Below are 57671 nucleotides of genomic sequence, written 5' to 3'. Positions count from 1 at the left end.
GCCAGTGTCCCAAGCCGCTTTGAATAGCTCATCGCCATTCGGGAATTTAACCAATAAGTAGTTACCCCAACCATCAAAGACCGTCACTTGAGGTATACTCAATAAACCCGCTTGCAAATACGCTCGGTTAGCACTTAGATCCAAAACTTGGTACTTCGCTCTTGCAAGCCCATGTTCCGAAAGTGCTTGAACAGCAATATCAGCAACAGGGATTGGCACAGGGTATGGCGCAATCACTTTCAATAGAACATCGATCAGTTCTTGATTTGCTAAAGTAAAGCCACAGCGTAAACCGGCTAATGCGAAAGCTTTAGAAAGAGTACGTAGAATCGCAAGGTTCGGGTATTGTTCAAGTAAATCGACGGTTGACGCTTCCGGGCAAAAGTCGATATACGCTTCATCCATTACAACAATCGCTTTGTCTTGCGTCATTTCAAGCAGCTTTATGATGTCTTTTCGATTAACCAAATTGCCGGTTGGGTTATTTGGACTGCAAACAAACACGACTTTTACGTTGTCTAGTTGCGCTTCAATAGCAGGAAGATCCAATTGCCATTCAGACGTCAAAGGCGCGATTTTACGTTCAACACCAATGGTTTCCGCACTCACTGCGTACATGCCGTAAGTCGGAGGACAGTAAAGGATCGCATCTTCGTTCGGCTCACAGAAAGCTCGAATCAAAAGTTCAATACCTTCGTCAGCACCACGTGTTGTCAGTGTTTGCTCCGGCGTTACACCTGCATATTGAGCGTAAGCATCAATCAACTCTTTTGGCTGACATTCGCTGTAGCGGTTAAGACGAGATAGGTTTATGTTGTACTCGTTATCAAATGGAGATTCGTTGGCATTCAACCATATATCTCCGCTGCCACCAATTCGTCTTGCAGACAAGTAAGGTGTAAGAGCCTGAACTGTTTTTCTTGCTAACTTTTCCATGCCCTGCCCTTAATTCTCTTTATTTAATTTTTCAACTCGGATAGTCACAGCACGCTTGTGAGCATCCAAACCTTCGGCTTCAGCCATCGTCACGACTGTTGGTGCTAAGCCTTTCAAGCCATCGGCTGTTAGTTCTTGTACTGTCATACGTTTAGAGAAATCCGCTAAACCTAAGCTCGAATACGTTTTGGTGTAACCGTAAGTCGGTAGTACGTGGTTTGTGCCAGATGCATAATCACCTGCAGATTCCGGAGACCAGTCACCCAGGAAGATAGAACCCGCGTTATCCAACAATGGCAGCAATTCACGTGGGTTCTTGGTCTGAACAATCAAGTGCTCAGGCCCGTAGAAGTTCGAAATTGCGATAGCTTGAGTGATTGATTCTGAGATGATAATCAAGCTAGATGCCAAGGCTTGCTGAGCGATATTAGCGCGAGACAACTCTTTCAGTTGTTTCTGCACCGCATCCGTTACTTGGTCTGCAACCACTGGAGATGGTGTTACCAGGACAACCTGAGAATCAGGACCATGTTCCGCTTGGCTCAATAGATCCGCAGCAATAAAGTCTGCATCAGCGGTTTCATCGGCAATCACTAACACTTCTGATGGACCGGCAGGCATATCAATCGCCGCACCACGAAAATCATTACTCACTTGACGCTTCGCTTCCGTTACGTAGGCATTACCTGGGCCGAAAATCTTATCAACTTTAGCAACACTCTCAGTACCGTAAGCCATTGCAGCAACGGCTTGACCACCACCGACATTGTAAACTTCGTCGATTTTACAAAGCTTAGCAACGTACAATATTTCATCAGCGATTGGCGGAGGCGAACAAAGTACAACTTTGCGGCAACCTGCAATTTGAGCGGGTACACCTAGCATAAGAACCGTTGAAGGAAGTGGTGCACTGCCACCTGGAATATAAAGGCCAACAGTATTAATTGCACGCGTCACCTGCTCACATACAACACCAGGCTGTGTCTCAACCTTAATAGGCTGTGGCTTTTGAGCTTCGTGGAACTTCGCAATATTGCTATAAGCTTGTTCTAGCGCTTGCTTCATTTCTGGTGTTAGACGAGCACACGCCTCTTCGATCTCACCCGAGCTAACTCGAATCGATTCTGGAGTCACACCATCAAACTTTGCAGTCAGCTCTCTAAGCGCGGCATCACCTTCATTTCGTACTTTTGCAATAACATCAGAAACAGTCGCTGTGATGTTTGCACCTTCAGTAATAGCTGGACGCTCTAATACCGAGTCTTGCTGTGATTCACTTAAAGATTGCCAAACAACGGTTCTCATCATCACTACCCCATCATTTTTTCGATTGGTAATACTAGAATCGAGCTTGCACCCAACTCTTTAAGCTGTTCCATAGTTTCCCAGAACAAGTTCTCAGTACTGACTAGGTGAACGGCAACTTTGTCTTTGTCTGTAGATAGAGGAAGAACAGTAGGATCTTCAGCCCCAGGCAATAGCGCTTTAATTTGCTCTAGTTGAGACGTTGGTGCGTGAAGCATGATGTACTTCGACTCTTTCGCTTGCTGAACACCCTGCATACGAGTCAGTAGTTTTTCAATCAATGCGGTTTTGTCTGCGTCGAAATCACCAACACGTTGAATCAGTGTTGCTTTAGATTGGAAGATAGCCTCTGCTTCTTTTAGGCCATTCGCTTCTAGCGTTGCGCCAGTAGAAACTAAATCGGCGATAGCGTCAGCTAAACCTGCGCGAGGAGCAACTTCAACCGAGCCTGTTAGCATACAAGTGCTGAATTCAACACCCTGATCGTCCATGTAGGCTTTAAGCAGGTGTGGGTAAGTGGTCGCAATACGCTTGCCCGCGAGATCTTGTGGGCCGTTGTATTCTTCGTCTTTATTGATAGCGATAGAAAGACGGCAATCACCGAAATCTAAACGACGTAGTGTGCGAAACTCTGATGGCTCTTTTAGAGCAACACGGTCTAGACGAACTTCTTCTAGTTCGTTTTCACCAATGAAGCCTAAATCAACCACACCGTCCATGATAAGACCTGGTATGTCGTCATCACGAACAAGCAACAAGTCGATTGGCATATTTAGTGAGTGAACCACTAAGCGCTCACCCATGATGTTAAATTTAACACCACATTTTTTTAGTAGCTCTTGGCACTCTTTACTTAAGCGACCTTTCTTTTGTATTGCGATTCTTAGGCGTTGTGTCTGCATTGCTGTATCCCTGTGCAAATATTTGAATTTATTGATTATTTAAAAGCGCTAAAACTAAAAAACCCTCGGAAGACTTTGTCGTCCCGAGGGTTTAAATCTAAATTTTTTGACTTAACCTCCGGGAGAATTCTTGCTCCCGGGTATACGTAAATCTCCCCGAAAGACTAGATAGGGTGATGATGGTGATGAATGTTCATTACTAATTTACGCATACTTAATCGGCTCTTAGGTTGTTTGCTGACTTGTATCCACACTAACTAAGCTGACATCCTTTTTCAACTATTAATTTTAACTTTTTTCACTAAATTTCAAATTCATTCAGCAGGCACAAAAAAGGGAAACCACAGTCTCCCTTTTCATTATTAGATCAAGTGCAGATTAGCTTTTGCACTTCGCCATTTTACTACGAGAGAAATAAGCTAATACAAAACACACAAAAACAAATGCTAGAGATGCAGAGCTAAATGCAATAGCAATCGATGCAGTCATACCTAGGGTGATGAAACCGATACACGACACGAGTGCCACAGACAACGCGTAAGGAAGCTGAGTTGCGACGTGATCAATATGGTTACAACGAGCCCCTGTCGAAGAAAGAATCGTTGTATCTGAGATAGGAGAACAATGGTCACCAAATACAGAACCAGCCAGAACCGCACTGAGCATCGGCAGAATTAGCGCGATATCAGATGCTGCAGACATATCACCCGCGATAGGTAACATGATACCGAACGTACCCCAAGAGGTTCCTGTTGAGAATGCCATCAGGCCAGCAAGAAGAAACAAGATAACAGGTAGCCAGTGGTAGTCGATGTTGCCCGTCGCTAGAGATGATAAGTACGAACCTGTTTTCATGTCGCCGATTACAGAACCGATTGTCCATGCAAACACAAGAATCAAGATAGCGCCAAACATTGAGCTTGCACCAATCCACATCGTTCTTGCAATGTCAGACATCGATAGCTTCTGCTTGAACACGGTTGCTAACGCAAACAACAGGCCAATAATACCACCATAAACAAGAGACTTACCTACATCAGTGTTTTCGAATGCACCTAGAAGGTTGAATGCTTGGCCATCAGCAGCCAGCGATTGGCCGCCTGTGTACAGCATTGCGGCAACGGTCGCTACAATTAACGATACGATTGGCATCACTAGATCAGATACAGAACCATTATCGCTTTCTTTAATATCTAGCTCTTCGTTTAGATCGTGAGCTTGCTTTTGATCGTTGTCTCCGTCAAAACCGCGGCCTTGAGATGCTTCAATTTCATGTTCACGCATTTTACCTACGTCTAAGCCGAACCATGCAACGGCAAACACCATAAGAAGTGCAAATACCGCATAGAAGTTCATTGGAATAAGACGAACGTAAGCACCCAGCGCAGAATACTCTGTCACACCGTGTGTTACTAAGATGCCACCAATAATAGTAATGATGTACGCACCCCAGCTAGAAGCTGGCATGATCACACACATTGGAGCCGCAGTAGAATCAAGAATATAAGCAAGCTTAGCGCGCGATACGTAGAAACGGTCTGTGACAGGGCGAGAGATTGCACCTACCGCTAAGCTATTGAAGTAATCATCAACAAAGATGAATACACCTAGGAAAGCAGCAAGTAGTTTTGAACCACGTTTGCTCTTAACACGGGATTGAGCCCACTCGGCGAATGCACGAGTACCGCCAGACAGTGTTAACAGTGCAGTTGTCATTCCAAGAATAATTAGGAATGCAATAATACTCATGTTCCATGTATTAATACCACCATCTTCTATGAAAACTCCTGAAGCTTTGGTAAACACGTAGCTAGCTGCGTTCCCTACTGAATAGTCAGCAAGTAAAATAGCCCCCATAGCGATACCAACCCCCAAAGAAACCAATACACGACGGGTAACAATAGCAAGACTTAAAGCCACAAGTGGAGGAAGCAAAGATAAAGGTGATGTTGCGAAATCTATTAAATTCATGATCTTCAAGAACCAGTTTTTTATTTGGCTAGAGATCTACTGCAGATAAACTTGATACGATTTATCAAGCTCATGTTGAACTAAGCGAAAGGGAAGTGAACACTTCACCCAACCCTACAGTAGCGCTCCATAGTTTAAAATTAAGACTATGGCAGTGTTGTACCTATTGAGCACAACCCCAGCAAATTGCTTAGATATACAATTTACTTCGGCAATTACACCTTTCATTCTCGTTCATTGGCATCACCCCAACGATAACTACTCTTCATAATTGCACCTCTACGTGCGATAACATCATTAACCATTGAAACCAGAGTTTAACAATAAATTAACTGAAGCATCGCATCAGGTAGCCGCAATTGTACCCATCAAAAGCAACAATGCAACATATCATTCCGAGAAAAATAGGGTTTTGTTAGTAACGTAATACTAGAAAATAATCAACATAAGGTTGCTGCTCTACAAGTCACATATCTATTTTTAGATACTCTAATGATTATTAGAAATTCAATAGAGGAATGTATCTCTTCATTTTCAACTATTCATCTCACTTTTATATTTAAATAACCTTTACTAGAAATACTATTTGTTTTATTCCTGTGCTCTGTTTATTATTAGCAGGATTATTTGGTTTACCTTGATGGGAAATATCATGTCTGAATTAACAAAAACTTTATTAAATATCCGCAGCCTTCGTGCATTCTCACGTGAATTAACTCTTGAGCAACTTGAAGAAGCGCTAGACAAGCTAACTATTGTTGTACAAGAGCGTCAAGAATCTGAAGCTGAAGAACGTGCTGCTAAAGCAGAACAAGAAGCTAAGCTTTCTGCTATCGCTGAACAAATTGCAAAAGACGGAATTGATGTTGCCGATCTTATTGCAGCTCTTTCTGGTGAAGCAAAATCTAAAACAACTAAAGCTAAACGCGCTCCTCGCCCAGCGAAATACAAATACGTAGACGCAAACGGCAACGAGAAAACTTGGACAGGTCAAGGCCGTACGCCTTCAGCTATCCAAGAGCAACTAGATGCTGGTAAATCTCTAGAAGAGTTTGCAATCTAGCTAAACCTTCAATGGGTGACTCACCACACACTCAGCAATTGAATTAATATTACAGTCGACCAAAGTATTATTTACGGCTTCAATATATTCAGAAATAAAAAAGGCTTCTTTCGAAGCCTTTTTTTATATTTCAAATTCATCACTAGAAATGGATTTGATAAGTAAAGCGTATTATCTTTCCCAGTAAGCTTCTTCTAGACTATCTTCTCTTTCAGGAAGACCACGAGATAAACGTGGTGAGTGTTGAACTAACACTTCATAACTAGCACGGTTTGAATATTTACAAACTTGTGAGAAAGAAGAGTACGTCAAGAATGAATGTTGGTGCTTACTCGAATTTGGTACATTTTCTTTATGGTATTTATTTGCCGCCATATCATGTAATAGAGCAGACAACGCCGCATCACCAGCACCATTGGTATTTTTGATCGTTTCTGGGCCACCCATGTAAGGGGCAATATGAGAATAGATCTTAGTCGGGTTCTCACATAAATCTTTATGCGCAGGACGGCTAAATTCAAAACGGTTGAATTCTGCAATTGAACCAGGAAGTAAAGGCAGTGATGTTTCACGCTTTGCTGCATCTTCAGTGTAACCCGCCATGAATAGGCCAACAGGGCCAGCCGTACAGAGAACTAAGTCCACCCACTCTAGCGCTTTGTCTGAGGCAGCAAGCGGATCACTTTCACCGGTTAGGGCTTCCGCTTCATCTTCGTTCATTGCAACAACCGTTACGTGTTGCTCTAAGAAGTCTTTCCAAAATTCAGGATCATCTTGAATAACGAACTTTGTACCTAACGTTAAAACAACGGGCACATCATATTTTTTCGCATATTCAATAGCTTTCATTGTTGCTTCAGGCATAGGATCGCCTGGCTTACAACGAACTAAATATGCCGTTAATACTAAAGCAGAAGCACTTTTGAAAATTTTCTCTGGAATACTTTCTGGATTTAATTGGTTCATCTGACCTTCGCTGATTGCGAAAGTACGTTCACCATCTTCTGTAATTAATGCAAAGCAGCGACCAATTGCGCCATCTACCCCTTGTAAGTGGTTCAGATCCATTCTGCTTGATGTATTACATAAATAACGGTAACCATAGCTACCAATCTTAATATCTTGACTCATTACACCAAGCAGTGTTGAGCGATCATCCGCCAGTACGGAATAATTGTGTAATGTATTACCTATTGTGCCACCAGCGTACTCATTGGTAATTAGGCAATGTTCTTTTAATTCTTGATATAAAGACTCAGCGGCTTCGTCACCGATAACCAATGAATGCCCTTTACTTAAACCATACTTCTCAATAAGTTCGGAACTCACTTTTGCTTCAATATCCACCAAGGTTTGGTCAATACCGATAATATGAGTGCGTGACATTCTTTTACTACTTTGAGCTTGGCTCACTAGAGGGTCACGTGCGTGAACCGGAAAGTAATGCTTTGATTTACGTTGTCCAGGGAATTTCATAGGGCTAGTCTAAGTCAAGGGGAAATAGGTGGCGGATTCTACCGCGCTATATTTAACGCGGCAATCTTTCAAACTATAGCAAACGTTTGCCGAACTATTTTTTTATTCGCCTTCCATAAAGCTTAGATCAGGCAACATTCCTAAATGCTCTGCATAACGCTTTTGATTAAACTCTGCACCGTTCTTCATTACATCAAACACTTCAATAGCCAATGCACATGCCATCGCCGCAATCGCCTCTTCACGAGGAGTGCCTGTCATCATTAAACGCATTAGCGTCTCTTTTACTTTTACAGGTTCGCCATCTTCAAGCTGATTTTCAATAATCTCAATCAACTCTTCTTCTTGCATAAATTCATTTTGTTCAGACATTTTTTATCTCAGGTCTTGGATTTCGAGCGACTATGCCACATATACTTCTGACATCCTAGCGACTCACCTCGCTCTCATGCAATTCTCTAACAAAGTCAGCGCACTATTTTGTGCAAATGAAACTGTGATTCCGGTCTCGGATCTGTCACGGCGTTTCTCTTTCTGTTAGAATCTGCGACCAAGTAATAGTAACGGTGTTTAGACATGTCAGATATCAGCTCTGGAAACAGCGAAAAGAAAGTAATTGTCGGTATGTCCGGCGGTGTAGATTCGTCAGTATCGGCGTATCTTCTTCAGCAACAAGGCTATCAGGTAGAAGGCCTTTTCATGAAAAACTGGGAAGAAGATGATAACGAAGAGTACTGCACGGCAGCTGAAGATCTTGCTGATGCTCAAGCGGTATGTGACAAATTAGGAATCCACCTTCACACTATCAACTTTGCTGCAGAATATTGGGACAACGTATTCGAATACTTCCTTGAAGAATACAAAGCAGGTCGTACTCCTAACCCTGATATCCTTTGTAACAAAGAAATCAAATTCAAAGCATTCTTAGAGTTTGCGGATGAAGTGCTAGACGCAGATTATATAGCGATGGGTCACTACGTGCGTCGTACTTTCCCTACTCAAGAAGAGCTAGATGCTGGCATTAAGCCAGCAATGCTACGTGGCCTAGACAGCAACAAAGACCAAAGCTATTTCCTATATACGCTTAGCTCAGATCAAGTAGCACGCAGCCTATTCCCTGTTGGTGAATTAGAGAAGCCTGAAGTGCGACGCATTGCGGAAGAACAAGACTTGATCACCGCGAAGAAGAAAGATTCAACAGGTATCTGCTTTATTGGTGAACGTAAGTTTACAGAGTTCCTTGGCAAATACCTACCAGCACAACCGGGTAACATAGAAACACCAGAAGGCCAAGTGATTGGTCAACACCAAGGCTTGATGTACCACACGCTAGGTCAGCGTAAAGGCCTACATATCGGCGGCACCAAAGGTGGTGGCGGTAATGAAGAACCATGGTTTGTTGGTGAAAAAGACCTTAAGCGTAATGTACTGATCGCAGTACAAGGCAAAGACCACCCGCTTCTGAAATCAGAAGGTTTGATCGCATCTCAGCTTCATTGGGTAAATCGCACACCAATTACTGAAGTTATGACATGCACGGTAAAAACACGTTACCGTCAAACCGATATTCCTTGTACAATCATCCCAATTGATGATGAGAACATTAAGGTTATCTTTGATGAGCCACAAATTGCTGTGACCCCAGGCCAATCAGCGGTATTCTACCAAGGCGAAGTATGTCTTGGTGGTGGTATCATCGAAAAGCGCATCTAATCAATCAAACGACAAACGATAGAAGACAACTAGGAGTTACTACGTGGCTAATACACTTTATGACCGTACTATTGCTTTCGCCGGAATTTGCCAAGCTGTGGCTTTGGTTCAACAAGTAGCGAAAGACGGCCATTGTGATAAAGATGCCTTCGAAGCTTCACTCAGTGCCATTGTAAATACCAACCCAGTGAATACCGTGGGTGTGTTTGGCCGAGAAGCGAACCTAAAGCTTGGCCTCGAGTGCTTAGTTAAAGGTATCGATAGTACTCCAGCGGGTAGCGATATCACTCGTTACATCATCAGCTTAATGGCGCTTGAGCGTAAGCTATCTTCTCGCAACGATTCTATGTCTCAGCTTGGTGATCGCATTCAAACTGCAGAACGTCAAACGGAGCACTTTGATCTATTTGACGAGCAAATGATCAGCAACCTTGCGAGCATCTACCTAGATGTAGTGAGCCCAATCGGCCCGCGCATTCAGGTTTCTGGTACGCCGGCTGTACTTCAACAGACGTCGAGCCAACATAAGGTTCGTGCGCTGCTTCTATCAGGAATTCGAAGCGCTGTTCTTTGGCGCCAGGTTGGTGGTAAACGCCGCCATCTTATCTTCGGTCGCAAGAAGATGATCGAGCAGGCTCAAATCCTACTAGCTCGAATGTAATTTATTAGCTCGCGCCTCGTCGCGAGCTTGTTTTTTATATCAACACAACTCTCACGCAAACGATTGCGCAATGTGCGTGACAATTGAGATTGTTACTGGTATAAACCTCTCAAAATTTAGAAAACTCAATTCAGGAGAACACCATGGAACTGTCAGCATTGACTGCTGTTTCACCAGTAGACGGCCGTTACGGAAGTAAGACTATTGCATTACGCAGCATCTTTAGTGAGTTTGGACTACTAAAGTACCGCTCTATCGTTGAAATTCGTTGGTTACAAAAGCTTGCAGCAACTGATGCAATCAAAGAAGTACCAGCGTTCAGTGCAGAAGCTAACCAGTTTCTTGATGAACTAGCCGCTAACTTCAGCGAAGAAGACGCTCTGCGTATCAAAGAAATTGAGCGCACGACAAACCACGACGTTAAAGCGGTTGAATACTTCTTGAAAGAGAAAGTTGCTGGCGTTCCTGAGCTTCACGCAGTTAACGAATTCATTCACTTTGCATGTACTTCTGAAGACATCAACAACACATCTCACGCGCTTATGCTTAAAGAAGCTCGTGACACAGTGATTCTTCCAGAAATTCGCAACGTAATTGATGCTATCAAAGCACTTGCGAACGAGTACCGTGATATTCCTCTATTATCTCGTACACACGGTCAGCCAGCTTCTCCTTCTACGATGGGCAAAGAGATGGCTAACGTTGCATACCGCATGGAACGTCAATACAAGCAAATCGAAAGCGTTGAGATCCTAGCGAAAATCAACGGTGCTGTAGGTAACTACAACGCTCACCTTTCTGCATACCCTGAAGTTGAATGGCACCAGTTCAGCGAAGAGTTCATCACTGAATCTCTTGGCGTAACTTGGAACCCGTACACAACTCAAATCGAACCTCACGATTACATCGCTGAGCTATTCGACGCTGTTGCTCGTTTCAACACAATACTTCTAGACTTCGACCGTGACGTTTGGGGTTACATCGCTCTTGGTCACTTCAAGCAGAAGACTATTGCTGGCGAAATCGGTTCTTCGACAATGCCGCATAAAGTTAATCCAATTGACTTCGAAAACTCTGAAGGCAATCTTGGTCTAGCTAACGCAGTATTTAGCCACCTTGCACAAAAGCTTCCAGTTTCTCGCTGGCAACGTGACCTAACTGACTCTACGGTTCTTCGTAACCTAGGTGTTGGTGTTGGCTACGCAATCATTGCATACACTTCAACTCTGAAAGGTATTAGCAAGCTAGAAGTTAATCGTGAAGCGCTACTTGCTGAACTAGATAAGAACTGGGAAGTACTGGCTGAACCAGTACAAACAGTAATGCGTCGTTACGGTATCGAGAAGCCATACGAGAAGCTAAAAGAGCTAACTCGTGGTAAGCGTGTAGATGGCGAAGGCATGCGTGCATTCATCGACGGTCTTGAAATCCCTGCAGACGAGAAAGTTCGCCTGAAAGAGATGACACCAGCGAACTACATCGGTCAAGCAATCGAGCTAACTGACAAGCTGTAAGATTCGAATTTCGAATTACAGAATAGACTAAGGCTTCCCATGTGGAAGCCTTTTTTTTGAGCGAAACAAAGTGTACTGAGCAAGAGCTGCAATCAAAAAAACACAAAGTCCCCCTTCTAATCACCCTACTTATATCAGTTCATGAGGTATCACCCATTAAATATCGTAGCCCTCAGTCACCAGTACCCCTCAATTACCAAACACATACCCCTCGGATACTTACTGTCTTAAACACCAAGATCAAAAAAGGCCTCCCGAGGAAAGCCTTTCAAAGGTATCTTATCGACTAGCGACGACAGAATACCTAGCGACTACATGTTACGTAGAGACGCAATACGCTTATCTAGTGGTGGATGGCTCATTAGAAGTTCTGTTAGAGACTTTTTACCGTTGATACCAAATGCCATCATAGAACCTTCTAGTTGTGGCTCGTGGCTCACCTTTAGACGCTCTAGCGCTGCAATCATCTTCTCTTTACCCACTAGGTTTGCTGCACCTGCATCAGCATGGAATTCACGATGACGGCTGTACCACATCGTAATGAAGCTTGCTAAGAAACCAAATACCAACTCCAGCACCATAGATACACCGAAGTACACCATCATATTGCTGCCACCCTCTTCTTCGCTGTCATTTGACGCAACAATGTTGGCGATGAAACGAGATAAGAAGATAACGAACGTGTTCACAACCCCCTGCATTAACGTCATGGTCACCATATCGCCGTTCGCGATGTGGCTAACTTCATGCGCTAATACCGCTTCAGCTTCATCACGCGTCATGTTGTGTAGCAAGCCTGTTGATACCGCTACCAATGAATCGTCACGCTTAGCACCTGTCGCGAATGCGTTGATGTCTGGTGAGTCGTAGATCGCCACTGTTGGCATACCAATACCAACTTGTTGAGCTTGACGGCTTACCGTCTCCATCAACCAATGTTCTGTTTCATTACGCGGGCTTTCAATGACCATGCCGCCTACTGAGCGTAGCGCCATTTTCTTTGACATCATTAATGAAATGAATGAGCCGCCAAAACCAAACACCGCAGCCATTAGCAGCAAGCCTGAGAGGCTTCCTGGTTGCATACCTGTGACTGCGTATACAATATTAAGAACAACACTTAGTACCAATACAACCGCAAGGTTGGTTGCAAGGAACAACATTACTCGCTTCATTACTTATCTCCGCATCAAAGCTATTTTTGTAAACTCATTGTTATAGATACAAGGCAGAGAGCAATATATTCCAACCTTGAAGACTTATACTTACTTATACATATAGTCTTAGATTAAGAAAACAAGGTTAAGCATTAAATTGCAACATTTGATTACGAAGCTGCATTCGGATTACTCGCATTCTATTAGACCTAAGTCGTATGGTATCGATATAACAATCCGTTTACAGTGGCTTCAGATGATTTATTGGCTTGTCCATGTACAACAAGGGAACAATCATGGTTGAAGGTACTAACACTCAAATGGCTATTGATTTACTGTGCTGTCACCTAGGGATTACTGAAGAAGAAGCAAAGAAACAGATCGGTATTCTTACGCCACAAGCAGCGCAGACCAATATAACAGAGACACAACAAGCACTAATGGGACTGACAAAAGAGCATTAATCCCAAGCTTAACTCTACACAGGCTTAAAATAGCAAAAGGGCTGCAATCGCAGCCCTTTTCTTGTTTCACGTATAACTTGAGAATTAAAGTTCAAGCAATGGCTGTACATTAATGTACTTACCAATATTCTTAGACTTCGCTTTTGGTACGTAAGGGATCTCACCTAACTTTGGCGCACCAAGCTTATCTTCAAGCATCGCAATAATATCTGCGTAGTGTTCAGTGCCTGGGTTAATGCGGTTTGCTACCCAACCGACTAGATTTAGACCATCTGCACGAATCGCTTCTGCGGTTAATAGAGCGTGGCTCAAACAACCCAGCTTAATACCTACCGTCAATACAACTGGAAGCTGCTCTTTCTTAATCCAGCTAGACAAGTATTCGTCATCTGAAACCGGTACACGCCAACCACCAGCACCTTCAACTAAAACGATGTCAGAGTTCTGCTTATGCTGTTCTAGCTTCGCTGATAATACCGCTTCATCAATTACGACACCGTCATGCTTCGCGGCGACGTGAGGCGATGATGGCAGTAGCAACGCGTACGGATTAACGTCCTTGTAAGCAATATATTGCGTCGCTGCTTCTTGAAGATGCAGCGCATCACTGTTACGTAACCCTTCAGGGGATCGTTCACATCCTGCAGCAACTGGCTTGTAGCCAATTGTTGATAAATCTTGTGCGGCCAAAGCTTGAAGAATCGCTTTTGAAACCACAGTTTTTCCCACTTCGGTATCCGTACCTGCAATGAATAATGCATCAATCATAATTGAATAACCCCTAAACAAACTTGATATGTTGCTGGTAAGAAACCTTGATGATTTTTGAACTCTCGATATTCCCGTTCAACAAGCTGCAACATACGACGACTTGTTAAACCTTGTGAGCGACCACTTACGTGATTAGCGCCGATGCCTTTAAGGTCGCGCATCAGTTCAAACGCAGTGTCGTACCAAACAGTGATGGTGGGCAAGTCTAGTTGATGAGCAGTACAGCTAGATTGCGCTAACGCAATTTTTACCTGATTGATTGTAATAAAATGGTTAACGTGTTGATGTGCGTCAATTTTGGACCATGACTTTTCCAGTTCAAACAGTGACCCATCAAGCAAAGTTGAGAAAATAACACGCCCACCAGCCGCTGTAACACGCTTCATCTCTCTCAAAGGCGACGACAAGTCGTCACACCATTGCAACGCAAGGCTAGAGAAAACGATGTCAAAACACCCATCTTCAAACGGCAATTGTTCAGCATCGGCTTGTTGGTATAAAGAGACAGATGCACCACACCGCTTCTCTGCTGTTGCTAGCATTCCAACAGAAAGATCAGCGCAAACCACTTCGGCGCCTCGTTTTACAAGTTGCTCGGAGAAATAGCCAGTACCACAACCTAGATCCAGCACCTTAAAGCCTGACAGATCGCTGGGTAATTTATCCAGTAATCGGTGGCCAACATCGCGCTGAAATTCAGCGTGTTTGTCATAGGTTGTTGCTGCTTTACCAAAGGCTTCGGCAATCGCACTCTTATCTTGGCCAACGTAATTATGCACTACTGCTTCTTGTGACATTTACTGAGCCTCTTTATTTGATTCAAAGCTTGGATGGATACCCGATTTAATGCCTGAGTCGATATTTCGCTCAATGGCTTGATGCAACGACCTGGTTAGCTGGAGAATCTGTTCATGGCTATGATTTGCCGTTAACGTGATTCGTAATCGAGCGGTTCCAACAGGAACAGTTGGCGGCCTTATTGCGGTCACCCAAACTTGGTTTTGCTTTAACTCTTCAGCAATAGATAGTGCAGATTGGGCTTCGCCGATTAAAAACGGCTTGATCGGCGTCTGAGTATCCACAAAGCCTTTCAAATCATTTACCTGCTCTGTATAGAGAGCCCCTAACTCAGTCAGCTTTTCTCGGCGCCACTCTTGCGTCTGAATCATCTGACACGCATGAGACAAAGCCACCGCTTGTGAAGGTGGCATCGCCGTCGAATACACATGATGACGCGCAAACTGCGTTAAGTAATCCCCCACTTCTGACGAACAAAGAATCGCAGCACCAGAAAGGCCAAATGCTTTACCAAAGGTCACCACCAAGATATCAGGTGAGATTTGTGCGGCGTTGCAGCTCCCTGCCCCTTTATCACCTAATACGCCAATACCGTGGGCATCATCAATCGCCAACCAACTGTCGTATTGATTAGTCAGGCTAGAGATATATTCGAGAGGCGCTTGGTCACCATCCATGCTGAATACGCCTTCAGTGACGACTAACGATTGTGGAGACCGACCTAATAACGACTCTAGATGTTGTGTATCGTTGTGCTTAAAGCGTTTCATTGTTGCAGGACAAAGCATCCCCGCTTCCATCAAAGAGGCGTGGTTAAATTTGTCTTGCAACAGAGAGTCGCCTTTTTCGAGCAGAGAAAACAACAAGGCTTGATTGGCACTGAAACCAGAACTAAAGAGAATGGCACGTTCAAAGCCCAACCATTCGCACAGCTGAGCTTCTAAGTTTCGATGAGCAGGACTAAAACCCGTGACCAATGGCGATGCCGCACTGCCAGCACCATAAAGGGAAAGCCCAGCTTGCCACACCTCCACCAATTCAGGGTCGTTCGCCAAGCCTAGGTAATCATTACTCGAAAAATTGATGAAGCGAGAACCTTCGCAAGTAAGCAAAGGACCATTACTGCTTTCGAGTACCTTGAGTTGACGAGTTAGCCCCTGTTCGCGGCGTTGAACAAGGGCACCTTTGATACGAGATTTAAACAGTGGCATCGTAGAACATGTCATCTTTCGTTGGACGAGCAGCAACGCGCTCCACCACTTGATCTAACAGTTCGTTTTCTTGAATTTCATCAGGTTTCTGAGCCACTTGTTGGCTGTTGATACCTAACTTCTTAAAAAGCTGCATATCCGTGTCTTCATCTGGGTTTGGTGTAGTCAGTAGCTTACAACCGTAGAAGATCGAGTTCGCGCCAGCCATGAAACACATCGCTTGCATCTGTTCGTTCATATTCTCGCGACCTGCAGATAGGCGAACCGCAGACATTGGCATCATAATACGAGCAATCGCAATCAACTTAATGAAGTCAAAAGATTCAACATCATCGACGTTTTCCATCGGTGTGCCTTTCACTTTCACGAGCATGTTGATTGGCACACTCTCAGGGTGTACCGGAAGGTTCGCTAGCTCTACCAGCAGACCTGCACGGTCATTGGTACTTTCGCCCATACCAATAATGCCACCAGAACAGATCTTCATACCGGCATCACGTACGTGAGATAGCGTATCTAAACGATCTTGGTAAGTACGAGTGGTGATGATGCTGCCGTAAAACTCAGGAGACGTATCAAGGTTATGGTTGTAGTAATCCAAACCTGCGTCTGCTAACTCGCCAGCTTGATCTGGTGTAAGCATACCCAGTGTCATACAAGTTTCTAGGCCCATACCTTTCACACCTTTGATCATATCAGTCAGGTGAGGCATATCGCGCTCTTTCGGGTTTTTCCATGCCGCGCCCATACAGAAACGAGTCGAGCCTGCGTTCTTGGCTTTTTGCGCCGCATCCAAAACACGCTCGACTTCCATTAAGCGTTCTTTGTCGACATCCGTTCGGTAGTGAGCACTTTGAGGACAGTACTTACAGTCTTCAGGACAAGCACCGGTCTTAATCGATAGAAGCGTACTCACCTGCACGTGGTTGTGCTCTTGGTACTGTCTATGGACCACTTGAGCTTCAAACATTAAATCCATAAACGGTTTTTCAAGCAGCGCTGTTACTTCAGCAACTGTCCAGTCATGACGAACTTCCACGTGTCGATCCTTTTTTATTATTTGATGTTTCATCTCTATCAATAGAGATTGCATTTATGCTTGGCTAGTCTACCGACAAGCTTTAGACTGTCAACACATTGATAATGCCAAAAGTTTACACCTGGTTATTTTGCAACCACAAAAAGAATGGAAGTTACTATGGATCTCGCCTTTGATCGCCAGCATATCTGGCATCCCTACACATCAACGTTAACACCTCTGACCTGCTATCCAGTCACCAATGCAGACGGTGTTTACCTAGAATTAGAAGGCGGAAAACGAATTATTGATGGTATGTCATCTTGGTGGTCAACCATCCACGGCTACAATCACCCTGAGCTAAATGCCGCCGCCCACAGTCAAATCGATAAGGTTTCACACGTTATGTTTGGTGGTATCACCCACCAGCCCGCTATCGATCTATGTAAGAAGCTTTTGAATCTCGCACCAAGTAATCTTGAGCATGTATTTTTGGCCGATTCAGGTTCAGTCGCGGTAGAGGTTAGCCTCAAAATGGCGCTGCAATACTGGCATGCTAAAGGGCAACCTCGTTCGAAGTTCCTCACACTCAGGGATGGCTACCACGGTGATACCTTTGCAGCGATGTCAGTGACCGACCCAGATAACTCAATGCACAGCCTCTACAAAGGCTTTTTGCCTGAGCACATTTTTGCAGATTCACCGAAAACAGGCTTTTGGGATCAATGGGACGCTAACGACATAAACAGCTTCCGTGAAAAGCTAGCAACACATCATCAAGACGTCGCAGCCGTGATCTTGGAGCCAATCGTTCAAGGCGCTGGCGGTATGCGTATCTACCACCCTGAATTTCTGAAACAGGTGCGATTGCTGTGTGATGAATTTAACGTATTGCTTATTTTGGATGAGATTGCGACCGGATTTGGCCGCACAGGGAAACTGTTCGCGTGTGAACATGCCGACATTCAACCGGACATTCTATGTTTAGGCAAAGCGCTGACTGGCGGCTACATGACGCTGTCAGCAACGCTGGCGAGCAAAGAAGTCGCTGATACGGTATGTGGCGGTGAAGCGGGCTGCTTTATGCACGGACCAACCTTTATGGGGAACCCATTAGCTTGCGCCGTGGGTGCGGCAAGTTTATCCATCATAGAGCAAGGTCATTGGCAAAATCAGACTCAACAGATTGAACTGCTCTTTTCTGAGTTACTGCCACCTCTGCTGGAGCATGATCTGGTTAAAGACGTTCGCTGGTTGGGCGCAATTGGCGTTGTTGAAACTCACACGCCTGTCGATATGGAAACCATTCAAGCGCACTTTGTAGAGCAAGGCGTTTGGATCCGCCCATTTGGTAAGTTGATTTATATGATGCCTCCTTTCATTAGCAAGCCTGAGCACATCGAACAACTTGTTTCCGCCATTGATAGCGCATTAAAAGATAGCCACTGCTTTACTTAACTCATGCAGGTCACGTCTTATACGTATACCTTTATCTTACCGCAAATAAAAAACCCAGCCGAATGGCTGGGTTACAAAATTAATAGGGCTCTAGGAGCTAACTAACCAATGTGCGTTACGCCGCCCATGTATGGCTGAAGTACTGCTGGGATAGCAATACGGCCGTCAGCTTCTTGGTTGTTCTCAAGAATAGCAACCATAGTACGACCAACAGCAAGGCCAGAACCGTTTAGTGTGTGTACAAGTTCAGGTTTCTTCTCGCCTTTACGACGGAAACGAGCTTGCATACGACGAGCTTGGAAATCCCACATGTTTGAACAAGAAGAAATCTCACGGTAAGTCTCTTGTGCTGGAACCCATACTTCTAAGTCGTAAGTTTTCGCAGAACCGAAGCCCATGTCACCCGTACATAGAATCACTTTACGGTAAGGAAGCTCTAGAAGTTGAAGTACTTTCTCAGCGTGACCCGTTAGCTCTTCAAGCGCTGCCATTGAGTCTTCTGGCTTAGTGATTTGTACTAATTCAACTTTGTCGAATTGGTGCATACGGATAAGACCACGAGTGTCACGACCGTAAGAACCCGCTTCAGAACGGAAACATGGCGTGTGAGCTGTCATCTTAAGTGGCAGTTCAGCTTCATCAGTAATTGTGTCACGAACCATGTTCGTTACCGGTACTTCCGCAGTAGGGATAAGCGATAGAGTCTTAAGAGGTACGTCACTTACTTGCTCAGTTAACGGGCTTGTGTGGAACAAGTCTTCGCCGAACTTAGGAAGTTGACCAGTACCGTAAAGGCTATCGTGGTTCACTAGGTACGGTACGTACATTTCTGTGTAGCCGTGCTCATCAGTGTGAAGATCCAGCATGAACTGAGCAATAGCACGGTGCAGACGTGCAAATTTGCCTTTCATCACGATGAAACGAGAACCCGAGATTTTAACTGCGCTAGCAAAATCAAGACCGCCAGACATTTCGCCAAGATCTACATGATCTTTCACTTCAAAGTCGTAAGTCTTAGGTTGACCCCAACGAGAAACTTCTACGTTGTCGTCTTCATCTTTACCATCTGGCACTTCTACGTCAGGAAGGTTAGGAATAGACATGGTGATCGTTTCTAGCTCAGATTGAAGGTCAGCCAATGCGACTTTAGCTTGGTCTAGTTCTGCGCCTAAGTTGCCTACTTCTGCAAGGATACGCTCAGCTTCTTCATGGTCGCCTTTTGCTTTCGCTTGACCAATGGACTTCGATCGAGAGTTACGTAACGCTTGTAGCTCTTCAGTTTTCATCTGAAGGGACTTACGTTTTTCTTCAAGTTCACGAATTGTCTCTACATCAAGGGTGAAGCCTCGACGTGCTAATTTTGCCGCTGTTTCATCCAGCTCAGCTCGAAGTAATTTAGAATCCAGCATTGCTAATCCTATGCTTTAGTTATTTGAATATTCAGTATTTTACTACTGAATCACTGCTAAACCCCTAAAACTGGTGCTATTTCGACCAATTTATAACGATTTAATTGAAATTTTATGACTAGGTAACGATATCCAAAAAAGACTACTTTTCATAGCGTTTTTGTGGGCTTTTTGCGTCCAAATCCGCCAGATAATCTAGCTTCTCGCCAATTTTGGTCTCTAAGCCTCGTTTTGTTGGGAAATAGTATTGCTTCTCTCCCATTTCAGGAGGCAGATACTTTTCACCAGCCGCGTAGGCTCCTGGTTCGTCATGAGCATAACGGTATTCTTGCCCATAGCCCATGTCCTTCATCAAAGTTGTCGGTGCATTTCGTAAATGATGAGGCACTTCATATTCAGGAAGGTTGTGCGCATCGGTCAACGCTTGTTTCCAAGCGGTGTAAACGGCGTTACTCTTTGGTGCACACGCTAAATAGACAACCGCTTGAGCAATCGCACGTTCCCCTTCCGCAGGGCCAATGCGAGTAAAGCAGTCCCAAGCTGACATCGCTACCTGCATGGCACGAGGGTCAGCGTTACCGATATCTTCAGAAGCAATCGCCAGCAAACGTCTTACGATATACAAAGGGTCACAACCTGCCGCAATCATTCGTGCCGACCAATACAAGGCCGCATCAGGGTTGGAACCGCGAATTGACTTATGAACCGCAGATATTAGGTCGTACCAAATATCGCCCTTATTATCGAAACGAGCGACTTTTTCACCAGCCACTTCAGCTAACAACTGCAACGTTATCGCTTTCTCGCCTTTGTCGTTGTCTTCTGCCATGTCATACAGCAGCTCAAGATAATTGAGCGACATACGTGCGTCACCGTTGACCAGTTCAGCAAGGCGATCTAAGACGTTATCGGCAAAATTGGCAGACACATCACCCAACCCACGCTGTTTATCTTCGATAGCTTGGCGAATAACGAGGGAGATATCCTCAGTATTGAGAGAAGTCAGTTTGTAGACTCGCGCACGCGACAACAAAGCGTTATTCAATTCAAAAGAAGGGTTTTCTGTAGTCGCGCCGATAAACGTAACCGTGCCATCTTCGATATGAGGTAAGAACGCATCTTGCTGACTTTTGTTAAAGCGATGGACTTCGTCCACAAACAGAATTGTTCTACGCCCGGCTTGCTTGTTTTCACGCGCTTTTTCAATCGCAATTCGAATATCTTTTACGCCCGAGGTTACCGCTGATACGCGTTCAACCTCTGCGCTCGCATAGTTCGCAGCCACTTCCGCTAACGTGGTTTTACCGGTGCCAGGAGGACCCCATAAAATCATCGAGTGAATCTGGCCCGCTTCCAACGCTCTGCGAAGCGGTTTACCTGGAGCCAATATATGCTGCTGACCGATATACTGTTCAACAGTTTCAGGTCTCATACGAGCAGCAAGGGGACGAAAATCTTCGTCCCCTGCAAAATCTAAGCTGTAGTTACTCAATTGCAATCTCTTGATTCGTTGATGGCATCAATGCCTATCGACTTACTACCAAACGATCTGTCAGTTTGGATCAATTTCTTTGGTCGTCGACCTCGACACCTTGCGGCGCCACAAAAGTAAAGCGGTCTGCTGCTGGCTTACCTAAGTCAACATTGCTAAAGGTAAACTCCCCTTTCTGACCATCTTGTTCAATCACATTAAAGCCCTGAACAATGCCCTTTTGGGTGATATTAATCTGGAAATCACCCTGATTAGAATCCACAGCCGTTGGCGTTAGCGTAAATTGATTACCAGTTTGCGCGACGTTGTAGTTGTCCCAATCGCTCTCTTGGTTGCGTGTCAGCAGTACAAAAGGCGTTTGTGATGTTGCTTGTTCTTGCCAGTAAATGCTCACTTGCTCAATGAACGGGCTGTAGTACCACAAGCTTTGACCATCAGATACCAGCAGGTTTTCATCAGGGAACGTAGTTTCCCAGCGGAATAAACTTGGGCGTGCAATCTCTACCGTGCCCTCACCTTCCATAACAACGTCACCATCAGGGCTAGTGACAACTTGTTTAAAGTCAGCACTAAAGCCAGCGTTCAATGCCAAGCGGCTACTCAACTCTTCTTTCGGAGAAGCAAACACTGAGAAGCTCATAAATAAAAGTGCGAATACTTTTTTCATCAATAATCCTGTTAAAACATAAGTCTGTCATATTTTCGATTTGACCGACTTAATGGGTATGAGTTCCTAGTGGAACTAATTTTTTGGTGGTGCTGGCGCTAAGACTTCTCGATTACCATTATGACCCGGAGCACTTACAATACCTTGCGCTTCAAGTTGCTCGACAATACGTGCGGCACGGTTATAACCGATCTTGAATCGACGCTGAACACCCGAAACGGAACCTCGACGTGAATGAACCACGTGCTCGACAACTTGATCAAACAAAGGATCAACTTCTTCATCGCCTTCCATTTTCTCACCCGGTAACAGTGCTTCTGGGGTTTGATCGCCGTTAGTAATCTCTTCAATATAGTTCGGCTTGCCACGTGCTTTCCAGTTATTCACAACCGCATGCACATCGTCATCTGATGCAAAGGCACCATGTACACGAATGGTATGACTAGAACCCGGTGGTAAGTAAAGCATATCACCCATACCAAGTAGCGACTCCGCACCACCTTGATCAAGAATGGTTCTAGAATCCGTTTTAGTCGATACGGTGAAAGCAACACGTGTTGGTATATTAGCTTTGATAAGACCTGTAATTACGTCTACAGATGGGCGTTGAGTTGCAAGAATCAAATGGACACCGGCTGCTCGCGCTTTTTGTGCCAAACGAGCAATCAGCTCTTCTACTTTCTTGCCCACTACCATGATTAGGTCGGCAAATTCATCAACGATCACCACAATGTAGGGCAGCTTTTCAAGCAATGGTGCTTCAGGGTCCATGCTGTCCCCCGGCTTCCATAATGGATCATGAATTGGATGACCCGCATCAGCAGCCATCTTAAGCTTATCGTTGTAGCCTTTAATGTTACGAACACCAAGCGCCGACATAAGCTTGTAACGACGTTCCATTTCGCCGACACACCAACGAAGGGCGTTAGACGCATCTTTCATGTCAGTCACAACTTCAGACAATAGATGTGGAATACCTTCATATATAGACAATTCCAACATTTTTGGGTCAATCATGATGAAACGAACGTCTTCAGGTGATGCCTTGTAAAGCATACTCAAGATCATCACGTTCACACCTACAGACTTACCAGAACCAGTAGTACCCGCAACAAGAACGTGTGGCATTTTCGATAGGTCAGCAATAACCGCTTCACCTGCGATATCTTGCCCGAGGACTACGGTCGTTGGTGATTTCGCTTCTTGGAACTGAGTACTGCTCACCACATCTGAGAAGAATACCGTTTGACGACTCATGTTCGGTAATTCCAAGCCTACATAAGGCTTACCCGGAATAACCTCCACGACACGTACTGCCAATGCAGACAGCGAACGTGCTAAGTCCATTGAAAGTCCTGAGATACGGCTTACTTTCACACCGGGAGCCAAGTCTAGCTCAAATCGAGTAATCACTGGACCAGGGAAAATATCAACTACATCAGCTTTTATCTTGTAGTCCGCTAGTTTCGATTCAACCAGACGAGCAATCGCTTCTAGAGCGTCGCGGTCGATAAAGGTTTCACGTTTTTCAGGGTGGAACAACAATTCAAGTGTTGGCAACGGCTCTGCTGGCTTTGGCAAGTTCACATCTTGCTGAACTAAAAACGGATTTTGTGCCGCTGCCATATTAGCCTGTGCTTTAGACACTTTGCTTTGGAACGCAGCAACATCTTGGTCTTCATGTAAAGGCTCTTCTTCTGCCACTTCTTCCCAAGGAAGATCAACGATAGGATCTTGCCTTTGCTCTATTGATTTCGTAAGTTCAGACTGCTCTTGTCCATTAGACAAAGACTCCGGTTGTTCTGTGTTTTCGTCTTCTGCTCGTTCAACATCAAATTTTGAATTCGGTTCAAAGAACGGATTTTCAGCCATATCAATAGGTGGCTCTTGCGCTGAAAACGCTTGTGACATTTCTCTTTTCTCATCCGCTGATGTCGCATTATCGACGTCAATATCACTAGCAGCACTAACTTGTGACTGATCACTCTGCGCATATTCTTGGTATGAGATTTGAGATTCGAGTGCATCCACCTGATCATGTTCAGCAAGATCATCTTCATACATAGCGGCACTTTCTAACTGTTCTATAGTCGCATTCAACTGTTTTGAACGCTCTACGCCCTCTTCCAATAACTCATTTGTATCTTGATAGACGGGGGGAACAAGGGGCTGCTCTACAGGGACTCTCTCATTGTGAGCTGATGTTTTTTGTTCATTTGAGGAGGCAACCGTCTTATTAGGAGCCTCTACAGGCATGTGGATATTGTAATGGCGCCTCGGCGATGCAGTATCGTCTAACGTGCTTGTAGCAGTCTCTGAAGGCTCAGCTGTCGCAGGGAAACTCATTGCAGGATCAAAAGCGGTTTGATCTGCGTCTTCAGTAAAAGATATATCCCGGTAAGTAGGCTCTTGATGACGCGTTTCAAACCGATCTCGGTCTGCCGACTCCTTCAACTCAGGTTCTAGCAGTTCTTGATCTTGTCCACGTGCTCGATTGACTGCAGACGTAAAAAGTTTGAGCGCGCCTTCGCCTAGCCATTCAACAATACTTAGCCAAGAAATACCCGTTAATAAAGTAAAGCCAGCACCCCATAAGAACAGGAGAACAAGTGTGCTACCAAGAATATTCAGAGTTGGAAGTGCAAGGCTACTTAGTACATCACCAACCACACCACCTGATGAAAAATACCAAATGTCGTCAAAATTGATATCCGCTAGGCCACAACTAGTAAGAATCAGCACAGTGAGCCCAAGTAAGCGAGATCCCCATAACATGAAGTCTATCTGTTCGTCTTCATTACGTTTTCGGAACAGCACCCATGCAGTAACCGTTACCAATATAGGTATCGGGTAGGCCAGAGAGCCAAATATAAAGAAAAGTGTATCCGCTAACCATGCACCTAGATAGCCACCCGCATTTTGAATGTCACCACCCCATGCCGTTTGTGACCATGATGGGTCTGCAGGACTAAAAGTTAATAACGCCACGGCAAGTAGAATAGAGAAGAGAACACCCAGTATGAGGCTGCACTCTTTTAGACGTTGAGAACCACTTAAACGAGGAGACTGAGGCTCTTCACTCGTTTTAATGATAGTTTCTACTTTATTACTGCTCTGCTTGAACATAAACCAACTTAATAATTGAACGAGATAAAAACACAGCGAGCGGACCAAGCCGCTCGTTTCAATGAAACTACTGTTGATTTAACCATATCAAACCAAAAAACCCAATTCCAGAAAGCAAGAAAGCGGAACAAAAGTCCGCTTTCTTTCATTTCATCAATTATGATTAACGAGTCTTAATCACAAGTTGATTAGTTTGTTTCACTTCTTCCATTACCACGTAAGTTCTAGTGTCGTTTACGCCTGGTAGACGCAGCAACGTATCACCTAATAACTTACGGTAAGCACCCATATCGGATACTCGAGTTTTTAGAAGGTAGTCAAAATCACCCGACACTAAATGACACTCTTGGATATCATCAAGTTTCTGAACAGCAGTGTTGAATTGCTCGAACACATCTGGAGCACCACGGTTCAACGTAATTTCAACAAATACTAAAAGTGAAGCATCGAGGTACTGTGGGTTCAGCAACGCTGTGTACCCATTAATGTAACCTTGACGTTCTAAACGGCGAACTCGCTCAAGACATGGAGTTGGAGAAAGTCCTACTCTTTTCGAGAGTTCAACGTTTGAGATACGACCGTCTTTTTGCAACTCATTAAGAATGTTGCGGTCAATACGATCTAGTTCCTTGGACGGCTTCTTATAATTGTCTGCCATTTTTTATTCCACCTTATTACTTCCTTGCAAAAAAATATACTACAACTTTTTAATATTCAGTATCAAATTTTATTTAAACCCATCTATACTAGCTATTAATTCGACAGAATTACCCTACACATAGATAAAACAACCAAAATAAAATAAGGAATCAGGATGATCATTGGCGTACCTAAGGAAATCAAAAACCACGAATACCGCGTTGGTATGACCCCAGCTAGCGTGAGAGAACTCATTTCACACGGCCACCAAGTTTTTGTAGAAACCAATGCCGGTAATGGTATCGGTTTTTCAGACGATGATTACATCGCTGTAGGCGCATCCATTCTTCCTACTGCTGCTGACGTTTTCGCGAAAGCAGAGATGATTATAAAGGTTAAAGAACCTCAAGCTGTCGAGCGAGCTATGCTTCGCGAGGGGCAAATATTATTTACCTATTTACACCTTGCACCAGATTTTCCACAAACTGAAGAGCTTATCAAGAGCAAAGCTGTCTGTGTAGCCTATGAGACTGTAACAGATAATATGGGTCGCTTGCCACTATTAGCACCAATGTCTGAAGTTGCTGGTCGCATGTCTATTCAAGCGGGTGCACAAACATTAGAGAAATCTAATGGTGGTTGTGGCCTTCTTCTTGGTGGCGTTCCGGGTGTTGAACCCGCGAAAGTTGTTGTTGTTGGCGGTGGTGTTGTTGGTGCTAACGCAGCACGTATGGCTGTTGGCCTTCGCGCTGATGTTACAATCCTTGACCGTAACCTAGATACACTTCGTCGCTTGGATGAAGAATTTCAAGGCCGCGCAAAAGTGGTTTATTCTACTGAAGACGCTATCGAGAAGCATGTTCTAGAAGCTGACCTAGTGATTGGTGCTGTACTGATCCCAGGCGCTGCGGCTCCTAAACTGGTTACTAAAGAGCATATCGCTAAGATGAAGCCAGGTTCAGCAGTTGTTGACGTTGCAATAGACCAAGGTGGTTGTTTCGAGACTTCTCACGCAACCACTCACGCAGACCCAACTTACATCGTTGATGACGTAGTTCACTACTGTGTTGCAAACATGCCTGGTGCCGTTGCTCGTACTTCTACTTCCGCGCTAAACAATGCAACACTTCCTTACATTGTTAAACTAGCAAACAAAGGCTACCGCGAAGCGCTTCTGTCTGATGAAGGTTTCTTAGAAGGACTAAACGTCATTCACGGTAAAGTGACTTGTAAAGAAGTTGCAGAGAGCTTTGACCTAGAATACGTAGACCCAGCAGAAGCTATCGCAATGTTTAACTAATGATGTAGTGACTAACTGAGCGTAAATTTTCTCGTTGAAGAGTTCAGTTAATCCACACATTAAAAGCCAGTCCGACATTTCTCGAACTGGCTTTTTTGTATCTGTAACACTATTTTTCAACAGCGATGATAAACGCCCTGTCTGAAACTCGTGTGATTTATCGGTCGCTCTTAACACCATGAATCAACAAGTTTCGAGGCGTGACACTGCGTTCGCAAAACTCTTCGAGAGTTACTTCATAGCCTTGCTCTCGCAAGTAAATAGCTCGATCCAAAGCTAACCATACCTCCAATGGTCGCCTAAAAACTTGTTGAACTAAGCTCAGTTTCTCCATTTCCCAGAAAAGCGTCTCGCCTTGAACCAGATACGATTCAAAGTCGATACCCGAACAAAGTGAGATATTTTTCACTTCGGCCGCCCATAGGCAAAATGACTCAAACCCCTCGGATAACTCTGATTTTTTAATACTCGGTACCGGGATGTATTCATTGATACTACGTTCAGCCTTGAGCAGTTGGCTAAAACCCAAACGATAACTCATCTCTAACTGACGGTGCCTCTTTACCCTTTCTCCACCTGTAACGGTTTCTTGAAGTGGGATTCGTAAATCACTCTTGCTCAATGTCAAATCAGAACTTTTCGCAACCGACGACATCGCTTGGTAGTTTTCATTACGAATAAGATGGTAGCAACAAGGGGAGATAGTGACGGCTGGTAGCCCATGTGACACAGATTTTTTCACTAACTCAACATGCAGATCGCCACAGGCATGCAGTGCTACAGCGTGTTGGTCTGTATTAAAGACATCATCTGCACTTTCAGAAAGCGCATCACCTTGAACAAAGGTCATGTCTAGGCGTTGTGCATCTGCAATCTTTTGTCCGCTTTCACACAGCGATTGCTGCCACTCGAAACTGGTGACTTTTTGCTTCGATTGTTGAGATAAGATTCGACCGAGAAAACCCTTTCCAGAACACCACTCCAACCACTCTTTGCCATGATGGTGTTCAAGCAAAGCTTCACCCATCGAAACAATCTGTTGTAGCTTTCTTCCCGGAATGCCATCTTCGGTACCTCGTGGAAGCGTTAGCCCTTTATGTGCTGTGAAAGTGAACTGAATATTTTGATTCGCTTCCTCTAATTCGGGAAGAAAACCAATAAGCTCTTCAACCAAAGCTTGAGGCTGCTCTTTAAGAATCTGAATATTCTCGATACTCAAGCTATTCAGCCAATCAACAAGCGGCCGATTCACATCAACCCAAGGTCGTTGCTGGGTTTGGCATAGGTGGAAAGGTTCTGAACGCCAGTAAACTTGGTGCTCTAACAAGAATGAGTCGAGTATTTTAAATCGTGAATGCATGCTTCCCCCTATGGTGCGAGGATTGTAGGGGTAAGAAACAGAAATGGAAAGGGTCGATATAAAAGAGAACAGCAAAGAAAGATCGAAATCAGAAAGAAAAACGGCCTGTATCTACAGGCCGAATAAGAATCTAGATTTGCACGATGAGATTAACGAACAGGTAGCTCGATATCTTTAAACATCTCTTCAATCTCATCATTCGATTTAAGAGAGATAGCCTGCTCGACAACAGGGCGCGTTAGGTGAGGTGCAAAACGCTCCATGAAATCAAACATGTAAGAACGTAGGAAGGTACCTTTTCTAAAGCCGATGCTTGTGGTACTTGCACCAAACAGATGGCTGGCATCAATGGCCACCAAATCAGTATCTTGTTCTTGGTCGATGGCCATACTTGCAATAACACCAACACCAATCCCCATTCGAACATAAGTCTTAATCACATCAGCATCAGTGGCTGTAAATACCACTCGAGGTGTTAAGCCAACTTTATTGAATGCAGTATCAAGCTCAGAACGACCAGTAAAACCAAATACATAGGTAACCAGAGAGTAAGCAGCAAGATCTTCGATAGTGATATTTCGTTTTTTCGCCAGAGGATGATCTTTAGTAACAACTATTGAACGGTTCCAATGGTAACAAGGCAGCATAATCGCATCTTGGTAAAGATGAAGCGCTTCCGTTGCAATTGCAAAATTAGCCGTCCCCTTAGCAACCGCTTCCGACATTTGGCTAGGCGTACCTTGGTGCATGTGAAGTGATACTTTTGGGTAACGCGCTGTGAAGCCCTTAATTACATCAGGCAGAGCATAACGAGCTTGAGTATGTGTTGTTGAAATATTCAATGTCCCCATCTCAGGGTGAGTGTGTTCACCCGCAACGGATTTAATACTTTCAACACGGGCTAAGATCTCTTGAGAGATACGAATAATATCTTCACCAGCTTGGGTAACCTGCGTTAAATGTTTACCGCTACGTTCAAAGATCTGAATCCCTAACTCATCTTCCAATAATCTAACTTGTTTACTAATACCCGGTTGAGATGTGTACAAACTCTCTGCTGTCGCAGAAACATTTAGGTTATGGTTTACAACCTCAACAATGTACTTCAGTTGCTGTAACTTCATATTTAACCCCGTAATCCTTTACTCATTTCTGTGATAACTTATTTGTAAAGGGAGCGTTATAGTCTCGTGTAATATAATTAATAGTTATAACGCCTCAAGCCCTAAAATGACAGAAATATTGAGTTTTTATAGGTTAAAAAACAATAATACCAATAACGCTTTGCAACCTACTCCTCATTCTCATACATTAGTTAGTAAGTTTTGATTGCCGATTACGCTCAACAAGAGATAATGATAAATTGCAATTTACGAGTGCCGATACGCCATGGAATCGTGTATCCTTTCTAGTTAGCTATAAAAAACAACAAGCAGACACAAATATATGAATATTGGTTTAATCATTGCCTTAGTAGCCGTTCTTTTGGTGTTAGTTTTAGGCTACAACATCATGCTTCAATATAAAGTTAAGGTAGAAACAGCAAAGAAGCAGGAAGCTTCTCGTTATCTAACCATTATTGACGGAACAGAAGAGTTGATTGGCAATGCTCATCACATGCCTTTTAGCCAAGATCTTCTTGTATGCTTAAATAATCGAATTCTTGATGCGTTGGAAAACATGTATCAACTCGACCCAAAAAATAAGCAACTTGCTCAACGCATCGAAAGTGTAAAACAACAAATCACTCAGCTCAAAGAGAACTATCAAGGTGGCGAGAGCACTACTTTTCGAGTTCCAAGCAGTGACAAGCAGGCGATCATGATGCTTAAATTAGTTAAGCGCCTTCGTGATACGGTGCGTAACGAGCACAATAAAGGCCGCTTCGAGACTCAGGCTTATGTAGTAGAAAACGCCCGTCTAGAAACGATTCAAATTCGAATCAACATCGAGAACGTTATTAAACGTGCAAATGACTCTATCTCTCGTGGACAACCAGGCACGGCAATACAGTTACTACGTAAAGGTATAGATGCACTAGCGACCAAAAACGATTCATATTCTAATCAAGCAAAAGAAAAGCTTCAGCAGATGCTGAACGACCTTGATCAGAAGCGCCTAGATAAAAGCGCACAAGATTTACAACAAATAGAATCTAAAGAGCGTGATGACGATATGGATGCCCTCTTCGGTCAGAAGAAAAAGTGGTAAGAGTTTAACTAAAATGCTTAAAGGCCACTTTATTTCTAGTAAATAGGTGGCCTTTTTTGTGCCTATCGAATTTCTTTTCCCCGTATAGGGAGATCTCTTCAGCTGTGATAGGATCGCGTATTATCAACAAACTTTACTAGACCATGTATCAAGAATTATTAGCTCCAATTCACTCTTTTCTTAAAGCTGACACGCCAGATTCATGGATCGATGAAGCCAAAAAGCCAGAAAACCTTCACATCATTCTACGTGATCACATGCTTTGTGAGCTTAAAGCGGCTCAGAGCGCTCTGTTCCTTATCCGTAAGTACGCGGTTGATAAAGAGAGTGCAAAACAACTGAATGAGTGGATCCTACCATACGAGCAGTTTGCTTATCGTCGTATCGGAGATCTAGAGTCACTTCGTGGTAAAAGCAACGTATCAAAACAAATCACAGCGAAAGATGGCTGCAATTATGGTGCAAACCTGATCGAGAAAATGGTGTTACTGATCAAAGAAGAGCTGCATCACTTCTACCAAGTACTGGAATTGATGGAAAAGAAAGGCGTCACTTACCAACCGATTGAAGCGGGTCGTTACGCTAAGGGCTTGATCAAACAGGTTAAGACTTACGAGCCAGATGCTCTGGTCGATAAACTTATAATCGGCGCCTTCATTGAAGCTCGTTCTTGTGAACGCTTCGCGAAACTTGCTCCTTTCTTAGAAGAAGACATAGAGAAGTTTTACGTATCTTTGCTTCGCTCAGAAGCGCGCCACTATCAAGATTACCTTGAGTTAGCAGAGCAGATCGCAGGCAAAGATATCTCCGAGCGTATTGATCACTTCGCGCAAGTAGAAGCTGACTTAATAACTTCAGAAGACAGTGATTTTAAATTCCATAGCGGTACTCCAGTTTAAGCTCAGCATAGTAAATCCAAACCAATTTATAATTTATGTCTCATCAATAAATAAGAAGGCCAGCAAATTGTTGGCCTTCTTATTTTGCATCGCTATCTACAGATAAACTTACACAAGCGTGCCGTTAATCTCAGCAAGAACCGCTGCAGGGTCTACAGCTTGCGTAATTGGGCGGCCGATAACAAGATAGTCAGAACCCGACTCAATCGCTTTAGACGGCGTCATGATACGCTTCTGGTCCCCAATATCGGCACCTACAGGACGAATACCAGGAGTCACTAGCTTAAACTCCTGACCAAGAGCACCTTTCAGCAAAGAAGCCTCTTGTGCTGAACATACAACACCGTCTAGGCCAGAATTTTTCGTTAGAGAGGCTAAGCGCTGAACTTGTTGTTGTGGCTCCAGGTCCAAACCAATACCCGCCAAATCAGATTGCTCCATGCTGGTGAGTACCGTCACACCGATTAACAACGGACGATCTTTACCATATGGTTCTAAAATTTGGCGAGACGCCGTCATCATACGCTCACCGCCACTTGCGTGCACATTCACCATCCAAACGCCTAGTTCAGCGGCTGCACGTACTGCTTTTGAACATGTGTTAGGGATGTCGTGGAATTTAAGGTCTAAGAATACTGAGAAACCACGCTTATGTAATTCACGAACAAACTCAGGGCCAAACAAGGTAAACATCTCTTTGCCGACTTTTAAGCGGCAAGATGCTGGGTCAATACGATCAACAAAGGTTAACGCATCCGCTTGGTTGTCATAATCCAAGGCTACAATGATTTTTTGGTCGTTCATTTCATCTCCTAACGCAGTTAACTTTCTACAAAATATTTACTCACCTACACATAGCGGGTAATAAATAACAGTCATAAAAATGCAGCCCGAAAGCTGCAATTAAAAATTTGGTCTTAAAATGACCACAAATCTATTCACCATCAAGTCCACGAATAGGCTTGATCGTCCCCCACCCTTTACATGAAGGGCAGTGCCAGTACATTGAGTGCGTTGAGAAGCCACACTGATGGCAACGATAATGCGGCTTAAGCTTCAATTGTTCACCCACCATAGACTGTAGAGTAGTTAAGCTTTCTTTCGCTCGGCCTTCTTCTGCTTCTGCTAGGTGGTAATCGATTAATCGATAAAAACCTTTCATTGTTGGGTTTTTGACAAGTTGCTTAGTCAGTAGTTCTTGGGCTGACCCGACATCTTCATGGTGAGCAACCAACTGAGCAAGCATCAGTTCAGCGGATACTCCGGCTTTCTTCTGAATACAAGCTTTAAGGAACTCGACCAATTGAGCTTCCCGTCCGATCTTGTGGTAACACTCTGCAAGGGTTGGCAATACCTCACTAATAAAGTCGATATCTTGCTCGAGAACCGACTCCAGACAAGTAATTGTCTTTTGATAATCTTCGTTTGCTAAATGGAACTTACCTAAGGCAATGCTAGCACGAACACATTTAGGATCTTCAGATAGAGCCTTCTTAAAGTGTTGAAGTACCTTAGCGCGATTACCATCAGCTTGTTCTTGCATAGCAAGCTCACACCAAAAATGCGCAACGGTCGCACGCATCTTCATTTTCTTCTTACCGAGTTTCACTAAGATATTTCCGTAATGGATAGCTTTGTGCCATTCTCGTGTTTGCTGATAAATAGCAACCAATTGCTGTAGAGCACCCTCTTTATGATCGGGTTCTTCGACAAGCTGTTCAAAGATCTTCTCGGCGCGGTCGAGAAAACCAGAGACCATATAGTCTTTAGCTAACTGTTGTAGTGCGAGGTTTTTCTGATCGAGAGTAAGCCCCGAACGAGAGATAAGATTTTGGTGAATACGAATAGCACGATCAACTTCCCCCCTTGAACGGAACAAATTGCCCAAGGCCAAGTGCGTATCGATGGTTTCATTGTCTACTTGAAGTAGCTCGATAAAGTGATCTACTGCTTTGTCAGATTGGTCCGACAACAGTAGATTCAAACCCGTCACATACTGACGGGAGATCTGGTGTGATTGTTTCTGTTTTTCTTGCTGAGCATTACGATTACCCATATACCAACCATAAGCAGCGGCAATTGGTAAAAGTAAGAACAGTAACTCTAACATCAAATATAGCCTTAAGCTTTAGTGGCAGCAGCTACCTGCTTTGATTGCTTATTAAGCTGTTTTTTCAAGCGATGAATTTTCAGCTGAGATCGCATGTGCATATTACCAAAGACTAACCAAGCAAGGCCAAAGCCTGAAACGAAGACCACACCTAATAAGCTGGATAAGTGGAAGTCACCTTGTGCTAGCAGATAATTGAAGTTCACAGTGGTTTGGTTCTGAGAGCCTAAAGCCAGTGCAATTAGGAAAAGTGCGATAACGGCGACTATTTTTATAATTTTCATAGTTCATCACTCATTGGTTGGTTAGCTGTACGATTATGCAGGAAAATTGCTAATCAGACCACCATATTATGGTCATAAAAAAGCGGCATACATTGTAGTATGCCGCTTTTCTTAATTCCGATAAATGGACTACAATCCTGAATTTACTCTTTCACGTAGCTCTTTACCCGGTTTAAAGTGAGGAACGTATTTACCTTCCAATTCTACCTTGTCGCCAGTCTTTGGATTACGTCCAACACGAGGTTCACGGTAGTGAAGAGAAAAGCTACCAAAACCGCGAATTTCGATTCGATCACCACTTTCTAATGTTGAAGCCATATGCTCTAAAATGTCTTTTACAGCGTCTTCAATTTCTTTAGCAGAAAGGTGCGTTTGCTCAGCGCACAGTCTTTCAATCAATTCAGACTTAGTCATAGTTACCCTCGTTGGTTTTCTTTTTAGAAATTATAGACCTATCGGAAAAATAAGCAAAAAAAAAGGAGCCTTACGGCTCCTTTCTTAGCTATATAGCTATAATTCTCTTAATGAGAAGCTATTATTCGCCTTTAGCAGCTTTGAATGCATCTGCCATTGCGTTACCGAACGCGCCTTCATCAGACTTGTTCAGTGAAGCCATTGCTTCTTGCTCATCAGCTTCATCTTTAGCTTTGATAGATAGGTTGATTACGCGGTTCTTACGGTCTACACCAGTGAACTTCGCTTCAACGCTATCGCCAACGCTTAGGATTAGAGATGCATCTTCGATACGGTCACGAGAAACTTCAGAAGCACGTAGGTAGCCTTCAACGCCTTCGATTAGCTCGATAGTAGCGCCTTTAGCGTCAACTGCAGTTACAGTACCGTTTACAAGAACACCTTTCTTGTTGTCAGCAACGTATGCGTTGAACGGGTCGTTTTCCATTTGCTTAACGCCAAGAGAAATACGCTCACGCTCTGCATCTACTGCTAGAACAACAGCAGAGATTTCGTCGCCTTTCTTGTATTCACGTACAGCTTCTTCGCCTGCAGCGTTCCAAGAAATGTCAGATAGGTGTACTAGACCGTCGATACCGCCTTCTAGACCGATGAAGATACCAAAGTCAGTGATAGACTTGATCTTACCAGTAACTTTGTCGCCCTTAGCTTGCATTTCTGCAAATGACTGCCATGGGTTAGCTTTACACTGTTTCAGACCTAGAGAGATACGACGACGTTCTTCGTCGATATCAAGAACCATAACCTCAACTTCGTCGCCAACATTAACAACTTTAGAAGGGTGGATGTTCTTGTTAGTCCAATCCATTTCAGAAACGTGTACTAGACCTTCAACGCCTTCTTCGATTTCAACGAAGCAGCCGTAGTCAGTTAGGTTTGTAACACGACCAGAAAGCTTGTGACCTTCTGGGTAACGCTTAGCGATTGCTACCCATGGATCTTCGCCTAGTTGCTTAAGACCTAGAGAAACACGAGTGCGCTCACGATCGAACTTAAGAACTTTAACTAGGATTTCGTCACCAACGTTAACGATCTCTGATGGGTGCTTAACACGCTTCCAAGCCATATCTGTGATATGTAGAAGACCGTCAACACCGCCAAGATCAACGAATGCACCGTAGTCAGTAAGGTTCTTAACGATACCTTTAACTTCAGTACCTTCTTGTAGAGTTTCAAGAAGTTCGTCACGCTCAACACTGTTTTCAGATTCGATAACAGCACGACGAGAAACAACAACGTTGTTACGCTTCTGGTCTAGCTTGATTACTTTGAACTCTAGCTCTTTGTTTTCTAGGTGAGCAGTGTCACGGATAGGACGTACGTCTACTAGAGAACCTGGAAGGAAAGCACGGATACCGTTAAGTTCAACAGTGAAACCGCCTTTAACTTTACCGTTGATGATACCAACAACAGTTTCAGCTTCTTCACAAGCTTTCTCAAGTACGATCCAAGCTTCGTGGCGCTTAGCTTTCTCACGAGAAAGTTGAGTCTCACCGAAACCATCTTCAACAGCGTCTAGAGCTACGTCTACTTCAGCACCAACTTCAACTTCAAGTTCGCCAGCAGCGTTCTTGAATTGTTCAGCAGGGATAGCAGATTCAGACTTAAGACCAGCATCTACAAGAACGAAACCGTTCTCGATAGCTACTACAGTACCTTTAACGATGCTGCCTTGTTGGAATTCAGTTTCAGATAGAAACTCTTCAAAGAGTTGAGCAAAAGATTCAGTCATTATTTAATCTTCAATAATTAAACGTCCATGGGTATCCTACCGCATGGGGTTGATAAATTCGCCGGTCATCATCCTTGCGACCAACGTTCTTACTCGCTCGGTGAAATTACCCAGCCAGCTTCGATTCAATATAGTGTAGTGCTTTTTCTACTACTTGCTCGATGTTCATCGAGGTAGAATCTAGCACAAGCGCATCCTCAGCTGGGCGTAATGGCGCAACTGGGCGATTACGATCTCGATCGTCTCGCTCTTGGATCTCGCTCAAAAGGTCGTCAAATTTAACATCTAACCCCTTCTGTTGCAACTGTTTAAGGCGGCGACTCGCACGCTCTTCAGCACTTGCATCTAAAAATATTTTGGCTTCAGCTTCAGGAAACACGACCGTTCCCATGTCACGTCCATCAGCAACCAGACCTGGTGCTGAGCTGAATGCGCGTTGACGACGAAGTAAAGCTTCACGAACGCGAGGTAAAGCAGCCACTTTTGAAGCCGCCATGCCAGTCTCTTCTTTACGAAGCTCACCAGATACGTCTTCACCTTCTAAGATAACCTTAACCAAATCACCTTCCGCAATAAACTGCACATCTAAGTGAGTTGCAAGCGGTACTAAAGCTTCTTCTGATTCAGTATCGACACCGTGGTGAATTGCAGCTAAAGCCAGTACGCGATAGATCGCACCTGAGTCTAGAAGATGAAAGCCTAGCTTATCTGCTAGTAACATACACAGGGTACCTTTACCTGCACCACTTGGTCCATCAACCGTAATCACTGGGCTTTGAGAAGGCATCTTTTACTCCACGTTTTGTCGTAAATTTTATTCTGTACTAGCGATTCGCTACTACTTTATAGGCGGCATATTATAGAGAAAAATTGGAAGTCGAGCGAGGTAAATCTCATATAATTCAGAGTGGATGATGCATTAGCAAATACAATCGACTCAATATCCGCCAGCTTAGGCGAGTAGACACGTGCACATTTTCTATCGGCATAAAAAAGCCTCGCAATAAGCAAGGCTCATGATTTTGCATTTAGTAGAGCAAAGAAGTAGTGGCTCGAAGAAATTTAACCAATAATAGCGCGAACCGCTTCTAAGTCTTCTAGAGTATCCACCCCTGCAGAAGGCGCTTCCATTGCAACGTCTACGTGAATTTTCTCGCCGTACCACAGTACTCGTAGTTGCTCTAGACACTCAATACGTTCAAGGGTACTTGGTTCCCAATTGATGTAAGTATTGATAAAGCCCGCACGGTAAGCGTAGATACCGATATGACGCAGTAAAGGAGATTCCGCAGCTGTACCATTGTTCGCGTAGGCATCGCGATCCCAAGGAATCGTCGCACGACTAAAATACAGTGCATAACCGTCTTTATCCGTCACCACTTTTACAGCGTTAGGATTAAATACTTCATCAGCGTGAGTAATTTCTACACCTAGTGTTGCCATTGGTGCTGTGCTATTCGCCAGGTTATTTGCAACCTGATTAATAATTGCAGGTGGGATAAGAGGCTCATCACCTTGAACATTTACGATAATATGGTCATCGGGAATGTTCATCACTTCAATCACTTCAGCTAAACGCTCTGTACCCGAGTCATGATTCGGTGATGTCATACAAACAGTGGCACCAAATGCTTTAACCGCTTTTTCAACTCGAGCGTCGTCGGTAGCGATAATAACGTTATCGGCACCCGCTTTCATTGACTGTTCATATACCCATTGAATCATCGGCTTTCCACCAATGTCAGCAAGTGGCTTCCCCGGTAAACGGCTCGATTGATATCTTGCAGGTATGACAACCGTATAAGACATTACTTACCCTCATCCATAGAAACGGTGCGAGCTTCAGGTTCTAAAAGAACAGGAATACCCTCTTTAATTGGGTAAGCAAGGCGGTCAATTTTACAAACAAGCTCTTGCTTATCCTTGTCAAAAGTTAGTTTACCTTTACATACAGGACAAGCAACGATCTCAAGCAGACGGTGATCCATAGTATTCCATAACCTCTTTTATTCTTTTTAAAATTTGCTGTTGCGAATCTTCATTAAACTGCGCAGAAACTGGAAGATACCACCAGTTGTCTTGAGCATATTCTTCGCATTTTACAGCGTCTTTTTCTGTCATAATCATATTCATACCTTTCTTTGCTAAGGCATGAAGTTCATCTTTATCAAAATCTTGATGATCGGAGAAGCCTTGAGTGAAAACCACATCACCATCAAGTTCGTCTAATGTTTTAAAAAAGCGTGGCGGATGGCCTATTCCTGCAAAAGCCACCAGCTTTGGTAATTCTGCTACTGACTTTTTCTGTCCAGTCTTTAGATTAACCGCTTCACTAGGCAACAAAGACATTGAGAACTCTCGCCCTTGCGCCTTTCCACCATTGTTAATCAAGAAATCGACATCATCTAAACGTGATACTGGCTCTCGCAATGGACCCAGTGGAATTAGGCTCTCATTACCGAAACGTCTTGCACCGTCAATAACTGAAAACTCAATATCACGTTCAAGCGCATAATGTTGCAGTCCATCATCAGTGATAATGACATTAACACCTTCACTCAGCAAAGCCTTCACTGCATTTGCACGTACAGGGTCAACCGCAACAGGGCAACCGGTTCGCTTACGGATCAAACGAGGCTCGTCACCCGAATGTTCGGCTGACGTATTTTCATCTAGCACGAGTGGATAGTTTGGCGCTTTAGCCCCATAACCTCGAGACACCACACCAGGTTTAAAGCCATTGGCTTGCAGCATCTCAACTAGCCAGATCACAACAGGTGTTTTGCCATTACCGCCAGCGGTTATGTTACCAACAACAATCACTGGTAGAGCTGGTCGATAGGTCTCTTTTTTACCAGATAAGTACGCATCACGACGTTGACCACTGATCATTTTGAACAGCAGGCTCAATGGCCACAACAATGGCCAAAGAAGATATTTCAACGGATGATTGTTAAACCAAATCTTTTCGATCACAACAACGACCTAATCTTATCCGCTGAACTGAATTCGATGCAGCTGCGCGTAAGCACCATCATGTTCAATAAGTTCTGCGTGCGCGCCTCTTTCTACAATTTGGCCATCATCAACCACTAAGATCTCATCGGCTTGCTCGATAGTTGATAGACGGTGAGCAATCACCAAAACAGTCTTATCTTTTTGTAGCTCTTCCAATGCAGACTGGATCGCTCTTTCTGATTCAGTATCCAATGCAGAAGTCGCCTCATCAAGAATCAGCACAGGTGCATCTCTTAATAGAGCACGGGCAATCGCAATACGCTGTCGTTGTCCACCAGAAAGGCTCGCGCCGTTTTCGCCAACAACGGTATCGATGCCATTTTCCATGCCTTCGATAAACTCACTTGCATGAGCAAGCTTAGCTGCATGTTCGATCTGTTCGCGGGAGTATTGCTCTTCTGCCGCATAAGCGATGTTGTTCGCCACCGTGTCGTTAAATAGGTGAACATTTTGAGAAACAAGAGCAAAGTGCTCACGTAGGTTTCTCAATTCGTAATCACGAATATCGTGTCCATCAAGCTCGATAGAGCCCGAATCTACGTCATAGAAACGAGTAAACAGGTTAGCGATGGTACTCTTGCCCGAACCAGACCGGCCAACAAGAGCGACCGTCTTACCTTTCGGAATATTGAAGCTCACCTTATCAAGTGCTGGTTTCTCTGCACCATCATAAGTAAACGTCACTTCTTTTACTGCAACTTCACCGGTTACGGTTTCAGGTTTCAACGTGCCTTTGTTTTGTTCTGTATCTAGATCCATTAAACCAAATAGCGTGGTACTTGCCGCCATACCGCGTTGGAACTCAGACGTTACGTTGGTTAACGCTTTTAACGGACGCATTAAACCAAACATCGCAGAGAACACAACCGTAAACGTACCTGGCGTTAGCTCAGCTTTAATAGAATCGACACTCGCAAGAACAAGAACCACCACAATTGCAACCGAAGCGATCATCTGAATGATTGGGTTGGCTGCTGCTTGAGCCGTTATCAACTTCATGCTTTGTTGGCGCATTTGGTTGCTCACCTTATCAAAGCGATGCTTTTCTAAATCCTGACCACCGTATGTTAGAACAACTTTATGCCCCTTCAGCATTTGTTCTGCTGAAGAAGCAACATGGCCCATGCTGGTCTGCATGTTTTTCGAAATCTTCCGGAATCGCTTCGAGACGATGCCAATCGCCCACGCCACAAGAGGGGCGACAGCAAACAACACTAAAGACAACTGCCAACTATTCCAGAACATCAGTGTCAACAAGCCAATAATACTTGCACCTTCACGAACAATACTAACTAAAGCCTTACTCGTTGCGGCAGACACTTGCTCTGAGTCATAAGTAATTCGAGATAGCAATGCGCCCGTCTGCTCTTTATCGAAGAAAGAAACTGGCATATGCATGAAATGACTAAATATTTTACGACGAATTTCCATAACCACGTTGCCAGAAACCCAGCTCAAGCAATAGGTTGAAACGAAACCGCTGACACCACGAATAAACATCATGGCAAAAACAATGAAAGGAAGTGTACGTAGAAAATCAGACTCAGCGCTGCCAAAGCCTTCATCAAGTAAAGGTTTTAGCAAGGAAATCATATAGGTATCAGAGACGGCATTAATAATAAGCGCGATAACCGCAACACCGAGGCCAGCCTTATATAGTCGAATATAAGTCCAAAGTCTTTTAAACGTGACCCAGGTGGTTTCATCTGTTTGTGTTGACATAAAATCGCTTAATTTTCTCACAATAATCTATCTATTCTACTCCCTTACGAAGCATCTGCCTATACCACTGCCCACCTTGTTGCTCTCTAATCGTATGATATTTCCAACCTTCCTGATTGACAGTGATGGTTATTTGGCCACTTTCTCCTGTATCAAGCCAAGCACTCCCCACATCTCGATAACGTTCAATAACAGATGAATTTGGCATCCCCCACTGATTACCTTTTGCTAAAGAAGCGATTGCCACTTGAGGTGAAACCGCCTCGATAAACCGAGTAATGGAGGACGTGTCGCTACCATGATGCGGAACCAGCATCACATCGCTCTCAAGCCGATCCCCTTCACGAGAAAGTAACCACTCACTGACTAGTTCAATATCACCAGTTAGTAACATAGAGAACCCTGAACTGGGCTCAGATACTCTTACAACACAAGAATGTGGATTGTACGCTCTCTTCACGCGTTCAGGAGGCCAAAGAACTTCAAAAACAACATCTTGCCAACTCCAAACTTGCCCGATAGTACATGCTCGAAGATTAGATTCCGCTGATGCATTTATGCTTTGACTAGTTCTTATCCACTTGGGATCGTAATAGCCAAGTAACGCCGGATAACCACCTGCGTGATCAGAATCAAAATGACTCACAATCACACCCTCTAGTTCGTTAATCCCCCTTCGATTTAATGTAGGGATAAGCAAAGACTCGACAATCGAGCCGCCAGCCCACACATTACCAAGGTCGTAAACCACTACTTGATTATTCTTTTCCAGAACCAATGATAAACCGTGTCCGACATCCAAAATGTCGATGGTTAATCTATCCTGCTTAAGGCTTGTTGACTCCCACCACAGCACAAACACCGCAATGACGAATATCGATAGAGCCTGTTTAAGGTACTTATTAATGAAACCGAAGAATAAAATGAGAAACACAGACAACGCCATCGTGTGATCATCAACTTGAATCCAAAAACGTTTAGAAAAAGGAAGGCTATAAACCAGAGGCTCAAGCGACAAGTCAACCAACTTCCAAAGTTGATCAGCAAGATCGTTTACCATCAGTGCTACACTGCTTGCCCAAAGTGCTGATTCAGATAATAGGCTGATAAACATTGCCGAAAATAGCAATGGGATCGTCACTATCGAAACCCACGGCAAAAGAAGTAAGTTATAAAAAAAAGAGACTAAACTGACTCCTTTAAAAAACAGTATAGAAAGAGGAGCAATCAGTATCGTCAACATTAGTTGAATCTTAATAAGGGTTAACCCTCGATTCATCAATGTAAGATTTGAAGGTGATGAATTATTATTTAGAGCAATATAAAGAACCACCCCTAGTGCGCCAAAGGATAACCAAAAGCTACTCGACAAAACTGAAAACGGCCATATAAGTAAAACAACGCATAAGCTTAAAGTAACATACCGAATCACGCCTATATTTTGACCCCGCCACAAAAAATAGCTCGCAACAACACACATTACCAAAGCCCTAAGCGTTGGCAACGTAAACCCAGCAAACCAACTGTAGAAATACGCCAACCCAAGCCCTAGTAACATCGGTAACCAAAGAAGCTGAGGTGATAATAATCTAGCGAACTTTCCCAGTTGATAACCGATGCCAAAAGCAATGCCAATATGAAGCCCCGAAATGGCCACTAAGTGGATCAACCCACTGCTTTTCAGTAAATCCCAACGTTCAGGGAGGATAAGTTCTCGATAACCAAAACCTAAAGCCATCATGAGATCCCTATTCTCCAATTGATTTAACCTTTGAAGGCTATTTTCAAACCACTTGGATCGTAAATTCGTACTAGAATAAATTCGATATTTGGTACCCGCTCTGTAAGTTGCATTGGCAACAATACCAGTGCTAAACAGGTATTTTTCTAAATCAAATCCCGCCTCATTGAGTTTGCCCCACACCGGTTTTATTGAAACGGACAAATGGACACTATCTCCAAGCGTCAACTTGAAAGGTGTAAATAACCTCAATTTTATCAATTGAGGGAAGATTAATTTTTCGCCACCAATTGATCTAGCTACTATTACACTTTCAAAACCATGGCTATTTTCACTAAAAAGGCTAACAACCGACGCATTTATGGTAGTATTCTGTCCTGATTGAAATAATCGACCTGTCTGCATTTCAATCGCATTCCCTAGGCAGATAACTAGTATCAATGCTGTTACTGAACCTCTTGCACTCCGGAAAACGCTATACTTTGTTGACGTTATAAGTAATAACATCATCAATGGTGCCCCAACCCAATGTGGCATCACAGGCCAAAAGCTTGCTGACACAGCTGTCGCAGCAAATGAAATCAAGAACCAAGTGTTAAACAAGAGAGTAGCTTCCTCCTATGCCAAGAAAGTTTATCAAACGATTTATGCCTGACCATGAGCTCATCAAGCGTCAGAAAGCATTGAAAGTTTTTGGCAATGTTTTGTACAACCCCAACTTGTGGTGTCTTAATCGTCGCTCTGCGGCTGGTGCGTTCGCTGTTGGGCTATTCATGGCGTTTGTCCCTCTACCAAGTCAAATGATTATGTCTGCAGGCCTTGCTATCGCGTGTGGCGTTAATCTACCATTGGCTGTTGCACTCGTATGGATAAGCAACCCAATCACCATGCCTGTACTCTTCTACTTTGCTTATAAAGTAGGGGCTTTTATTATGCACGTACCACCTCAAGAGTTTCATTTCGAACTGTCGTGGGACTTCATTTTGGCGCAAATGAGTACTATAGGCCCCCCATTCCTATTAGGTTGTCTAATTTGTGGAGTGGTTTCAGCAATGATTGGCTACTTTGGCATTCGTGGCTTGTGGCGCTATTCAGTAGTAAGAAGCTGGAAGAAGCGAAAAGCTAGGTACTAAACCTACCCTTGTATGTACCTTACTTAAAACGTATACAAGCAAAAATCGGATGAACAACTAACCTCTGCAATATTGGCATGTAAGGAAAGTTGTAAGAAATGCAGTTTGAATCCAATAAAAAAGGATCCCATCGGGGGATCCTTTTTTTTTGCACCTGGAGAAAGAAGATTTATTTGTTATTAGAAGCGAGCATTATTTAGAACTAAGCACCGAGGCCGGATTTAACTTAGCTGCTCGTGATGCTGGGTACCACGTCGCTAGTAGGCTCAGCACAATCGCAGTGCCGGAAACCACAACAACATCCGTCATATCAAGTTGTGATGGCAAGAAGTCGACAAAATAGATATCACCGGACAAGAATTGGTGATCGACCAACGTTTCGAGCCCTTTGATAAGCGTCGTAAGATTAAGCGCCACCAAGACACCTATCGCACTCCCGACTAAGCTGCCTAACACACCTGAAAATACGCCCTGCCAAACAAAGATGCGCTTCACAAGACCGTCTGATGCACCCATGGTTCTTAAAATCGCGATCTCCGATGCTCTGTCTTTGACTGCCATCATTAAGGTCGAGACAATATTGAAACAAGCAACACCAATAACCAGTACCATCACCAGATACATAATGGTACGAACCAACTGAATATCTCGATACAAGAAGCCAAATTTCTGTTGCCAGCTTCGTAGATACACATACACATCAAGCTGGTTACCCACTTCACGCACAATAGAGTTCGCATTCAGCACATCGGTCACTTTTAAAGAAACTCCGGTTACTGCCTCGCCTAGGTTTGCATAAGCTTGAGCATCGCCAATCGGGATTAGCGCCAAGCTGTGGTCTATTTGGCCATTAAGCGTCAGCAAGCCAACCACTTTCACTCGAACTCGTTTTGGCGCCTGAACTTTGACAGAACCGTTAACCGTTGGAATCATCAAGGTTAGATAGTCACCCACTTTCGCCCCCAACACGTTAGCCACACCAGAACCTAAGATGATTTGTTGTTGCCCTGCTTTAAACTCACTCCAAGCTTGTTTATCAATAAATTTCGATAGGCTTGATACCTGTTGTTCAAGTTGTGGGTCAACACCGCGAACTTCAATTGCTTTGAGTTCTTTGCCCTTTTCGGCCAGCGCGGTAATTTTTACATAGGGTGCTGCAGCTACAACTTTATCATTTTTCACCGACTGCTCAATCACGTGCTCCCAGCGAGTCACTGGTTCATTTACACCCTCGAATTCACCATGTGGAATAACGGAAAGTACACGCGACTCAAGCTCTCGCTCAAAGCCATTCATTGCAGACAAACCGATAATGATCACCGCCACACCAACGGCAATACCAATCGTCGAAGACAAAGAGATGAACGACACCATTTTGTCTCGTTGTTTCGCTCGGCTAAATCGGCCACCTATCAATAGAGATAAAGAAGAAAACACTTAGCTCTCCTCTTTTTCTACGTTGACCAATAAACCATCTTGCATGTGAAGCTGGCGATCCATCTTACCTGCAAGTTCACCATCATGAGTTACTACCAAAAAGGCCGTGTCGTACTCGCGGTTGAGTTCACGCATTAAGTCGTAAATAGAAAGTGCGGTGTTATGGTCAAGGTTACCGGTTGGTTCATCTGCCAAGACTAACGCAGGCTTATTCACCAATGCACGAGCAATCGCCACTCGTTGTCTCTCACCACCAGAAAGCTCTGAAGGTCGGTGATCAACACGATGACTCAATCCAACTTTATCCAACAGACGTTGCGCTTCTTGCTTTGCTTTAGCGGGCTTTTCACCACCAATCAACAACGGCATTGCTACGTTTTCTAACGCTGAAAAATCAGATAGAAGATGATGGAACTGATAGACAAAACCAAGATGCTGATTACGAAGTTTGGCTTGCTTATTCGAACTCAGAGACGACAAGTCCTGGCCTAGAAAGCTCACACTGCCAGCTGAAGCATCGTCTAATGCGCCTAAGATATGCAGTAAGGTACTTTTACCTGACCCAGAGGTACCGATGATTGCTACTAGCTCACCCTTTTCGATTTCAAAGCTGACTCCCTTGAGCACCTCAGTATCTAACGAGCCTTCACGGTACGTTTTACGGATATCATTACATTGAAGAAAATTACTCATAACGAAGGGCCTCAGCAGGTTTCACAGACGATGCACGATAAGAAGGGAATACAGTGGCAATCAGGCTAAGTGCAATAGCCAAAACCACAACAACGGCGATTTGAATTGGATCAATCATGACTGGCAGCTGGCCACCAAATGAGAACAGAGCGACACCGAGCGCTTTTAAAATAGTATTGAGGTTCATTGCTAATACAACACCTAACACGCCCCCCGATAACGCACCAATCACCCCACTACTTGCACCTTGAACCATGAATGTCCCCATCACTTGACCGTCGGTCATTCCTTGGGTCTTAAGAATGGCAACTTCAGATTGCTTCTCCATCACCACCATAATCAACGCAGAGATAATATTAAATGCGGCAACACCAATGATCAGCCCGAGCATCAAGCCCATCATATTTTTTTCCATTCGCACGGCTTGGAATAGCTCGCCACGTTGGTCACGCCAGTCACTCCACAACCAGCCTTCCGGTAACGGTTGGTTTGATAACTCTGCCACTTCAAACGGGTCTTCAAAAAACAGTCGCCAGCCTGAAATGGTGTCAGACTTATAACGCATCAAACGACCTGCATCTTGAATGTGGGTAACCATTAATTGAGCGTCAATATCTGAACCTGTATTGAAAATACCGGCTACGGTAAAATTTCGTTGGCTTGGAATACGCCCTAACGGCGTGTATTGACTAGCACTCGTGACCATTAAGCGAACTTTGTCGCCCATCGAGACTTTTAAGTTTCTCGCCAAAGTATGACCAAGGAATAACTGATACTGCCCAGCTTGGAGTGAAGACAATCTACCGGCAATCAAGTGATTCTGAAGAGGGTCATCTGAATTAGGTTCAATGCCGATTAACAGACCCGCAGATAACTGAGCAGGGCTTTGTATCACTGCTTCACTACGAACAATCGGTTCAACGTGACCATTGAGCGACATTTGCTCTGCAAAGCTAGGGGCTTGAGCAGCAAGTAACGTTGTGCCTCCTTGCTCATAAACGACGGCTTGAGGGAGCACGCCAAGAATTCGGTCTTTTAACTGCGCTTCGAATCCATTCATTACCGATAAAACAGTAATCAAAGACAGCACACCAATGGTAATACCCGCCGTCGACATATAAGAAACAAAACGGCTAAAGCGATCACCTGAACGGCCTTTCAAATAACGCAGGCCAACAAACATTGAAATAGGATGAAACATACTTTGAACCATCAAAAAGGGATGCGGGTTAATGTAACGGGTATTGCAGTTACTGTGTAGGGGGTAATTGAAAATATAGAGTGAATTAACTCAATTAGTTAGGCTTGAAAAACAGAACCTTGTCAAATAGTGATATTTCAAACAACTATTTAAGACTTTCAATTAACTGACCTTGATTACTGCGGCCACATAGCGATAATCAATAGATCACTTCAAGGAACTAACGCATGACAGAACAAGAGTTTTTCACCGTTCACCACAGCCTTACCGCGAATATAGAACCAATGGAAAGTAACTTCACTTTACCCTCTCAAATTCAGTTCGAATCCGAGATCCCTGCCCCTTTTGTTGTGGCGAGTGAATTTAGCCAATTGGACCTGTTAGCCGACAGTGCTCGCGCTGAACTGAAAAACAGCGACTTGAAGAATGTCACCAGTTTATTGGATGCACAAAACTCTAAATTAAACCTCTTGTTGAGCTTTATGCTATCACAACAAGATGATGAGAAATTTCGTACACACACCTACTCTTTTGGTGCGAGTCAGTTCTCTTGTTTTTCCAAAACAGATATCGAAACAGGTCGCTTAGTTAAAGCTAAGCTATTTATCGAACACCCTGCCGCCGCTATTTATTGCTACGCGGAAGTCTTCGCTAGCGAACCTAAAGATTTAGGCTTCGAAATAAAATTTAAATATGCTCATCTTCGCGATACTGACCAAGACTTACTGATCAAGGCTGCACTTCATCAACAACAGAAGCTCTTACGTCAACGCTCTCTAGAACGAGATAACAAGTAAATTAACATGACCAAACAATCTATTTTTACACTACCTACACTCAAAGGAGCCGGTGACAAGAAGCACATCGGTAACCTAGTCGGTTCCTCTCTCGCTCTAGCCATAGCTAAACTCGCAGAGCAACACAACAGCCATACTGTACTTGCAGTACCAGACCCACAAGTCGCACTTAAGCTACAGTCTGAAATAGAACAATTTACAGCGCATGAAGTCGCACTATTTCCTGATTGGGAAACACTGCCTTACGACAGCTTCTCACCGCACCAAGAGATCATTTCAGATCGTATCGCACGCCTTTATGCTTTACCGACGCTAAAAGATGGTATTACGATAGTACCGATCAGCACGCTATTGCAACGTCAATCACCGCGAGACTTCTTGCTGCAACACACCCTAATGGTCAAAACAGGCGATCTTTACTCTTTAGAGAAACTGCGCCTTCAGCTTGAAAAATCTGGCTATCGTTACGTTGATCAAGTATTTGGTCCGGGTGAATACGCAAGCCGTGGCTCTATTCTCGATCTGTTCCCTATGGGCAGTAAAGATCCGTACCGTATCGACTTCTTTGATGACGAGATCGACACCATCCGTACTTTCGATCCTGAAAATCAGCGCTCTATCGAAGATATCTCTGAGATTCGCCTGTTACCTGCTCATGAGTTTCCAACTTCGGAAACGGCGATTGAAGATTTCCGCATTCGTTGGCGCCAACAATTTGATGCGCGCCGTGAACCGGAATCTGTTTATATGCAGGTATCTAAAGGCACATGGCCTGCTGGTATTGAATATTGGCAACCGCTTTTCTTCGACCACACCGAAACCTTGTTCGACTATGTTGCCGATGAAGCGCAACTCTTGGTACTTGGTGACGTAGAAGCAGCTGTCGACACTTTCCTCACAGATGTTGCTCACCGATACGAGCAACGCGGTGTTGATCCACTTCGACCATTACTGACACCAGAACAGCTTTGGTTGAAGAAAGATGAACTGTTCGCACACTTCAAACAGAAACCACAAGTCAACCTGAGCTTAGATTCAATCGAAGAGAAAGCCGGACGTATCAACCTTCCAGTTGTGTCTCTTCCAGACCTCAGTGTACAACATCAGAATAAAGAGCCACTCGCAAACCTAAGAAAGTTCACTGAAGTCTTCGACGGCAAAGTGGTCTTTTCGGTTGAATCTGAAGGTCGCCGTGAAGCACTTAGTGAATTGCTCCGCGGCATCAAAGTTCGTCCAAGCGAAGTTGAAAACCTCGACGCGGCGATTAAAGGTAAAGATAAGTTCAGCCTGATCCTCGGTTCTGCTGAGCATGGCTTTATCCACGAAGAGCAAAACATCGCCATTGTCTGTGAAAGCGACTTACTCGGCGATCGTGTTGTACAGCGTCGTAAGAAAGATCAGAAAAGCGTAAACAGCGACACCGTAATCCGTCACTTAGCGGAACTTAAACCGGGTCAGCCTGTTGTTCACATTGACCACGGCATTGGTCGCTACATCGGCCTGCAAACACTCGAAGCCGGCGGCATGAAAACTGAATACGTGACACTTGAATATCAAAACGATGCCAAGTTATATGTGCCTGTTGCGTCTCTGAACTTGATTGGCCGTTATTCAGGCGGTGCTGAAGACTCAGCACCACTGCACAAACTCGGTGGTGAAGCGTGGCAGAAAGCTCGTAAGCGCGCGGCGGAGAAAGTCCGTGACGTTGCAGCAGAACTACTTGATGTTTACGCCAAGAGAGAGCTCAAACCTGGCTACAAATTTGTATTAGACCGCGGTCAGTACGCGACCTTCAAATCTGGATTCCCATTTGAAGAAACCGATGACCAAGCGATGGCCATCAATGCCGTTATGTCTGACATGTGCCAAGCAAAAGCCATGGACCGTTTGGTGTGTGGTGATGTTGGCTTTGGTAAAACGGAAGTCGCAATGCGTGCAGCGTTCGTATGTACCGATAACAGTAAGCAAGTCGCTGTATTGGTACCGACTACACTACTTGCTCAGCAACACTTTGAAAACTTCCGCGACCGTTTCGCAAACCAACCGATACGTGTCGAAGTACTGTCTCGATTTAAGTCTGCTAAAGAACAGAAATTGATCATGCAGGATGTCGCCGACGGTAAGGTTGATATCTTGGTTGGCACTCACAAGTTACTTTCTAGCGATATTAAATTCAAAGACCTTGGCTTACTGGTTGTCGATGAAGAACACCGCTTTGGTGTACGTCAGAAAGAGAAAGTGAAAGCGATGCGTGCCGATGTTGACATCCTAACACTCACTGCAACGCCAATTCCAAGAACCTTGAACATGGCAATGAGCGGTATGCGTGACTTGTCAATCATCGCCACACCACCAGCACGACGCTTGGCGATAAAAACCTTCGTCCGCGAGAGTGATGGTGCCGTCGTAAGAGAAGCGGTACTTCGTGAAATCATGCGTGGTGGTCAAGTTTACTTCCTGCATAACCAAGTCGACACGATTGAAAAGACGGCTGAGTCACTGCAAAAACTGATTCCAGAAGCGAGAGTCACCGTGGCTCATGGCCAGATGCGAGAACGCGAACTAGAGCGCATCATGAATGACTTTTACCATCAGCGCTTCAATCTTCTGGTGTGTACGACCATTATCGAAACAGGTATTGATGTTCCGACAGCAAATACCATATTGATGGATAGAGCAGACCACCTTGGTTTGGCACAGCTGCATCAATTGCGTGGTCGTGTGGGTCGTTCTCACCACCAAGCTTATGCTTACTTACTAACGCCACATCCGAAAGCAATGACAAAAGATGCCATCAAGCGATTAGACGCCATTGCTTCTTTAGAAGATTTAGGGGCTGGATTCACTCTCGCGACTCATGACTTAGAGATTCGTGGTGCAGGTGAACTGTTAGGCGATGATCAAAGTGGCCAAATACAATCCGTTGGTTTTACACTTTATATGGAAATGCTTGAACAAGCCGTTGAAGCACTGAAAGAAGGCCGAGAGCCTTCACTTGATGACCTGTTGCGAGAACAGACGGAAATTGAAATGCGTCTGCCTGCACTATTGCCCGACGACTATATTCCAGACATCAATACTCGATTATCGACCTACAAGCGTATTGCGAGCGTCAGTGATACTGATGAGCTAGCAGAGCTGAAAGTTGAGCTAATCGACCGTTTTGGTAGCCTTCCTGATGCCACCAAGAACTTGTTGTCCGTATCTGAACTTAAGTTAGCGGCCGCGTCTATTAAGGCGAAGAAAATTGAAGCTCATGATAAGGGCGGATTCTTAGAATTCTACCCGGATGCTGACATAAACCCGGCCTACCTTGTTAAACTATTGCAATCCCAACCGCAAAAGTTTTCAATGGAAGGACCAACAAAGTTCAAATTTACGATACCATTGGTCGACAGACGGAAACGAATTCAATTTGTTAGTGATTTATTGGGCGAATTCAGACAGAACTTACTGCCTTCGGCATAAAGCCCAATCCACTGCACATATAAATTATCCAGCCGTAACAGCGGCTGGGAGACGGAGTAAAAATGAAAAGACTGATCCCACTGCTACTATTGTTCGTCTCACTGCCAAGTTTGGCGCAGAGACAATTTGATATAGAAGTGATCATTTTCAAGCGCGCTGTTGATGCGGAAAAAGTCAACGAGTCTTGGCCGAACACTCAGCCTGAGATTTCACTTGAGCGCGTTGGTTCATTTCAAGATACCCAATATCGCTCCAGGAAAGGCGTGCAGATGCTCCCTTACTCGGAATATAAGTTAGCGCCTCAGAAAAATAGACTGAGCAATCATACCGGCTTTGAAGTTTTGATGCATACCGCTTGGCGTCAAGGTGACCAAGGTAAAAGCTATGCTCCTGTCTTCCACATTCAAGCTGGTAGAGACTTCTCTAAGCAGTTCAATGCCGACGGTTCTGAGAAAGGCGCTGTGACTGCATCAAACCCGGATGGCTTTCAAGAAGAGACTATTGATAAGCCGCTTTATGAATTAGACGGTAAGCTACAAATCTACGTGCAGCACTATTTATACGCTGAAACAACGTTAGATTTAAAAGCACCAAGCGTTCGTGAAGTGACTCTACAAGAACAACAAATCGAGCTAGATTCACCAGTGAGTGGGGCAGAGAGCAATGTTCAAGTTGGTAACCTCACAGAGGTATCTCCGACCGTTGAAGTGGAAGAGTTCCTTAAGAGCTACCGCATGGACCAAAAACGTCGTATGCGCAGTACCGAAACTCACTACCTTGACCACCCACTTCTTGGAATGGTGATTCAAGTTCGACGTGTAGCACAATAAGTCGATGTATAAATAACTTAAGGTATATTGATTCTATACGCCCTCCATTGCGAGGGCGTTTTATTAAGTACAGCAACATATTCACACGTACTTACTATTCTTACCTAACATTTACACATTCTTCGGTACTTCTTATGAGCCCTGATTTTCAGATTAATACACAGCACCTTAACCTCAAAATCATTGAAGCCTCAGATGCTCAAGAATTTTCTCAGCTGGTAAAATCCTCCCCTAGCTTGCTTCCATGGGTAGACTGGTGCCACAATGAGTTTTCAATCGTCGAAGCCGAGAAGTTCATTCTGGCAACTCGCTTAAATTGGGTCAAAGCAGACGCATTTGGCTTTGGTATCTTTGAGCGAAGAAGCGATAAGTTAGTCGGTATGGTTGCGATCAATGAACTTTATCACACCTTTAATATGGCGAGTTTAGGTTATTGGGTGGGTGATGACTTTCAAAGGAAAGGGATCGCTAAAGAAGCGATGCTCGCACTATTTGAATTTTGTTTCGCGCAACTCAAGTTAACGCGTTTGGAGATTGTCTGCGACACCGAGAACCTACCAAGTCAAAGGTTGATTGAGAAATGTGGCGCTGAACGAGAAACCATCGCCAAGAATCGCTTTATATTTAATGGAAAGCCGAAAGATGGCGTTGTTTATTCCGTGTTACCTCCAACCTCTTAACCGTTGTTAGAGTGGGGTATGCAGAGATAGCAATGAATCAACACAAACAAAAAGAGCTCCAAAGAGCTCTTTTTGATTATTTGTGTACACCACTCTTTAAAAAAGCGTAACCGATTAGTGAAGCTTTAAGTTTGGACGAAGTACACGGTTAATACGGCCAACTAACATCATCAACGATGTTTTGATTAATCCATGAAGCGCCATTTGATGCATACGGTACAAAGATATATAAACTATACGAGCAATACGACCTTCAACCATCATAGAGCCTTTGGTTAGGTTACCCATCAAGCTACCTACCGTAGAGAAACGGCTTAATGAAACAAGCGATCCTTTATCTTTGTAGATGTAATCTTTCAGGTCACGACCGTTTAGTTTGGCAATAATATTGCTGAATGCACAACTTGCCATTTGGTGGGCTGCTTGTGCACGTGGTGGAACGAATGAACCATCGGCTTGTGTACATTGTGCCAAGTCACCGATAGCAAAGATGTTATCATCCAGTGTTGTTTGCAGCGTGTTTTTCACAACCAACTGGTTGATACGGTTCGTCTCAAGACCACCGATATCTTTCATGAAATCTGGTGCTTTGATACCTGCAGCCCAAACCATTATTTGCGCTGGGATCTTGTCACCATCTTTGGTTGTTAGGCCATCAGCATCCGCTTGCGTCACCATAGTATTAGTACGAACGTTTACACCAAGCTTCGTTAGCTCAGAGTGTGCAGCACTTGAAATACGAGGAGGAAGAGCAGGGAGAATACGCTCACCCGCTTCAATAAGATTCACGTTCAGCTTACTTGAGTCTAGGTCGCCAAAGCCGTAAGTACGAAGCTCTTTAACCGCATTGTGTAGCTCTGCAGAAAGCTCTACGCCTGTCGCACCAGCACCAACAATCGCAATATCGACGGTCCCTTGACCGTTTTTAGCGTGAAGCTTCAAGAACTGATTGTTCATCTCTGTACGGAAACGGTGTGCTTGCTCTGGGCTATCAAGGAAAATACAGTTGTCACGAACACCTGGAGTATTGAAATCATTTGACGTGGAACCTAGCGCCATCACCAGGATATCGTATTCGAGCTCACGGCTTGGCATAAGCAGTTCACCGTGATCATCTTTAAACTCGCTTAGAGCAATGACTTTACGCTCACGGTCGATGTCGTTCAGGCTGCCCATTTGGAAGTCAAAGTAGTGGTTTTTTGCATGCGCGCGGTAACTCAATGCATCAACACCTTCATCTAACGATCCAGTTGCTACTTCATGAAGTAATGGCTTCCATAGGTGACTTGCTTTGCGGTCTACCAAGGTAATCTGAGCACGTTTTTTACGACCTAAGGTACGACCGAGTTTCGTTGCTAGCTCTAAACCACCAGCACCACCGCCTACTACGATAATTTTTGTCACAATGACAATCCTCTACAAAATGAATAAATGGGGTTCGGCTCGATTACTCCAACCGATAAATTCTATATATCTACTCAGCCTACCTTCAAAGGTTACGGCTTATTTGATAACTGTGATAATGGCTGACAACAGCTCACGAGTAGTTAGAGGGGTTTCAAATAACAAATGCTTTTCTGTTATTCTGCTCACGTGGGTAAAACTAAAAGGTGTCGACCTTCGAGGAAGAACACAAATAATGGGCAAGTTTTTCACTCGCTCTCAATTTTTTTTGATATTTGTCAAAATATTTTTCTTGTGAACATTATATATAGCAAAAAGATGACCGCAACAATAATCCTTAACCTTAATGAGGATTCGCAACGAATGAGCTAACGTTTGAACAGCTCATAATCAAACATACATCAACATCTAGAAAAAAGAGTCCCTCTTAGTTTAGATGTAAAAAAGCAGCACTCGATTAAGTACTGCTTTTTTAGAAAATAGAATAGAGTGATTAAGCGTTTTTGAAAGCACTTATTGTCTGAAGGTGCTGAGAAATTTTTTTGAACTTATGGCTCTCTTTCTCATCCCAAATAACATCGTAGTAGTCTTCAAGCGCAGCTGCAGTCTTTGTATTATCATGAATTTCATCAGCACGAGAAAGTATAACTAAACAACGTCCTTTATTCTTCATGCGATACTGAGCAACACACTTAGTTGCGATATCTTCGTACTCTTCAGGGCGATCTATTCGGCCAACCATGTTGTTCTCAGGTTCCAAATTAGGGTTGAACAATACCTGCTTAATCCCACACAAAAAACCAATACGCTCAGACCAAAAACCCCCTAAACCCACGCCACAAATGATTGGATGTGGATCATCGGATTGCTCTATCACTTTATGCACTTCTTTAAGTAAATGTTGCATATCGTGTTTGGGATGCAAAGTACTGTAGTTAATAAAACGAACATCATCATCAATGAATTGCAGCTGCAATATCTTTTCGTGATTGCCGGGACTCGTAGAGTCGAAGCCATGCAGGTAAATAATCATTTGTACCTCCCTTATTGAATACTGGTACGCTTAGATTAATCTAACATGAAAAGTAAGGTTTTAAAGTAAAGAGAAATAAAATTAGATTTTTTTCACTTCCTAAACGTGATCCTAATTACAGAAAGTGCGGCTAAGATCTTCCGCTTCCTCTACGTAACTACCGTCTCCCCATAACTGATGTGCCAATAAATACCATAGCATTGCCATCATTCGACAGCGTGGTAACCATTGATCTACCCCGTCCACCCAAGTCTGCACATCATGGATGTCTCGCAGCTGACAATACTGATGAACGGCTTCAGCGATAGGCGCACCGGCAACAGAGATGGTTAAAGCCAAGTCTAGTCTTGGGTCTGCCAACGATGCGTATTCCCAATCAATGATTTTGATTCCGTCGCGACTCTTCACGAGGTTATAACCACCCAAATCAAAATGACACAGAGATAAACCAACACTTGAGATGTTCGGAGCTGATCGCCATTCTTGATAAATAGTAGTATAGGTTTCGTTCTTGTGTGCATCATCAAGTTGAAGCCAGTAATGGTCAACTCGTGCGGTGAAGCTAAACGGTTGGAGTGGTAGTCGCTTGGTGTTAACTAAATGCACCGATGTGAGTGTTTTTAAGAGGTGATATAGGTCTAGCCCCTCATATAACGTATCACCTGCTACCCACTCGACTAGTAACCCGTGCTGATTAACCAGTATTGGGCTTGGGCCAATACCAAGACGTTCTATGGTAGACAATACTTGGTACTCTTCATGACGAGAGATAAAAAAAGCTTTAGTGATCGGCGTAATCGGGCGCCAAACATACGCTTTCTCGTCTGCGGAAACCAATTTCCAACATCGATTAGTCAAACCGCCTGTTAAGGTCTGCGCCCTGATTGGTGGGTCAGAAAAGTAACCATCAAGCGAACTCAGACTGGTATCAAGAAGCTTAGCCTCAGACCAAGAAAAAATTGCCATTGTTTATTCCCTATAAACGTCTTCAGTTCTTACAAAAAAGACACTGACCAAAAGCCAGTGTCTCTTCATAAAACAGCATTTGATCTGTTGCATTGGCGTATGGCCAAGCTAAACACTGTCAATACTGGCTGCGTTGAGTTAACAAGTAAGCGAAATTAAAGACCCAGTAGGCTCTTAGATTGTTGCTTCCGGATTTCAGTCTCATCTGCCCATTCAATCAAACCAGACTCAAGATCCATTAGACGCATCGTCATTTTGTAGTAAACATCTCCATCGCTACCGTCTTTCTTTACAATGCTTGATAGGTTGCCGTACAACATATATTGCGCACCGACCATTTTACCAAACTGGATTGCTGAGCTTTGGTTTACCAACTCATCATTATTTTGGAAATTCAATTGGTCACGAACAGACTCTACACGGTCCATATCAACGAAGCGAAACTTGCCAGAGTTCAACATCTTAGTACTGATAGTGTCAGTAATTGACTCTGTATCGATGTGCTCACTGGTTTTGTTCTTGATTCGCTCTACAAACACGATTGGACGCTGCTCACGAGTGATGTAAGCCACAGAACCAGAAGCCATCATGCTATCGACCATTTCACCCGCAATCGTTTGAAGGTCAGTTGAACCGAAATCGATTGTCGTGGTTTCTACTGCTTGTGCATCACCGTAGCTTACCTTGTTTGAACAACCACCTAAAATAACCGCTAAACCTAGTAACGCAATGACACTCTTTTTCATGTTATTTCCTTAACTTATCACTGAGTGGGGTGACCCTCACTCTTAAATTCTTGTATTAGCGAATCAATAGTTCTTCTTTTTTGATCCCTGTTTATTTTAACTTTGTTCTGATGAGTTACTGCTCTCGGAACTGAACTCGGAACTGAGTTGCCTTCGGGTTTACCGATACTTCTGACAACGAAATACTTTCAAAGCCACGAACAATCGCTTGCTTCCAAGGGCCTTGTTTTAGGTTGACCTCAAGCCCTGCATCGTCGTACCAATAGAAACGATAGAGGATATGTTGATCGCCTTTATAGTTGCTGTTTAAACGAACGATTCCTCGTGTATGACCATCAATTTGGTCGGTGCGAATATCTTCAACCATTAAACGGCTGCCCAATACCTTGTCACCAAAGAATACGTTCTGAGTCAGGCTATCAACCCTTACGCCAGCTGTATTATCAGCACAACCAGCTAGAGCTATAACCGCTGCTAAGCTCACTAACCACTTTTTCATTACAGCCTCCCTAGCTGTTTATGCCACATTGTTGCGTTGTTTCCTTGTCGAGAAATCCAAACCACGGTGGTCTGCCCTTCTCGAATATCAAAGTCATACGTTTTCACGCCCGCTTCTAACGTATATTGACCGCTACTTGCTACAAACGTGCTGCTCTTAATCTCAGCTGGTAACGATTGCCA

52 protein-coding genes, 1 riboswitch and 1 other annotated feature (2 of these 54 cut by a window edge) are annotated in these 57671 nt (G+C 44.0%); of the genes, 14 read left to right on the top strand and 38 right to left on the bottom strand.

The genetic code is table 11. The features are described from left to right. From hisC to WR49_RS09270, 4 genes are all read right to left on the bottom strand, one after another. Window positions 1-936, bottom strand: partial view of a histidinol-phosphate transaminase gene (hisC, locus tag WR49_RS09285; RefSeq protein ID WP_046223813.1) — the 5' portion only. Its footprint begins 105 nt before the window's first position; 936 of the gene's 1041 nt are visible here — the first part of the coding sequence; it begins with the start codon at window positions 934-936; its stop codon lies beyond the left edge, outside the window. Between the two features lie 9 nt (window positions 937-945). Further along, window positions 946-2247 (bottom strand): histidinol dehydrogenase, encoded by a 1302-nt coding sequence (gene hisD, locus WR49_RS09280; protein ID WP_046223812.1) that lies wholly within the window; start codon window positions 2245-2247, stop codon window positions 946-948. Continuing rightward, on the bottom strand, window positions 2247-3143 hold the full coding sequence (gene hisG / locus WR49_RS09275; protein WP_046223811.1) for an ATP phosphoribosyltransferase: 897 nt from the start codon (window positions 3141-3143) through the stop codon (window positions 2247-2249). Before hisG ends, hisD begins: the two co-directional genes overlap by 1 nt. Before the next feature lie 53 nt (window positions 3144-3196). After that, window positions 3197-3332: a sequence feature (His leader region), on the bottom strand. Window positions 3333-3521: 189 nt separating this feature from the next. Continuing rightward, window positions 3522-5114: a Na+/H+ antiporter NhaC family protein gene (locus WR49_RS09270; protein WP_046223810.1), complete on the bottom strand. Its 1593-nt coding sequence runs from the start codon at window positions 5112-5114 to the stop codon at window positions 3522-3524. 112 nt (window positions 5115-5226) lie between these two features. Then, window positions 5227-5404, bottom strand: a riboswitch (Lysine riboswitch). Between the two features lie 362 nt (window positions 5405-5766). Here WR49_RS09270 and WR49_RS09265 point away from each other — a divergent pair. Continuing rightward, window positions 5767-6177: an H-NS family histone-like protein gene (locus WR49_RS09265; protein WP_017057063.1), complete on the top strand. Its 411-nt coding sequence runs from the start codon at window positions 5767-5769 to the stop codon at window positions 6175-6177. A 171-nt stretch (window positions 6178-6348) separates the two neighbouring features. Here the strand turns inward: WR49_RS09265 and WR49_RS09260 are convergent, their stop codons facing one another. Next, a complete protein-coding gene (locus WR49_RS09260) occupies window positions 6349-7653 on the bottom strand; it encodes an inosine/guanosine kinase (protein ID WP_017057062.1) in 1305 nt (434 codons plus the stop codon). Between the two features lie 102 nt (window positions 7654-7755). Next, window positions 7756-8025, bottom strand: a complete 270-nt coding sequence (locus WR49_RS09255; RefSeq protein WP_010439986.1) for a hypothetical protein — start codon at window positions 8023-8025, stop codon at window positions 7756-7758. A gap of 204 nt (window positions 8026-8229) precedes the next feature. Between WR49_RS09255 and mnmA the strand changes: the two genes are divergently transcribed. From mnmA to purB, 3 genes are all read left to right on the top strand, one after another. Continuing rightward, entirely contained in the window at window positions 8230-9366 is a 1137-nt protein-coding gene (mnmA, locus tag WR49_RS09250) for a tRNA 2-thiouridine(34) synthase MnmA (protein ID WP_046223809.1), read from the top strand. 43 nt (window positions 9367-9409) lie between these two features. Then, on the top strand, window positions 9410-10027 hold the full coding sequence (hflD, locus tag WR49_RS09245; RefSeq protein ID WP_046223808.1) for a high frequency lysogenization protein HflD: 618 nt from the start codon (window positions 9410-9412) through the stop codon (window positions 10025-10027). A 143-nt stretch (window positions 10028-10170) separates the two neighbouring features. Further along, on the top strand, window positions 10171-11541 hold the full coding sequence (gene purB / locus WR49_RS09240) for an adenylosuccinate lyase (protein ID WP_017057059.1): 1371 nt from the start codon (window positions 10171-10173) through the stop codon (window positions 11539-11541). Window positions 11542-11852: 311 nt separating this feature from the next. Here the strand turns inward: purB and htpX are convergent, their stop codons facing one another. Then, entirely contained in the window at window positions 11853-12716 is an 864-nt protein-coding gene (gene htpX, locus WR49_RS09235) for a protease HtpX (RefSeq protein WP_046223807.1), read from the bottom strand. 278 nt (window positions 12717-12994) lie between these two features. On the opposite strand from htpX, the gene WR49_RS21450 reads away from it, so the two are divergent. Beyond that, entirely contained in the window at window positions 12995-13162 is a 168-nt protein-coding gene (locus WR49_RS21450) for a hypothetical protein (protein ID WP_017057057.1), read from the top strand. Window positions 13163-13246: 84 nt separating this feature from the next. Here the strand turns inward: WR49_RS21450 and bioD are convergent, their stop codons facing one another. Genes bioD through bioB form a run of 4 tightly spaced genes read right to left on the bottom strand, consistent with a single transcriptional unit; the run spans window position 13247 to window position 16981 of the window. Next, window positions 13247-13930, bottom strand: coding sequence for a dethiobiotin synthase (gene bioD, locus WR49_RS09230; protein WP_046223806.1), 684 nt, complete (start codon window positions 13928-13930; stop codon window positions 13247-13249). Continuing rightward, complete coding sequence (gene bioC / locus WR49_RS09225) at window positions 13927-14730, bottom strand: malonyl-ACP O-methyltransferase BioC (protein ID WP_046223805.1); 804 nt, start codon at window positions 14728-14730, stop codon at window positions 13927-13929. The genes bioD and bioC overlap by 4 nt, the downstream gene beginning before the upstream one ends. Next, window positions 14731-15942 carry an 8-amino-7-oxononanoate synthase gene (gene bioF, locus WR49_RS09220; protein WP_046223804.1) on the bottom strand — a complete coding sequence of 404 codons (1212 nt, stop codon included), beginning with the start codon at window positions 15940-15942 and terminating at the stop codon, window positions 14731-14733. It abuts the gene before it with no gap. Then, window positions 15929-16981, bottom strand: a complete 1053-nt coding sequence (bioB, locus tag WR49_RS09215) for a biotin synthase BioB (RefSeq protein ID WP_016792500.1) — start codon at window positions 16979-16981, stop codon at window positions 15929-15931. Before bioB ends, bioF begins: the two co-directional genes overlap by 14 nt. A gap of 159 nt (window positions 16982-17140) precedes the next feature. On the opposite strand from bioB, the gene bioA reads away from it, so the two are divergent. After that, entirely contained in the window at window positions 17141-18418 is a 1278-nt protein-coding gene (gene bioA / locus WR49_RS09210) for an adenosylmethionine--8-amino-7-oxononanoate transaminase (RefSeq protein ID WP_046223803.1), read from the top strand. 101 nt (window positions 18419-18519) lie between these two features. Here bioA and serS read toward each other — a convergent pair whose 3' ends face one another. The 5 genes from serS to lrp form a co-directional block, all read right to left on the bottom strand. Beyond that, complete coding sequence (gene serS, locus WR49_RS09205) at window positions 18520-19827, bottom strand: serine--tRNA ligase (protein ID WP_046223802.1); 1308 nt, start codon at window positions 19825-19827, stop codon at window positions 18520-18522. 142 nt (window positions 19828-19969) lie between these two features. Further along, the gene (locus tag WR49_RS09200) at window positions 19970-21325 is read right to left on the bottom strand and encodes a replication-associated recombination protein A (RefSeq protein WP_231574694.1); all 1356 of its coding nucleotides are present in this window, start codon (window positions 21323-21325) and stop codon (window positions 19970-19972) included. 64 nt (window positions 21326-21389) lie between these two features. Continuing rightward, window positions 21390-21986 (bottom strand): outer membrane lipoprotein chaperone LolA, encoded by a 597-nt coding sequence (gene lolA / locus WR49_RS09195; RefSeq protein WP_046223800.1) that lies wholly within the window; start codon window positions 21984-21986, stop codon window positions 21390-21392. 75 nt (window positions 21987-22061) lie between these two features. Then, complete coding sequence (locus WR49_RS09190) at window positions 22062-25112, bottom strand: DNA translocase FtsK (protein ID WP_046223799.1); 3051 nt, start codon at window positions 25110-25112, stop codon at window positions 22062-22064. 163 nt (window positions 25113-25275) lie between these two features. Beyond that, window positions 25276-25770 carry a leucine-responsive transcriptional regulator Lrp gene (gene lrp / locus WR49_RS09185; protein ID WP_017057048.1) on the bottom strand — a complete coding sequence of 165 codons (495 nt, stop codon included), beginning with the start codon at window positions 25768-25770 and terminating at the stop codon, window positions 25276-25278. Between the two features lie 156 nt (window positions 25771-25926). Here lrp and ald point away from each other — a divergent pair, with 156 nt between their 5' ends. After that, window positions 25927-27051 (top strand): alanine dehydrogenase, encoded by a 1125-nt coding sequence (gene ald, locus WR49_RS09180; protein ID WP_017057047.1) that lies wholly within the window; start codon window positions 25927-25929, stop codon window positions 27049-27051. A gap of 157 nt (window positions 27052-27208) precedes the next feature. Here the strand turns inward: ald and WR49_RS09175 are convergent, their stop codons facing one another. Next, window positions 27209-28411 carry a methyltransferase gene (locus tag WR49_RS09175; protein ID WP_046223798.1) on the bottom strand — a complete coding sequence of 401 codons (1203 nt, stop codon included), beginning with the start codon at window positions 28409-28411 and terminating at the stop codon, window positions 27209-27211. 149 nt (window positions 28412-28560) lie between these two features. Continuing rightward, window positions 28561-29535: an HTH-type transcriptional regulator CysB gene (cysB, locus tag WR49_RS09170; protein WP_046223797.1), complete on the bottom strand. Its 975-nt coding sequence runs from the start codon at window positions 29533-29535 to the stop codon at window positions 28561-28563. Window positions 29536-29857: 322 nt separating this feature from the next. On the opposite strand from cysB, the gene WR49_RS09165 reads away from it, so the two are divergent. Further along, window positions 29858-30622 (top strand): hypothetical protein, encoded by a 765-nt coding sequence (locus WR49_RS09165; protein WP_046223796.1) that lies wholly within the window; start codon window positions 29858-29860, stop codon window positions 30620-30622. Window positions 30623-30765: 143 nt separating this feature from the next. Beyond that, a complete protein-coding gene (gene miaE / locus WR49_RS09160) occupies window positions 30766-31521 on the top strand; it encodes a tRNA isopentenyl-2-thiomethyl-A-37 hydroxylase MiaE (protein ID WP_046223795.1) in 756 nt (251 codons plus the stop codon). A gap of 108 nt (window positions 31522-31629) precedes the next feature. Here miaE and pyrF read toward each other — a convergent pair whose 3' ends face one another. The 11 genes from pyrF to WR49_RS09105 all read right to left on the bottom strand — a co-directional run bounded on the left by pyrF (window position 31630) and on the right by WR49_RS09105 (window position 43007). After that, the gene (gene pyrF / locus WR49_RS09155) at window positions 31630-32325 is read right to left on the bottom strand and encodes an orotidine-5'-phosphate decarboxylase (RefSeq protein WP_046223794.1); all 696 of its coding nucleotides are present in this window, start codon (window positions 32323-32325) and stop codon (window positions 31630-31632) included. A gap of 130 nt (window positions 32326-32455) precedes the next feature. Further along, window positions 32456-33631 carry a lipopolysaccharide assembly protein LapB gene (gene lapB / locus WR49_RS09150; RefSeq protein ID WP_046223793.1) on the bottom strand — a complete coding sequence of 392 codons (1176 nt, stop codon included), beginning with the start codon at window positions 33629-33631 and terminating at the stop codon, window positions 32456-32458. Window positions 33632-33642: 11 nt separating this feature from the next. After that, on the bottom strand, window positions 33643-33915 hold the full coding sequence (locus WR49_RS09145) for a LapA family protein (RefSeq protein WP_017057039.1): 273 nt from the start codon (window positions 33913-33915) through the stop codon (window positions 33643-33645). A 129-nt stretch (window positions 33916-34044) separates the two neighbouring features. Then, entirely contained in the window at window positions 34045-34329 is a 285-nt protein-coding gene (gene ihfB / locus WR49_RS09140) for an integration host factor subunit beta (protein WP_010439923.1), read from the bottom strand. Window positions 34330-34450: 121 nt separating this feature from the next. Next, the gene (gene rpsA, locus WR49_RS09135; RefSeq protein ID WP_017057038.1) at window positions 34451-36121 is read right to left on the bottom strand and encodes a 30S ribosomal protein S1; all 1671 of its coding nucleotides are present in this window, start codon (window positions 36119-36121) and stop codon (window positions 34451-34453) included. 106 nt (window positions 36122-36227) lie between these two features. Beyond that, entirely contained in the window at window positions 36228-36908 is a 681-nt protein-coding gene (cmk, locus tag WR49_RS09130) for a (d)CMP kinase (protein ID WP_017057037.1), read from the bottom strand. A 275-nt stretch (window positions 36909-37183) separates the two neighbouring features. Beyond that, the gene (gene kdsB / locus WR49_RS09125; RefSeq protein WP_017057036.1) at window positions 37184-37930 is read right to left on the bottom strand and encodes a 3-deoxy-manno-octulosonate cytidylyltransferase; all 747 of its coding nucleotides are present in this window, start codon (window positions 37928-37930) and stop codon (window positions 37184-37186) included. Further along, window positions 37930-38109, bottom strand: coding sequence for a Trm112 family protein (locus WR49_RS09120; RefSeq protein ID WP_004736429.1), 180 nt, complete (start codon window positions 38107-38109; stop codon window positions 37930-37932). The genes kdsB and WR49_RS09120 overlap by 1 nt, the downstream gene beginning before the upstream one ends. Continuing rightward, window positions 38090-39097, bottom strand: a complete 1008-nt coding sequence (gene lpxK, locus WR49_RS09115; RefSeq protein WP_017057035.1) for a tetraacyldisaccharide 4'-kinase — start codon at window positions 39095-39097, stop codon at window positions 38090-38092. Before lpxK ends, WR49_RS09120 begins: the two co-directional genes overlap by 20 nt. A 15-nt stretch (window positions 39098-39112) precedes the next feature. Further along, window positions 39113-40861: a lipid A ABC transporter ATP-binding protein/permease MsbA gene (gene msbA, locus WR49_RS09110; RefSeq protein ID WP_017057034.1), complete on the bottom strand. Its 1749-nt coding sequence runs from the start codon at window positions 40859-40861 to the stop codon at window positions 39113-39115. Between the two features lie 31 nt (window positions 40862-40892). Further along, window positions 40893-43007 carry a DNA internalization-related competence protein ComEC/Rec2 gene (locus tag WR49_RS09105; protein ID WP_082082757.1) on the bottom strand — a complete coding sequence of 705 codons (2115 nt, stop codon included), beginning with the start codon at window positions 43005-43007 and terminating at the stop codon, window positions 40893-40895. A 215-nt stretch (window positions 43008-43222) separates the two neighbouring features. On the opposite strand from WR49_RS09105, the gene WR49_RS09100 reads away from it, so the two are divergent. Further along, window positions 43223-43735 carry a DUF2062 domain-containing protein gene (locus WR49_RS09100; RefSeq protein ID WP_029627076.1) on the top strand — a complete coding sequence of 171 codons (513 nt, stop codon included), beginning with the start codon at window positions 43223-43225 and terminating at the stop codon, window positions 43733-43735. 192 nt (window positions 43736-43927) lie between these two features. Here WR49_RS09100 and lolE read toward each other — a convergent pair whose 3' ends face one another. The 3 genes from lolE to lolC are packed head-to-tail and all read right to left on the bottom strand — an operon-like array spanning window position 43928 to window position 47066. Then, window positions 43928-45172, bottom strand: coding sequence for a lipoprotein-releasing ABC transporter permease subunit LolE (gene lolE, locus WR49_RS09095; RefSeq protein ID WP_004736253.1), 1245 nt, complete (start codon window positions 45170-45172; stop codon window positions 43928-43930). After that, window positions 45173-45865, bottom strand: coding sequence for a lipoprotein-releasing ABC transporter ATP-binding protein LolD (gene lolD / locus WR49_RS09090; RefSeq protein ID WP_017057029.1), 693 nt, complete (start codon window positions 45863-45865; stop codon window positions 45173-45175). It lies immediately after the preceding gene. Beyond that, window positions 45858-47066, bottom strand: coding sequence for a lipoprotein-releasing ABC transporter permease subunit LolC (gene lolC / locus WR49_RS09085; protein WP_046223791.1), 1209 nt, complete (start codon window positions 47064-47066; stop codon window positions 45858-45860). The genes lolD and lolC overlap by 8 nt, the downstream gene beginning before the upstream one ends. Window positions 47067-47293: 227 nt before the next feature. On the opposite strand from lolC, the gene WR49_RS09080 reads away from it, so the two are divergent. The 4 genes from WR49_RS09080 (at window position 47294) to WR49_RS09065 (ending at window position 52841) form a co-directional block, all read left to right on the top strand. Then, the gene (locus tag WR49_RS09080; RefSeq protein WP_046223790.1) at window positions 47294-47863 is read left to right on the top strand and encodes a hypothetical protein; all 570 of its coding nucleotides are present in this window, start codon (window positions 47294-47296) and stop codon (window positions 47861-47863) included. Between the two features lie 6 nt (window positions 47864-47869). Further along, window positions 47870-51331 carry a transcription-repair coupling factor gene (gene mfd / locus WR49_RS09075; RefSeq protein WP_046223789.1) on the top strand — a complete coding sequence of 1154 codons (3462 nt, stop codon included), beginning with the start codon at window positions 47870-47872 and terminating at the stop codon, window positions 51329-51331. A gap of 62 nt (window positions 51332-51393) precedes the next feature. Continuing rightward, a complete protein-coding gene (locus tag WR49_RS09070; RefSeq protein WP_046223788.1) occupies window positions 51394-52161 on the top strand; it encodes a peptidoglycan binding protein CsiV in 768 nt (255 codons plus the stop codon). Window positions 52162-52295: 134 nt separating this feature from the next. Next, window positions 52296-52841, top strand: a complete 546-nt coding sequence (locus WR49_RS09065) for a GNAT family N-acetyltransferase (protein ID WP_046223787.1) — start codon at window positions 52296-52298, stop codon at window positions 52839-52841. 114 nt (window positions 52842-52955) lie between these two features. On the opposite strand, the gene WR49_RS09060 is transcribed toward WR49_RS09065, so the two are convergent. The 6 genes from WR49_RS09060 to WR49_RS09035 all read right to left on the bottom strand — a co-directional run. Beyond that, on the bottom strand, window positions 52956-54245 hold the full coding sequence (locus WR49_RS09060; RefSeq protein WP_017057023.1) for an NAD(P)/FAD-dependent oxidoreductase: 1290 nt from the start codon (window positions 54243-54245) through the stop codon (window positions 52956-52958). 493 nt (window positions 54246-54738) lie between these two features. Beyond that, window positions 54739-55278, bottom strand: coding sequence for an alpha/beta hydrolase YcfP (gene ycfP / locus WR49_RS09055; protein WP_017057022.1), 540 nt, complete (start codon window positions 55276-55278; stop codon window positions 54739-54741). Window positions 55279-55389: 111 nt separating this feature from the next. After that, complete coding sequence (locus tag WR49_RS09050) at window positions 55390-56244, bottom strand: phosphotransferase (RefSeq protein ID WP_046223786.1); 855 nt, start codon at window positions 56242-56244, stop codon at window positions 55390-55392. A gap of 155 nt (window positions 56245-56399) precedes the next feature. Further along, entirely contained in the window at window positions 56400-56990 is a 591-nt protein-coding gene (gene lpoB, locus WR49_RS09045; protein WP_017057020.1) for a penicillin-binding protein activator LpoB, read from the bottom strand. A 115-nt stretch (window positions 56991-57105) separates the two neighbouring features. Further along, entirely contained in the window at window positions 57106-57489 is a 384-nt protein-coding gene (locus WR49_RS09040) for a YcfL family protein (RefSeq protein WP_017057019.1), read from the bottom strand. After that, window positions 57489-57671: the 3' portion of a COG3014 family protein gene (locus tag WR49_RS09035; RefSeq protein WP_046223785.1), read on the bottom strand. It continues 1209 nt past the right edge of the window; 183 of the gene's 1392 nt are visible here — the last part of the coding sequence; its start codon lies off the right edge, out of view; it ends in the stop codon at window positions 57489-57491. The genes WR49_RS09040 and WR49_RS09035 overlap by 1 nt, the downstream gene beginning before the upstream one ends.

This window comes from Vibrio sp. ECSMB14106 (assembly GCF_000972265.1).
In the GTDB taxonomy this organism is placed as follows: domain Bacteria; phylum Pseudomonadota; class Gammaproteobacteria; order Enterobacterales; family Vibrionaceae; genus Vibrio; species Vibrio kanaloae.
This window is presented reverse-complemented; position numbering and strand designations above follow the sequence as displayed.

What these genes read in the sequence shown, in the direction of transcription:
- bioA (WP_046223803.1), top strand. Translation starts at nt 17,141, where the DNA reads ATGGATCTCGCCTTTGATCGCCAGCATATCTGGCATCCCTACACATCA.
- lpoB (WP_017057020.1), bottom strand. Translation starts at nt 56,990, where the DNA reads ATGAAAAAGAGTGTCATTGCGTTACTAGGTTTAGCGGTTATTTTAGGT.
- bioD (WP_046223806.1), bottom strand. Translation starts at nt 13,930, where the DNA reads ATGATTGATGCATTATTCATTGCAGGTACGGATACCGAAGTGGGAAAA.
- WR49_RS09165 (WP_046223796.1), top strand. Translation starts at nt 29,858, where the DNA reads ATGAATATTGGTTTAATCATTGCCTTAGTAGCCGTTCTTTTGGTGTTA.
- WR49_RS09260 (WP_017057062.1), bottom strand. Translation starts at nt 7,653, where the DNA reads ATGAAATTCCCTGGACAACGTAAATCAAAGCATTACTTTCCGGTTCAC.
- rpsA (WP_017057038.1), bottom strand. Translation starts at nt 36,121, where the DNA reads ATGACTGAATCTTTTGCTCAACTCTTTGAAGAGTTTCTATCTGAAACT.
- miaE (WP_046223795.1), top strand. Translation starts at nt 30,766, where the DNA reads ATGTATCAAGAATTATTAGCTCCAATTCACTCTTTTCTTAAAGCTGAC.
- WR49_RS09050 (WP_046223786.1), bottom strand. Translation starts at nt 56,244, where the DNA reads ATGGCAATTTTTTCTTGGTCTGAGGCTAAGCTTCTTGATACCAGTCTG.
- lolD (WP_017057029.1), bottom strand. Translation starts at nt 45,865, where the DNA reads ATGAGTAATTTTCTTCAATGTAATGATATCCGTAAAACGTACCGTGAA.
- WR49_RS09190 (WP_046223799.1), bottom strand. Translation starts at nt 25,112, where the DNA reads ATGTTCAAGCAGAGCAGTAATAAAGTAGAAACTATCATTAAAACGAGT.
- lrp (WP_017057048.1), bottom strand. Translation starts at nt 25,770, where the DNA reads ATGGCAGACAATTATAAGAAGCCGTCCAAGGAACTAGATCGTATTGAC.
- lolA (WP_046223800.1), bottom strand. Translation starts at nt 21,986, where the DNA reads ATGAAAAAAGTATTCGCACTTTTATTTATGAGCTTCTCAGTGTTTGCT.
- WR49_RS09255 (WP_010439986.1), bottom strand. Translation starts at nt 8,025, where the DNA reads ATGTCTGAACAAAATGAATTTATGCAAGAAGAAGAGTTGATTGAGATT.
- serS (WP_046223802.1), bottom strand. Translation starts at nt 19,827, where the DNA reads ATGCTGGATTCTAAATTACTTCGAGCTGAGCTGGATGAAACAGCGGCA.
- WR49_RS09105 (WP_082082757.1), bottom strand. Translation starts at nt 43,007, where the DNA reads ATGCAGACAGGTCGATTATTTCAATCAGGACAGAATACTACCATAAAT.
- bioF (WP_046223804.1), bottom strand. Translation starts at nt 15,942, where the DNA reads ATGCCACTGTTTAAATCTCGTATCAAAGGTGCCCTTGTTCAACGCCGC.
- ald (WP_017057047.1), top strand. Translation starts at nt 25,927, where the DNA reads ATGATCATTGGCGTACCTAAGGAAATCAAAAACCACGAATACCGCGTT.
- cysB (WP_046223797.1), bottom strand. Translation starts at nt 29,535, where the DNA reads ATGAAGTTACAGCAACTGAAGTACATTGTTGAGGTTGTAAACCATAAC.
- cmk (WP_017057037.1), bottom strand. Translation starts at nt 36,908, where the DNA reads ATGCCTTCTCAAAGCCCAGTGATTACGGTTGATGGACCAAGTGGTGCA.
- WR49_RS09145 (WP_017057039.1), bottom strand. Translation starts at nt 33,915, where the DNA reads ATGAAAATTATAAAAATAGTCGCCGTTATCGCACTTTTCCTAATTGCA.
- bioC (WP_046223805.1), bottom strand. Translation starts at nt 14,730, where the DNA reads ATGTCACAAGAAGCAGTAGTGCATAATTACGTTGGCCAAGATAAGAGT.
- mfd (WP_046223789.1), top strand. Translation starts at nt 47,870, where the DNA reads ATGACCAAACAATCTATTTTTACACTACCTACACTCAAAGGAGCCGGT.
- ihfB (WP_010439923.1), bottom strand. Translation starts at nt 34,329, where the DNA reads ATGACTAAGTCTGAATTGATTGAAAGACTGTGCGCTGAGCAAACGCAC.
- WR49_RS09270 (WP_046223810.1), bottom strand. Translation starts at nt 5,114, where the DNA reads ATGAATTTAATAGATTTCGCAACATCACCTTTATCTTTGCTTCCTCCA.
- pyrF (WP_046223794.1), bottom strand. Translation starts at nt 32,325, where the DNA reads ATGAACGACCAAAAAATCATTGTAGCCTTGGATTATGACAACCAAGCG.
- WR49_RS09100 (WP_029627076.1), top strand. Translation starts at nt 43,223, where the DNA reads ATGCCAAGAAAGTTTATCAAACGATTTATGCCTGACCATGAGCTCATC.
- WR49_RS09040 (WP_017057019.1), bottom strand. Translation starts at nt 57,489, where the DNA reads ATGAAAAAGTGGTTAGTGAGCTTAGCAGCGGTTATAGCTCTAGCTGGT.
- purB (WP_017057059.1), top strand. Translation starts at nt 10,171, where the DNA reads ATGGAACTGTCAGCATTGACTGCTGTTTCACCAGTAGACGGCCGTTAC.
- WR49_RS09175 (WP_046223798.1), bottom strand. Translation starts at nt 28,411, where the DNA reads ATGCATTCACGATTTAAAATACTCGACTCATTCTTGTTAGAGCACCAA.
- hisG (WP_046223811.1), bottom strand. Translation starts at nt 3,143, where the DNA reads ATGCAGACACAACGCCTAAGAATCGCAATACAAAAGAAAGGTCGCTTA.
- WR49_RS09080 (WP_046223790.1), top strand. Translation starts at nt 47,294, where the DNA reads ATGACAGAACAAGAGTTTTTCACCGTTCACCACAGCCTTACCGCGAAT.
- lapB (WP_046223793.1), bottom strand. Translation starts at nt 33,631, where the DNA reads ATGTTAGAGTTACTGTTCTTACTTTTACCAATTGCCGCTGCTTATGGT.
- lolC (WP_046223791.1), bottom strand. Translation starts at nt 47,066, where the DNA reads ATGTTTCATCCTATTTCAATGTTTGTTGGCCTGCGTTATTTGAAAGGC.
- WR49_RS09120 (WP_004736429.1), bottom strand. Translation starts at nt 38,109, where the DNA reads ATGGATCACCGTCTGCTTGAGATCGTTGCTTGTCCTGTATGTAAAGGT.
- kdsB (WP_017057036.1), bottom strand. Translation starts at nt 37,930, where the DNA reads ATGTCTTATACGGTTGTCATACCTGCAAGATATCAATCGAGCCGTTTA.
- WR49_RS09065 (WP_046223787.1), top strand. Translation starts at nt 52,296, where the DNA reads ATGAGCCCTGATTTTCAGATTAATACACAGCACCTTAACCTCAAAATC.
- WR49_RS09070 (WP_046223788.1), top strand. Translation starts at nt 51,394, where the DNA reads ATGAAAAGACTGATCCCACTGCTACTATTGTTCGTCTCACTGCCAAGT.
- WR49_RS09265 (WP_017057063.1), top strand. Translation starts at nt 5,767, where the DNA reads ATGTCTGAATTAACAAAAACTTTATTAAATATCCGCAGCCTTCGTGCA.
- mnmA (WP_046223809.1), top strand. Translation starts at nt 8,230, where the DNA reads ATGTCAGATATCAGCTCTGGAAACAGCGAAAAGAAAGTAATTGTCGGT.
- msbA (WP_017057034.1), bottom strand. Translation starts at nt 40,861, where the DNA reads ATGTCAACACAAACAGATGAAACCACCTGGGTCACGTTTAAAAGACTT.
- htpX (WP_046223807.1), bottom strand. Translation starts at nt 12,716, where the DNA reads ATGAAGCGAGTAATGTTGTTCCTTGCAACCAACCTTGCGGTTGTATTG.
- ycfP (WP_017057022.1), bottom strand. Translation starts at nt 55,278, where the DNA reads ATGATTATTTACCTGCATGGCTTCGACTCTACGAGTCCCGGCAATCAC.
- WR49_RS21450 (WP_017057057.1), top strand. Translation starts at nt 12,995, where the DNA reads ATGGTTGAAGGTACTAACACTCAAATGGCTATTGATTTACTGTGCTGT.